This window comes from Acidaminococcus nyctereutis, assembly GCF_052216985.1.
Taxonomy (GTDB): Bacteria; Bacillota; Negativicutes; order Acidaminococcales; family Acidaminococcaceae; genus Acidaminococcus; species Acidaminococcus fermentans_A.
This window is the reverse complement of record NZ_JBQOUY010000010.1, coordinates 1-56,128: the sequence shown is the minus strand read 5'-3', so window position 1 is coordinate 56,128 and position 56,128 is coordinate 1. Positions and strand designations below refer to the sequence as shown.

At 54.7% G+C, this 56,128-nt stretch carries 57 protein-coding genes (1 of these 57 cut by a window edge); 14 read left to right on the top strand and 43 right to left on the bottom strand.

Going from position 1 to position 56,128, the window contains the following annotated elements; translation table 11 throughout:
- The 3 genes in view from cobA to ACTUHY_RS06660 are tightly spaced (at most 1 nt apart) and all read right to left on the bottom strand, a layout consistent with a single transcriptional unit that may run on beyond the window.
- Positions 1-125, bottom strand: partial view of a uroporphyrinogen-III C-methyltransferase gene (cobA, locus tag ACTUHY_RS06670; RefSeq protein ID WP_442827087.1) — the start only. It extends 1,345 nt beyond the left edge of the window; 125 of the gene's 1,470 nt are visible here — the first part of the coding sequence; its start codon is at positions 123-125; its stop codon lies off the left edge, out of view.
- Positions 112-978, bottom strand: coding sequence for a hydroxymethylbilane synthase (gene hemC, locus ACTUHY_RS06665; protein WP_442827086.1), 867 nt, complete (start codon positions 976-978; stop codon positions 112-114). The genes cobA and hemC overlap by 14 nt, the downstream gene beginning before the upstream one ends.
- A 1-nt stretch (position 979) precedes the next feature.
- Positions 980-1,543, bottom strand: a complete 564-nt coding sequence (locus ACTUHY_RS06660) for a biotin transporter BioY (protein WP_442827085.1) — start codon at positions 1,541-1,543, stop codon at positions 980-982.
- A gap of 269 nt (positions 1,544-1,812) precedes the next feature.
- On the opposite strand from ACTUHY_RS06660, the gene ACTUHY_RS06655 reads away from it, so the two are divergent.
- Entirely contained in the window at positions 1,813-2,712 is a 900-nt protein-coding gene (locus tag ACTUHY_RS06655) for a LysR family transcriptional regulator (RefSeq protein ID WP_278674431.1), read from the top strand.
- 184 nt (positions 2,713-2,896) lie between these two features.
- Here ACTUHY_RS06655 and ACTUHY_RS06650 read toward each other — a convergent pair whose 3' ends face one another.
- The 4 genes from ACTUHY_RS06650 to ACTUHY_RS06635 all read right to left on the bottom strand — a co-directional run bounded on the left by ACTUHY_RS06650 (position 2,897) and on the right by ACTUHY_RS06635 (position 7,204).
- Positions 2,897-3,388, bottom strand: coding sequence for a hypothetical protein (locus ACTUHY_RS06650; protein ID WP_278674433.1), 492 nt, complete (start codon positions 3,386-3,388; stop codon positions 2,897-2,899).
- A 6-nt stretch (positions 3,389-3,394) separates the two neighbouring features.
- Positions 3,395-5,035 carry an ArnT family glycosyltransferase gene (locus tag ACTUHY_RS06645; protein WP_442827084.1) on the bottom strand — a complete coding sequence of 547 codons (1,641 nt, stop codon included), beginning with the start codon at positions 5,033-5,035 and terminating at the stop codon, positions 3,395-3,397.
- Positions 5,036-5,151: 116 nt separating this feature from the next.
- Entirely contained in the window at positions 5,152-5,754 is a 603-nt protein-coding gene (locus ACTUHY_RS06640) for a DUF5714 domain-containing protein (protein WP_278673673.1), read from the bottom strand.
- A gap of 10 nt (positions 5,755-5,764) precedes the next feature.
- Positions 5,765-7,204 (bottom strand): aminoacyl-histidine dipeptidase, encoded by a 1,440-nt coding sequence (locus tag ACTUHY_RS06635; protein WP_278673674.1) that lies wholly within the window; start codon positions 7,202-7,204, stop codon positions 5,765-5,767.
- Positions 7,205-7,551: 347 nt separating this feature from the next.
- On the opposite strand from ACTUHY_RS06635, the gene aroD reads away from it, so the two are divergent.
- Positions 7,552-8,307 (top strand): type I 3-dehydroquinate dehydratase, encoded by a 756-nt coding sequence (gene aroD / locus ACTUHY_RS06630; RefSeq protein ID WP_278673675.1) that lies wholly within the window; start codon positions 7,552-7,554, stop codon positions 8,305-8,307.
- 94 nt (positions 8,308-8,401) lie between these two features.
- Here the strand turns inward: aroD and ACTUHY_RS06625 are convergent, their stop codons facing one another.
- Positions 8,402-9,841: an aldehyde dehydrogenase family protein gene (locus ACTUHY_RS06625; protein ID WP_278673676.1), complete on the bottom strand. Its 1,440-nt coding sequence runs from the start codon at positions 9,839-9,841 to the stop codon at positions 8,402-8,404.
- 187 nt (positions 9,842-10,028) lie between these two features.
- Between ACTUHY_RS06625 and ACTUHY_RS06620 the strand changes: the two genes are divergently transcribed.
- Entirely contained in the window at positions 10,029-10,949 is a 921-nt protein-coding gene (locus ACTUHY_RS06620; protein WP_278673677.1) for a LysR family transcriptional regulator, read from the top strand.
- Here ACTUHY_RS06620 and ACTUHY_RS06615 read toward each other — a convergent pair.
- The 35 genes from ACTUHY_RS06615 to ACTUHY_RS06445 form a co-directional block, all read right to left on the bottom strand.
- Entirely contained in the window at positions 10,946-11,890 is a 945-nt protein-coding gene (locus tag ACTUHY_RS06615) for an AEC family transporter (RefSeq protein WP_442827083.1), read from the bottom strand. The genes ACTUHY_RS06620 and ACTUHY_RS06615 overlap by 4 nt on opposite strands.
- An 85-nt stretch (positions 11,891-11,975) precedes the next feature.
- Positions 11,976-12,941 carry a hydroxymethylglutaryl-CoA lyase gene (locus ACTUHY_RS06610; protein ID WP_278673679.1) on the bottom strand — a complete coding sequence of 322 codons (966 nt, stop codon included), beginning with the start codon at positions 12,939-12,941 and terminating at the stop codon, positions 11,976-11,978.
- Positions 12,942-12,953: 12 nt separating this feature from the next.
- On the bottom strand, positions 12,954-13,829 hold the full coding sequence (locus ACTUHY_RS06605; protein ID WP_278673680.1) for an isocitrate lyase/PEP mutase family protein: 876 nt from the start codon (positions 13,827-13,829) through the stop codon (positions 12,954-12,956).
- A 64-nt stretch (positions 13,830-13,893) separates the two neighbouring features.
- Positions 13,894-15,729, bottom strand: a complete 1,836-nt coding sequence (locus ACTUHY_RS06600) for a thiamine pyrophosphate-binding protein (RefSeq protein ID WP_278673681.1) — start codon at positions 15,727-15,729, stop codon at positions 13,894-13,896.
- A gap of 15 nt (positions 15,730-15,744) precedes the next feature.
- Positions 15,745-16,671: a LysR family transcriptional regulator gene (locus ACTUHY_RS06595; RefSeq protein WP_442827082.1), complete on the bottom strand. Its 927-nt coding sequence runs from the start codon at positions 16,669-16,671 to the stop codon at positions 15,745-15,747.
- 87 nt (positions 16,672-16,758) lie between these two features.
- Positions 16,759-17,829, bottom strand: a complete 1,071-nt coding sequence (locus ACTUHY_RS06590) for a TRAP transporter substrate-binding protein (RefSeq protein ID WP_442827081.1) — start codon at positions 17,827-17,829, stop codon at positions 16,759-16,761.
- Positions 17,830-17,869: 40 nt separating this feature from the next.
- Complete coding sequence (locus ACTUHY_RS06585; RefSeq protein WP_442827080.1) at positions 17,870-19,180, bottom strand: TRAP transporter large permease; 1,311 nt, start codon at positions 19,178-19,180, stop codon at positions 17,870-17,872.
- A gap of 2 nt (positions 19,181-19,182) precedes the next feature.
- Entirely contained in the window at positions 19,183-19,737 is a 555-nt protein-coding gene (locus ACTUHY_RS06580) for a TRAP transporter small permease (RefSeq protein WP_278673685.1), read from the bottom strand.
- A gap of 26 nt (positions 19,738-19,763) precedes the next feature.
- Entirely contained in the window at positions 19,764-20,606 is an 843-nt protein-coding gene (locus tag ACTUHY_RS06575) for a shikimate dehydrogenase family protein (RefSeq protein ID WP_442827079.1), read from the bottom strand.
- A gap of 51 nt (positions 20,607-20,657) precedes the next feature.
- Entirely contained in the window at positions 20,658-21,464 is an 807-nt protein-coding gene (locus ACTUHY_RS06570) for a sugar phosphate isomerase/epimerase family protein (protein ID WP_278673687.1), read from the bottom strand.
- A 473-nt stretch (positions 21,465-21,937) separates the two neighbouring features.
- Positions 21,938-23,020: a TRAP transporter substrate-binding protein gene (locus tag ACTUHY_RS06565; protein WP_442827078.1), complete on the bottom strand. Its 1,083-nt coding sequence runs from the start codon at positions 23,018-23,020 to the stop codon at positions 21,938-21,940.
- 28 nt (positions 23,021-23,048) lie between these two features.
- Positions 23,049-24,344, bottom strand: a complete 1,296-nt coding sequence (locus tag ACTUHY_RS06560; protein WP_278673689.1) for a TRAP transporter large permease — start codon at positions 24,342-24,344, stop codon at positions 23,049-23,051.
- Positions 24,345-24,346: 2 nt separating this feature from the next.
- A complete protein-coding gene (locus tag ACTUHY_RS06555) occupies positions 24,347-24,952 on the bottom strand; it encodes a TRAP transporter small permease (protein ID WP_442827077.1) in 606 nt (201 codons plus the stop codon).
- A gap of 42 nt (positions 24,953-24,994) precedes the next feature.
- Positions 24,995-25,861 carry a shikimate dehydrogenase family protein gene (locus ACTUHY_RS06550; protein WP_278673691.1) on the bottom strand — a complete coding sequence of 289 codons (867 nt, stop codon included), beginning with the start codon at positions 25,859-25,861 and terminating at the stop codon, positions 24,995-24,997.
- A gap of 106 nt (positions 25,862-25,967) precedes the next feature.
- Positions 25,968-26,930: an AEC family transporter gene (locus ACTUHY_RS06545; protein WP_278673692.1), complete on the bottom strand. Its 963-nt coding sequence runs from the start codon at positions 26,928-26,930 to the stop codon at positions 25,968-25,970.
- Between the two features lie 280 nt (positions 26,931-27,210).
- A complete protein-coding gene (locus ACTUHY_RS06540; protein ID WP_278673693.1) occupies positions 27,211-28,590 on the bottom strand; it encodes an LCP family protein in 1,380 nt (459 codons plus the stop codon).
- Between the two features lie 272 nt (positions 28,591-28,862).
- Positions 28,863-29,645: a tryptophan synthase subunit alpha gene (trpA, locus tag ACTUHY_RS06535; protein ID WP_278673694.1), complete on the bottom strand. Its 783-nt coding sequence runs from the start codon at positions 29,643-29,645 to the stop codon at positions 28,863-28,865.
- Positions 29,638-30,822 (bottom strand): tryptophan synthase subunit beta, encoded by a 1,185-nt coding sequence (gene trpB / locus ACTUHY_RS06530; protein ID WP_075579031.1) that lies wholly within the window; start codon positions 30,820-30,822, stop codon positions 29,638-29,640. The genes trpA and trpB overlap by 8 nt, the downstream gene beginning before the upstream one ends.
- Complete coding sequence (locus tag ACTUHY_RS06525; RefSeq protein WP_442827076.1) at positions 30,819-31,445, bottom strand: phosphoribosylanthranilate isomerase; 627 nt, start codon at positions 31,443-31,445, stop codon at positions 30,819-30,821. The genes trpB and ACTUHY_RS06525 overlap by 4 nt, the downstream gene beginning before the upstream one ends.
- The gene (gene trpC, locus ACTUHY_RS06520; protein ID WP_442827075.1) at positions 31,442-32,227 is read right to left on the bottom strand and encodes an indole-3-glycerol phosphate synthase TrpC; all 786 of its coding nucleotides are present in this window, start codon (positions 32,225-32,227) and stop codon (positions 31,442-31,444) included. Before trpC ends, ACTUHY_RS06525 begins: the two co-directional genes overlap by 4 nt.
- 16 nt (positions 32,228-32,243) lie before the next feature.
- A complete protein-coding gene (trpD, locus tag ACTUHY_RS06515; protein ID WP_442827074.1) occupies positions 32,244-33,266 on the bottom strand; it encodes an anthranilate phosphoribosyltransferase in 1,023 nt (340 codons plus the stop codon).
- A gap of 16 nt (positions 33,267-33,282) precedes the next feature.
- Positions 33,283-33,864: an anthranilate synthase component II gene (locus tag ACTUHY_RS06510; RefSeq protein ID WP_442827073.1), complete on the bottom strand. Its 582-nt coding sequence runs from the start codon at positions 33,862-33,864 to the stop codon at positions 33,283-33,285.
- Position 33,865: 1 nt separating this feature from the next.
- Positions 33,866-35,329: an anthranilate synthase component I gene (trpE, locus tag ACTUHY_RS06505; protein ID WP_442827072.1), complete on the bottom strand. Its 1,464-nt coding sequence runs from the start codon at positions 35,327-35,329 to the stop codon at positions 33,866-33,868.
- Between the two features lie 475 nt (positions 35,330-35,804).
- Positions 35,805-36,095 carry a GNAT family N-acetyltransferase gene (locus ACTUHY_RS06500; RefSeq protein WP_442827071.1) on the bottom strand — a complete coding sequence of 97 codons (291 nt, stop codon included), beginning with the start codon at positions 36,093-36,095 and terminating at the stop codon, positions 35,805-35,807.
- A gap of 59 nt (positions 36,096-36,154) precedes the next feature.
- On the bottom strand, positions 36,155-36,505 hold the full coding sequence (locus ACTUHY_RS06495) for a hypothetical protein (protein WP_442827070.1): 351 nt from the start codon (positions 36,503-36,505) through the stop codon (positions 36,155-36,157).
- The gene (locus ACTUHY_RS06490; protein ID WP_442827069.1) at positions 36,502-36,810 is read right to left on the bottom strand and encodes a hypothetical protein; all 309 of its coding nucleotides are present in this window, start codon (positions 36,808-36,810) and stop codon (positions 36,502-36,504) included. Before ACTUHY_RS06490 ends, ACTUHY_RS06495 begins: the two co-directional genes overlap by 4 nt.
- Positions 36,811-36,835: 25 nt before the next feature.
- On the bottom strand, positions 36,836-37,453 hold the full coding sequence (locus ACTUHY_RS06485; protein ID WP_442827068.1) for a L,D-transpeptidase: 618 nt from the start codon (positions 37,451-37,453) through the stop codon (positions 36,836-36,838).
- 27 nt (positions 37,454-37,480) lie between these two features.
- Positions 37,481-38,089: an SH3 domain-containing protein gene (locus ACTUHY_RS06480; RefSeq protein WP_442827067.1), complete on the bottom strand. Its 609-nt coding sequence runs from the start codon at positions 38,087-38,089 to the stop codon at positions 37,481-37,483.
- 20 nt (positions 38,090-38,109) lie between these two features.
- Complete coding sequence (locus tag ACTUHY_RS06475) at positions 38,110-38,886, bottom strand: double zinc ribbon domain-containing protein (protein ID WP_442827066.1); 777 nt, start codon at positions 38,884-38,886, stop codon at positions 38,110-38,112.
- Between the two features lie 388 nt (positions 38,887-39,274).
- On the bottom strand, positions 39,275-40,390 hold the full coding sequence (locus ACTUHY_RS06470) for a M20/M25/M40 family metallo-hydrolase (RefSeq protein WP_442827065.1): 1,116 nt from the start codon (positions 40,388-40,390) through the stop codon (positions 39,275-39,277).
- A 35-nt stretch (positions 40,391-40,425) separates the two neighbouring features.
- On the bottom strand, positions 40,426-41,541 hold the full coding sequence (locus ACTUHY_RS06465) for an ABC transporter permease (RefSeq protein ID WP_442827064.1): 1,116 nt from the start codon (positions 41,539-41,541) through the stop codon (positions 40,426-40,428).
- The gene (locus ACTUHY_RS06460) at positions 41,542-42,651 is read right to left on the bottom strand and encodes an ABC transporter permease (RefSeq protein WP_442827063.1); all 1,110 of its coding nucleotides are present in this window, start codon (positions 42,649-42,651) and stop codon (positions 41,542-41,544) included. It lies immediately after the preceding gene.
- Positions 42,648-44,396: an ATP-binding cassette domain-containing protein gene (locus tag ACTUHY_RS06455; RefSeq protein ID WP_442827062.1), complete on the bottom strand. Its 1,749-nt coding sequence runs from the start codon at positions 44,394-44,396 to the stop codon at positions 42,648-42,650. Before ACTUHY_RS06455 ends, ACTUHY_RS06460 begins: the two co-directional genes overlap by 4 nt.
- Entirely contained in the window at positions 44,389-45,429 is a 1,041-nt protein-coding gene (locus ACTUHY_RS06450) for an HlyD family secretion protein (RefSeq protein WP_442827061.1), read from the bottom strand. The genes ACTUHY_RS06455 and ACTUHY_RS06450 overlap by 8 nt, the downstream gene beginning before the upstream one ends.
- Entirely contained in the window at positions 45,426-46,955 is a 1,530-nt protein-coding gene (locus tag ACTUHY_RS06445; RefSeq protein ID WP_442827060.1) for an efflux transporter outer membrane subunit, read from the bottom strand. The genes ACTUHY_RS06450 and ACTUHY_RS06445 overlap by 4 nt, the downstream gene beginning before the upstream one ends.
- 240 nt (positions 46,956-47,195) lie before the next feature.
- Here ACTUHY_RS06445 and ACTUHY_RS06440 point away from each other — a divergent pair, with 240 nt between their 5' ends.
- The 11 genes from ACTUHY_RS06440 (at position 47,196) to ACTUHY_RS06390 (ending at position 55,881) form a co-directional block, all read left to right on the top strand.
- On the top strand, positions 47,196-47,759 hold the full coding sequence (locus tag ACTUHY_RS06440; RefSeq protein ID WP_442827059.1) for a DUF3793 family protein: 564 nt from the start codon (positions 47,196-47,198) through the stop codon (positions 47,757-47,759).
- Positions 47,760-47,806: 47 nt separating this feature from the next.
- Positions 47,807-48,229 (top strand): flavodoxin, encoded by a 423-nt coding sequence (locus tag ACTUHY_RS06435; RefSeq protein ID WP_442827058.1) that lies wholly within the window; start codon positions 47,807-47,809, stop codon positions 48,227-48,229.
- Positions 48,230-48,639: 410 nt separating this feature from the next.
- Positions 48,640-49,680 carry a methionine ABC transporter ATP-binding protein gene (locus ACTUHY_RS06430; RefSeq protein ID WP_442827057.1) on the top strand — a complete coding sequence of 347 codons (1,041 nt, stop codon included), beginning with the start codon at positions 48,640-48,642 and terminating at the stop codon, positions 49,678-49,680.
- Positions 49,670-50,830, top strand: coding sequence for an amidohydrolase (locus ACTUHY_RS06425; protein ID WP_442827056.1), 1,161 nt, complete (start codon positions 49,670-49,672; stop codon positions 50,828-50,830). Before ACTUHY_RS06430 ends, ACTUHY_RS06425 begins: the two co-directional genes overlap by 11 nt.
- Positions 50,831-50,845: 15 nt before the next feature.
- A complete protein-coding gene (locus tag ACTUHY_RS06420) occupies positions 50,846-51,502 on the top strand; it encodes a methionine ABC transporter permease (protein WP_442827055.1) in 657 nt (218 codons plus the stop codon).
- A 14-nt stretch (positions 51,503-51,516) separates the two neighbouring features.
- Entirely contained in the window at positions 51,517-52,389 is an 873-nt protein-coding gene (locus ACTUHY_RS06415) for a MetQ/NlpA family ABC transporter substrate-binding protein (RefSeq protein WP_442827054.1), read from the top strand.
- A 43-nt stretch (positions 52,390-52,432) separates the two neighbouring features.
- Positions 52,433-53,350 carry a dihydrodipicolinate synthase family protein gene (locus ACTUHY_RS06410; RefSeq protein ID WP_278675359.1) on the top strand — a complete coding sequence of 306 codons (918 nt, stop codon included), beginning with the start codon at positions 52,433-52,435 and terminating at the stop codon, positions 53,348-53,350.
- The gene (locus ACTUHY_RS06405) at positions 53,351-53,752 is read left to right on the top strand and encodes a PPC domain-containing DNA-binding protein (RefSeq protein ID WP_442827053.1); all 402 of its coding nucleotides are present in this window, start codon (positions 53,351-53,353) and stop codon (positions 53,750-53,752) included.
- A gap of 154 nt (positions 53,753-53,906) precedes the next feature.
- Positions 53,907-54,659, top strand: coding sequence for a 4Fe-4S double cluster binding domain-containing protein (locus ACTUHY_RS06400; RefSeq protein WP_442827052.1), 753 nt, complete (start codon positions 53,907-53,909; stop codon positions 54,657-54,659).
- On the top strand, positions 54,656-54,982 hold the full coding sequence (locus ACTUHY_RS06395) for an HIT family protein (protein WP_442827051.1): 327 nt from the start codon (positions 54,656-54,658) through the stop codon (positions 54,980-54,982). Before ACTUHY_RS06400 ends, ACTUHY_RS06395 begins: the two co-directional genes overlap by 4 nt.
- A 56-nt stretch (positions 54,983-55,038) precedes the next feature.
- Positions 55,039-55,881, top strand: coding sequence for a MetQ/NlpA family ABC transporter substrate-binding protein (locus tag ACTUHY_RS06390; RefSeq protein WP_442827050.1), 843 nt, complete (start codon positions 55,039-55,041; stop codon positions 55,879-55,881).
- Positions 55,882-56,128: the final 247 nt, after the last annotated feature.

The window sequence follows — 56,128 nt, the reverse complement described above, 5'->3', positions numbered from 1 at the left end:
AGGGCATCGTACAGCACCGTTTCAGCCTGGGCCAGGATCTTTCTTCCCTCCAGTGTCAAGAGCCCGGCACCGCAGCCGGCTCCTACCAGCCAGACTTCGCCCCTTCGGGCTTTATCTCCAGTCATAGAGTTCCTCCTTCAGGGAAGCGCACAGTGCCTTCCCCTCTTTCTCCAAACCCAGCCGCCGGGCTCGTTTCCCGTCCACCATAGCCAAGAGTTCCATCCGGCCCTGGTCCAGCAGTCGGCAGTGGATCCCTACGGGACAGGAACAGTCCACCTTCATCGAACAGAATAATTCCCGCTCCCATTGGAACCGGCGCCAGGTCTCCGGATCAGAGATCCGCTGCAGGAGCCGGACCAGATCCCGATCCCCTCTCCGACATTCGATCCCGATGATGCCCTGACATCCAGCAGGCATCACTTGTTCCACAGGAAGCGGCAGGACCTGATACCGGGACAGGTCCAGATCCATGCGTTGGATCCCGGCCATCGCCAGGACGATGGCGTCATATTCTCCCCGTTCCAGTTTATGGAGCCGGGTCGTCACATTGCCCCGGATATCCCGAAAGACCAGATCCGGATACAGCTGCCCGATTTCCTGGATCCGGCGGGGACTTCCGGTCCCCACGGCCATCCCTGGTTCTAGGCTCTTCCCAGCTGGAAGGATCAAGGCGTCCCGAGGATCTGCTGCTTTAGGGGTACCTGCGATGAGCAGTCCATCTGCCAGCTGATAGGGAAGATCCTTGGCACTGTGGACAGCGATATCCGCTTCGCCGCATAACAGTTCCCGCTCGATTTCCCGGACAAAGATCCCTCGGCCGCCGATTTTCACCAGGGCATGGATCCGGTCCCGATCCCCGGCAGTCGTAATCGTCCGGATTTCCGTTTCCACCCCTGCTTCCTCCAACAGCCGGCATACGATATAGGTCTGTGCCAGGGCAAGACGGCTGCCCCGAGTTGCTGCAATCAGTTTTTTCATCTTATCTCCTTATTACCCTGGGTGCCACTTTTCGATAGACCAGGACAGCCAGGGCACAAAGGGCGTAATCCGGCAAGACCGTACTCAGGAACCAGACTTCCAACAGCCGTACCAATCCAATGCCTCCCGTATTCTGCAGCACCCAGTTGAACATCAGGTCATAATAGACCAGCCCGCATCCGTAATAAACCATTTCGCCCCCTAGAGCCGCTGTCAGCAGCCGTTTCAGCCCGGCTCGGGCCGGATTGCCCGCCAGCAGACCGGTCATCCAGGCGGCACAGGGAAACCCCAGCAGAAAGCCAAAAGTGGGTTTCATCAGATAGCCCAGTCCCCCGCCATGGGCGAAGACCGGCAGTCCCGCCAGCCCCAGGACCAGATAAGCCAGGACGCTGAGAAAGCCCAGCCGCCGGCCTAGGAACAGGCCTGCCAATACGGCTACAAAGATCTGCAGGGAAATGGTCACCTGCCAGATCCCCAAAGGGACCATGATATGGATCAAGGCCCCCACCGCCATGAGAGCCGTAAAAAGGCCACAAAGAGCCAAAGGAGTATGAGTTGTCTGCATCGTTTCCTCCTGAAAAGATTTTCCTTTCGGATCAAGCTTCTTGATTTTTGTTCCTATTATAACAGAATTGCGCCAGTTCTACCGTTGTTTTGCGAACTCTGGAGAAAGTTTCAGTTATTATAATTTTTTCTTATTTTTATCATAATTGAACCTGTTGTTATTTTTTTCGGACGTTTTTTATATAATGTATAAAAGACAAGACATTTATAAAGGGAAAATCGGGATTCTCCGATGCTAGCGGAAGATCCCCAGGTTTGGGAGGAAAATCCATGAAATTACATCAACTGCGCTATTTTCAGGAGGTTTGCCGCCAGCACAGCATTACCAAGGCGGCCGAAGAACTCCACATTTCCCAACCTGCTGTTTCAGCGGCCATCCGGGAGCTGGAAGAGGAGTTCGGGCTGAAGCTGTTCAAACGTTCCCATAAGAAACTGATCCTGACCACGGAAGGGTCATACTTTTCCCTGGAAGTAGAAGAACTGCTCCAGCGGGCCAAGCAGATCACAGATGATATGACCCGTTTGCAGAAAAAGAATACATCCATCCGGGTGGGGCTCCCTCCCATGATCGAGGCCCAGGAAATCCCTATGCTGGCCCAGTTCCATAAAGAACATCCAGAGATCCGCCTGGAACTCCATCATGGGACTTCCCTGACCCTGCGGAAAGCCCTCCAAGACAATCGGATCGACATCGCCATCGTCAGTGGCAGGAATATCAATCCAGGCACAGTAGGATCCCAGCCTATGAAGAAAAGTGAAATCGTCTACTGTGTCAGCCGGAATCATCCTTATGCCCAAGAAAGATCTCTTTCCCTTGCCCAAGTGGCCCAAGAAGATCTGGTAGAAATCGAAGGCAGCCAAAATTTCCGGGAAACCATCCTGGAACGATTCCACCAGGAGCGCTGCACCCCCCGGGTCCAGTGGTCCACCACCCAGCTCTATACCAAGATCCAGCTGATCCGCAGCGGAGTGGCTGGCGGATTCCTCTACCGTGCCCTGGCGGAACGAGAGCCTGACCTGGTCCCCATCTCCCTGGACCCACCCTTGTATTATGAAATCGAGATGCTGTGGCAGAAGGATGCCGTAGGAAACGAAACCCTCCAGACCATCCTGGAATTTGCCCGGAAACAGGGAGCGATCCTGGAAACCGCTGAAACAGCCCCTCAATGAATCACAAAAGGAAAAAGCCTTCTGCTGGGGAAGCAGAAGGCTTTTTCCTTGAAAGGAAGTTGTTTATGATGATTTGATGGGGAAGATGTAACAAGGAGGGGTAATCCCTGCTACGATTATTAGTATACCCATGACCTGTGTCAAAGGAAGGGCAAATTCTTGAATGATTTGTGAATTTGACTCTTCAGTCAGCCAGTCCGAAATACCCATAGATATCCTGGATCATTCCCTGGGCATTCTCCGGACTCAATCCCGCTTTTTCACTGAGCAGCAGCAGCCCCTTCAGCTGTTTTTTCAGATAGTTGCTGAACTTTTCCGGATCCAGGGAGAGGTTGTCGCCCTGGACCTGGTCACTTTGGCAAGTGAGCATCACCAGCAGCTTCAGGGTCTCCCCTTCTTTTTCCGCCAAGAAAAAGAGATAGGGAAAGGCCTCCCCCAACTTCTGGACAAAATCCACCGCTCCCTGGTTTTCCCATAGGGCCGGACCGCAATCCTCGGCAAAAGAAAGTCCCCAGCGTCCACAGAATTTCCGGGCTAAAGCCGGCTGGCTCCCAACCAAGCCCAGCAGTTGGAAATACCGCTGGAGCTCGTCCGGATGGTCCAATTCCTCCTGATGCACTTGGAAACCGATAAAATCCTGCCGTTCCAGATAGGAACGGATTTTTTCTTCTTCCATAACGGCCTACCTTTCTTTGATCATGACGGTCCACTGGCCGGGCAGTTTCACTCTCTTCCAGATGCCGGGCCAATCTTCTTCCAGCTGTGTCTTCAGTTTCCGTGTCTTGGTATCCACCAGCACCACCGCTTTGCCCGGCTGTTCCCGGACCTGTCCATAGGTGGTCCAGGGCATGATGTTCTTAGCCGACCAGCTGTCTTTCCGGGGTTTGAAAGCTTCGGCCTCCTCATCGGGCACCAGCATCACCATTTCCCGGCCCGTATAGAATACGCCGGAAGTCGGATAGCCGCCGCCCCGGATGTAAATGGGCATATCTTCCGGTACCACAGCATTGATGAACTGGGCCGCTGTCTTCCCGGTCACATCTTCCATAAGAGGTTTGGCCAAAAGATCCAGGCTGCAGCAATGGAAGCCGATGGTCAGCAATACCACCGTGGAAAGGACTTCCTGGCTGCTCTTCCCCTTGTATTTATGGAAAGCCAGCACCACCATGCAGAGGGTATAGATCAACATGAAATAGAACAGGTTGTGGGGATTGGGGAATACCCCGGGAGCCAGGCGGGTCACCTTAGAAGCGGCGAAAGTCAAAGCTCCATAGAAAAGGATATTGCCCAAGAGCATCCAGCGCATCTCCAGGCCGCTGCCCTTTTTCCAGATATAATCGGCTGTGAGCACGCACAGGGGCAGCAGCAGAGGATACGTATAGGTAATGTATTTTGTGGCCATGCATTGGAAAAAGACAAAGACAGCAGCGATCCACAACAGCAGGAAGGCCTCCCGAGGCGCCGGATAATGCCATTTCCCGTTTTTCCGCAGCAGGTTCCACAGCATGCCGGGCACAAGCCCAACCCAAGCATAGGCATTCAGGATATTCACCGCCGTATAATACCAGATCACATTATCCCGAGGGTGTTCCGAAACCGTAGCCCGCAGGACGTTCTGTGTCCCCAGGAAACTGCCCAGGAAGTCTGGATGGACCCGTGCCATGGCAATGTACCAGGGCAGGGCCACCAAAAGGAAGAGCGGGATCCCAGTGGCCAGTTTCGCATCTTTCAGGCATTTCCAGTCTTTTTGATAGAGCAGGAACAGGGTGATGATGAATCCAGGCATCAGGAACCCGATGGGGCCTTTGGTCAGGGTCGCCAGGGCAGAAAGGAGATAGACACCGTAATACCAATTCTTTTCCCGGCTGCTGTATCCCAAGAAGAAACACAGCAGGGCCCCATCCATGAAGAGGAACAGCATCCCGTCTGTCAGGACGCTTTTGGAAATGGTGAAAAACTCCAGGGTCATGAGCAGCAGGACCCCGCTGAGGAACCCCACTTCTTCCCGATACAGCCTTTTGCCTGCCTGGACCGTGAGCCAGAGACCGCCCAAACCAAAGAGGGAGGGAAAGAAACGGGCCCCGAATTCACTGAACCCAAAGATCTTGAAGCCCAAGGCGATCATCCAGTAGGCAAAGACCGGCTTGTCATACCAGTACCGGCCATAGATCTGGGGAGAAAGCCAATCGCCGCTCAAGACCATTTCCTTGGCCGTCAGGGCATAATTTCCTTCCACACTGTCCGTAAGAGGCAGGGCGGAATTCATGAAAAACAGTAAAAAAATAGCTGCGGCCCAGAACCCCAGCCAGTATTTCTTCTTCATACACGTTCCTCCAATGCTTTAGCGTATACATATTGAATCTATTTTACACTAGAATGGGAGAAGAAGGAAGGGGTTGTTGCACGTGTGAAAATCACACACGCACAACAACCCCTTTGTCATAGTTCAGACGTCTGACGGACTGTTGCAGGGGCAACAGTCCTCTTCGGATTATACGGACACCTTTCCCCCAGACACTGTTCATTCTTGGGATAGAAGCCGCAGACCGTCTTTTCTTCCGGCAGGGTGATCCCGAACCGTTCCTTGACGTAGGGAATGGCCGTTTTCAGGGCTGTATAGGCATCCCGTTTGCAGCAGCGAGGGCCGCCGATAGCTGCCAGGTTGGCCAGCGCCTCGGACGTATAGGTCATATGGCTGCCCCAGGAAGGGCCCGCAGTCAAAGGCCCGGTCTCTTCCAGCAGGGCCAAAGCCGCCCCCACGGAAGCCACCGCTCCGCAGACGCCCCAGTGGCCGCAAATGGCTCCAGGCATTTGGAGGCCCTCCTGCCGCAGTCTGCTTAAAAGTTCCGGCAGATCAAACGCCATACCGGCGTTATGGAGCGCTGTCAATAGACAGGCCCCATCCAATACATGATGCTCCGGACCGTGGATCCGGACAAATTCCTTCCCAGCTACGTGCCGGAATACAGCCAGAGGATTGGTTTCCTTTTCCTGGGCACAGGCTTCGATGATAGCCTGGGTCCGTTGTTCCAAATCATCCATGGAATACACCTCATTTCATCCGTCCCAGCACTTCCAGCAGCAGGTTCCAGGTCCGCTGTACAGAGGCGATGTGCATGGTTTCTCGATACGTATGGATATCCGTCAGGGTGGGCCCCAAAGAAATGCAATCCAATCCCGGGAGCTTGGCGGCGAACATGCCACACTCTACCCCTGCATGGATGGCTTCCACCTTGGGGTCTTTCCCATACTGTTCCCGGTAGACCTGGACGAACAGATCCCGCAGGGGAGAATCTGCCCGATAGGACCAGCCTGGATAATCCCCAGCCCGGAACACCTGTCCGCCCAGCTGCCGCAGGAGCCCTTCGATCCGCTCTGCCACCATTTCCTTCTGGCTTTCCACACTGCTACGGACCAAAAGAGCCGCACAGACCTGATCTTCTTCTGTGTAGAGGATGCCCAGATTCAGAGAAGTCTGGACCATGCCGGCCAGTTCCGGGCTCATGACCTGTACCCCGTCCGGCAGGCTGGTCAGGAGACACTGGATTCTTTCCGTAGAGAGCCGGTCCATCGGCAGCCGATTCCCAGCGGCTGGTTCCACCGTGGCCTCCAGTGCCGGATCCGTCACACGATACTCTTGCTGTACCGTTTTTCTGAAGGTTTCCACACCTTCCTGGAATCGTTCCGGTTCCGGAGTGACCACCAGGGCCCGGGCTTCCCGGGGGATGGCATTGTCCTTGGTCCCCCCTTCCACTTCTACCAGCCGGTACAGGACTTTCCGATCCAGCTGCAGCAGGAGACGGCCCAGCAGCCGATCTGCATTGGCCCGACCCTTATGGATCTCTGTGCCGGAATGGCCTCCTGTGAGCCCGCTGATCTTCACTTCCAGACAAGTCCCGGCAAATGCTTCCCGATGGATCGGCAGGGCGCAGTTCAGGTCCACGCCCCCAGCACAGCCTACCGTAAAGATCCCTTCTTCCTCCGAATCCAGGTTGATCATCCGCCGGCCTTGGAGACCGCTGGCGTCCAGCTTCACGGCTCCCAACATACCGATTTCTTCATCCACCGTAAAGACCGCTTCCAGACGGGGCCGAGGGATGGAAGGATCATCCAGGAGCGCCAGCCCCATAGCTACGGCGATCCCGTCATCTGCCCCCAAGGTGGTTCCCCGGGCCGTGATCTCGTCTCCAGAAACTTCCAGATCCAGCCCTTCCTTTTCCATATCTTTGGGACAGCCCGGTGCCTTTTCGCAGACCATATCCATATGGCCCTGGAAAATCACCGGTTCTGCTTCTTCATAGCCGGGAGAAGCCGGTCCCACCAAGATCACATTGTTCAGGGCATCCTGATGGACCTCCAATCCCCGCTGCCGGCCAAAATCCACCAGCCAGTCACTGATGGCCCTGGTATGCCGGGAACCATGAGGGATCTTCGTTAATTCTTCAAAGAAATGGAACACCCGCCGGGGTTCCAGAGAAGCCAAGATATCCATAGCGCATGATCTCCTTTGCCGTTTGATTGGTTCCATGCTGCACCGAAGATTTCCAACAGTGCACCGAGAACCTGTCGTGATTTCCTGCCGCTGATCCTTTATCCGCTGCTGTTTTTTATCCACTATAGGAAAAGTATAACATAGATTTTTGGAACTTTCGACTCTTCCCTAGCGTCAGTCCCCCTGATTTCCCGCGCTTATTAGAAAAGATCCGTTTCTTATTGTACAACTTTCCTTATATTTATCCCTGTTTTTCCATTTTATTTGACAATATGGTGAAATCGTATTATATTTTTATTTATTTACAATAGACACTGTACAGCAGGGGGATAAAAGGAGTCTTTACCATGAACAAGGTTGTCACTGTCAAAAATATCAAAATCGGCGAAGGGATCCCGAAAATTGCCATTCCCATTTCTGATTCCGATTATGCAGGGGTCAAAAAATCGGTCAATCTGATTATGAATTCCCCTTGTGACCTGATTGAATGGAGAGGGGATTTCTATAATGATGTCACTGATCCAGAAGTCCGGATCAAACCCTTGACACTCTTCCGCAACCAGCTGTGGAACTTGCCTGTACTTTTCACCATCCGGACCGATGTGGAAGGGGGCATGATGGAAATCGACACCCAAGATTATACAGAACTCCTCCTTGCAGTCATTGACAGTGGCCTGATCGACATCGTGGACGTGGAGCTGTCCCGAGGGGAGAAGACCGTCAAGGCTATCGTCCAGGCAGCTCATGATGCTGGAGTGAAAGTCCTGGGATCCCGGCACAATTTCAAGAATACCCCGGATAAAGATGTAATCATCCGCAGCCTGGTAAAGATGCAGGAACTGGGCTGTGACCTAGTCAAATATGCTGTGATGCCCCAATCGGAGCGGGATGTCCTGACCCTCCTGGATACGACCTTGACTATGAAGGAAGAATACAATGATACCCCGGTGATCACCATGTCCATGGGACATCTGGGCGTGGTCAGCCGGATCTGCGGTCAAGTTTTCGGCTCTGCCATCACTTTCGGTACAGCCGGAAAAGCGTCCGCTCCAGGTCAGCTGCCAGCCAACGGATTGTCCATATTCCTGAAGAGCCTATCTTGAGGAAGCGTGTCTGACTCATCCATATAAAAAAAGCTCCACGGCCCAGAGGGGGTGGCCGTGGAGCTTTTTTATGGAAATAGGAGAAGGAAACCGATCATTCTTCATCCATACCCGGTTTGAAGAAATCTCCAAAGAGTTCTTCATTGGAAGGCATGTCGTACTTCAGAGGACGGGATACCCAAGTGGTATTCATATAATGCTTCAGGGAAATATTTTCGGATACGATGTTGCCGCCCCAGGTACCGCAGCCCATGGAAGAAGTGGGCGGCATGCCGTTCCAGGCAGATCCGGAATTGCCCCGGTTATTGGGCTGGCGGACCATGATCCGAGAGACCGGAGCTGCCATGCCCAGACGATTGATGTGATCATCGTCAAAAGAGTAGATGCCGCAGGAATGGCCTTTGCCCCCGACTTCAAAGATAGCCCGCATCATATCCAGGGCATTTTCAAATTCACCCTTGTATTTGAACAGGGTCAGGAGTGTGGTCAGTTTCTCGCTGGAGAAGAAGAATTGTTTCCCCACATGTTCGATCCCGCCGCCGGTCACAGCAATGAACTTCCGATCCGCCGGAATGGTGAAGCCAGCGGCTTCCGCCAGTTTCTGAGGGCTGATGGCAACCGTATCCGGCAGCCGGTGGCCGGTTTCATCCCACATGACTTTCTTGATCTTTTCAGCCTCTTCTTCCGTAGCCAGATAGGCTCCCTGTTCTACCAGGGCCTTGACGAACCCATCATAGACTTCTTCGGAAATCACCAGGTTCCCGTCACAGGAGCATCCAGAGCCAAAGTCAGAAGTCTTGGAGATCCGGGTATTTTCAGCGGCTTCTTTTTGCCGTTCCGGAGTATTGCAGGTATTGTCGATGATGACCGTTGCGTTGCCAGCCCCGCTGCCATAAGCCGGGACTCCCTGGCTGTAGGCTGCTTTCACCATGGGCCGCCCACCAGTAGCGATGATCAAGTCTGCCCGTTTCATCAGTTCAGCCGATACGGCAATGCTGGGTTTCTCGATGCCCTGGAGGATATCCGCCGGAGCCCCTTCCCGTACCAGGGTATCCCGGATGATGTTGATGATCTTGTTGGTTACATTTTTGGCTCTGGGATGGGGAGAAAAGACGATCGTATCCCGGCACTTGATAGAGAAGATCACCTGTCCAGCCGGTGTCAGGCAGGGGTTGGTAGTCGGTACCAGGGAAGCGATCACTCCTACTGGTTTGGCGTATTTCACGATGCCTTTTTCCGGGATCTCTTCGATGATTCCGATGCTGGGATTGCGCAGACATTCTCTCAGGATCAGTTTGATCTTATTCCGTTTGTTCCGTTTACTGATTTTGTCTCCCAGGCTGGTTTCGTCCACAGCTTCATCACAGATAGGTCCCCAGACTTTCATATCACAGACGGCAGCCGCCACGGCCTGGCACAGTCTATCCACACGGGCCTGATCATAGGTTTCGATGATTTTCTGGGCAGCTCTTGCCCGAGCGATCTTTTCCTCCACCATTTGGATTTCTTCAGGGGTTGCTTCTCTCGTCGCCATGCTAATCTCTCCTTTTCTATTTTTATTGGATTTTTATCATTCCTCTTTCTATTTAGAGTATACTGATAATTGAAAAAGAACTCCAATACATGTTTTCTGGATTCATGATAGAATGTCTCTATGATTTTGTTGTCCCCCTGCCCAGCCCTATGGTAGAATACAACCAGCAGAAAAGGAGGTAGAATACATGACACTGCTGCAGCTGCTTTATTTCGAAACCCTTGCCAGGATGCTCCACTATACCCGCGCAGCCCAGGAACTGCACATATCCCAGCCCAGTCTGTCCTATGCCATCAATGAATTGGAAAAAGAACTGGGTGTCAAGCTGTTCCTGAGGGAAAAACGGCACATTGCCCTGACCCCTTACGGGCAGCAATTCCTGCCCTATGTCCAAAAAGCCCTTCTCTGCCTGGATCAAGGAAAGCTTTCCCTGCAGACCATGAAGGGAGAGGAAAAAAATATCCTCCAGCTGGGCTACTTCCATTCCATTTCGTCATCCTTTGTGCCGCCCCTCATCGAATCCTTCTATCAAGCACCCGAACACCGCAAAATCCATTTCCAATTCATGGAAGGGACCTCCTATGAAATCTATTCCCTGGTAAAAGAGGGAAAACTGGACCTGGGTTTTTCCACCCATCGCGGACCGGGGATCCAAACCTGCCTGGTGATGAAACAGCCTCTCTACCTGGTGGTTCCCCTGGAACACCCCCTGGCCAAAAAAAGCTATGTGACATTTGGAGATTTCGCCCAGGAACCCATCATCGGCCTAACCCGGGGCAGCAATCTCCGAGATCAGTTGGACAGAGCCTTCCTGGCCCATCATATCACTCCCCGCCTGGTCTTCGAAGTCCAAGAATGCAATGCGGCCCTCCAGTATATCGATTTAAAATTCGGCGTAGGGATCCTGCCGGAAATCCCTACCATGCATACGGCTAGGGTAGTGGCTCTGCCCATCGCTGAGCAGGAAGCCAGTTTCATCCGGAATGTATTCCTGCTCTGGGATCCAGACCGTCCTATGAGCCCGGCTGTGGAAACTGTAAAAGATTTCATCGTCACCCACTATGGCCTGCACCAGACGGATTCTCTCCCTGCTGCTTCCATCCGCTAACAGCGAAAGAAGATATACGCAAACGGAAATAGGACCGCCACATAGACAAGGGTCGTCTCCAGGAAAGCCGCTACAGCTAAATCTACGTCCAGATGGAATAGCTGGGCAGTGATCACTGCATTGATGGCCACAGGCGCTGAAGCGGCCAGGAAAATGGTCCCGAGGATCACCGGGTCTGCAACCACCAGGCTGGAGGCCCCGCAGATCAGCAGAGGCACCAGCAGGAAGCGGATGGGAAGCAGTCCTACAGCCTGCCGCAGGCAGCGAAAAGCCCGATGGAAATCAATGGTATAGCCCACCGGCGTAAAAGCGATCCAGGCCTGGATATGGACCAGCAGCCGAAAAAAGTCGGTGACAAAGACGGGGCGTTCCACCTGGAACAGCTGCAGCCCCAGCCCGATCAGCATCCCGGCCACTCCCAGCTGTTTCCGGGTAAAGAGCAGCTCCCGGAGACTGAAATGCAGAGGAGCCGCCCCGTCAGCACTGCCTTCCCGGGCCGCATAATACTGGGCCAGAGGAAAAGCCAGCACCACCATCAGGATATTCTGGGGCACGGCAAAAAGCTGGATATAGGCAAAGCTCAATTCCCCATAGAGGATATAGCCGCAGATACCGGCCAAGGTACCGATATTGGCCAGCATGGCAGCTACTACTAATGTCCCTCGATCCACAAAAGATAGATGCCGGCATAAGGGGACCATCATCCCTGCCGACAGGAAGGCCACCAAGAGGCTCAGGAAAGGCAGCAGGAGCAAATCTCCTTTCAGAGGCAGGATCCAGAAACTGAGCAGGTTCATGACCGTGATCAGCACCACCACATTGAACAGCATCATCCCATTGCACTGGGCCATCGTCATCCAGTTCCGCCGCCGCAGGAAATATCCTGTTGCCAAAGGGCAGAAAACATCAAAGAAAACAGTAAAGAGCTGGGCATAGTTCACTATTTCTTGCCTCCTCATCCATACGAAAATCAACCCGCACAAAGGTATTTTACTCCTTTATGCGGGTCTTTTGCTCGCTGTTTTTTTATTTTCCAGGAGCCAGGGTATGGTTTTTCCCCTGCCGGGTAGGCACATCCAGGATCAGGTCGCTGGCTTTCCCCGCCCGGAGCAGGTAACTGTCCGTAGGATGGTCCAGGAATTCTGCCACCTGCCGGCTGATGGCCATGAGCTTGTCCAGATCGATGCCCGTGGCAATCCCCATTTCGTCCAGCATATGGACTACATCTTCACTGGATACATTCCCAGCTGCTCCCGGTACAAAAGGACAGCCGCCAGTCCCGGCAAAACTGGTATCGAACTGGGTAAAGCCTTCACTGAGTCCCGCTAAGATATTGGCAATTCCCAGGCCCCGGGTATTGTGGAAATGGAGCCACCAAGAACAGTCAGGATATTTTGCTTTCACCGTCCGACAGATTTCTGCCACCTGGGACGGATAGGCCATACCGGATGCATCTGAGAGACTGATTTCCTGGATTCCCACTTCCCGGTAGGCATCGATGATCTTGCACACCACACTCACCGGGATCTCCTTGTCCCAGGGGGATCCGAATGCCATGGAAATAGAGCCGGAAATGCCGATGCCTGCTTCTTTCGCCCGCTCTACGCAGACAGCGAACCGTGCTACGCTTTCTGCCGGTGTGCAGTTCAGGTTGGCCAGGTTATGGGCGACAGAAGCGGAGACATTCAGTTTCACTTTCTGGCAGCCGCAGGCAATGGCCCGTTCTACCCCTTTCAGGTTGGCGATCAAGGCCCGGTATTCTACCCCCGGTTTCTGTTCAATGCCCTGGAATACAGCATCTGTATCGGCCACCTGAGGCACTGCTTTGGGACTGACGAAACTCCCCACTTCGATGACGGGGAACCCGGCCTCTGTCAAATCTTTCACAGCCTGGATCTTCTGTTCCGTGGTCATGATCTTTTTTTCATTCTGCAAACCGTCCCGGAGGCCCACTTCGCAGATGCGTACTTGTTTTACATGAGTCAATGCCATCCTGTCCACCTCTTATTTCTTGATATAGCGGTTCCCCGCCTCCACTAATTCATCCACATGGACCAGTTTGATGTAAGTCTCGAAATCGATCATATCCCCCTGGTATCCTTCTGGAGTCCCGTGTTCCTTGATGTATTTGAGGATCCGCATTTCGGCAGCGACTTGAGCGAATAATACGCTGAAGGGGAATGTGATGATCTTGTACCCCAATTTTTTGCCGCAGTCTTCCGTTGTGAAATCCTTAAAGAAGGGCTGATTGGGGAAATAGCCTAGATGGATGGGGCCGTGGACTTTTTCCGGCAGGCTGACCAGCGCTTCCCGGGATTTGGGCAGGATCTTCACCATGTCTGCGCCAGCTTCCAGATAGGCGTTGGCTCGGTCAACGGCCTCTTCATCCGGTGCATCGGTCCGAGCGATGATCAATAGATCCGGATCCTTGCGGGTATCCACGGCTGCCCGGATCTTTCCGCACATCTCTTCCACACTGATGACTTCGGTCTTAGACAGGAAGGGACAGTTAGGCGGCTGCTGCTGGTCTTCGATAAAGAAACCTGCCACCCCCGTCTTTTCATATTCCTTCACAGTCCGGATCACATTCAAGGCATTGCCATAGCCTCCCTCCGCATCACAGATAATAGGTATATCTACGGCATCTGCCATTTTGCTCAAGATATCTACCGATTCATTCAAGGCCAAGAGACCGGAATCCGGCTGGGCCAGGACCACCCCATGCATCCCATACCCAGTGGTGCCGCAGACCTGGAACCCCGCTACTTCAATAGCCCGTGCACTCAGGGCATCATAGGCGCAGGGAGCCACCAGATAATCATTTTCAGCTAGCAGACGGCGCAGTTTCGTGGTCATCCGCTCTTTTTTCTTCATACTCATACGCTGCTCCTTTCTCCCGAAAAAGGCTCTGTTTCACAGGGAAAACAGAGCCTTAGCTTTTCCATTATTTTCCCTTATGGGATTTCGCATGATTCGGAGCGACGAATTCGCCCTTTTCGTTTTTCACCAGTTTTCCATCTTCTACCAGTTTATTAGGGCTGTAGATATCATTGATATTCCAGCAGCCGGGAGTAGGTACGACGATATTTTCCATAGGGGCTTCCACCAGGAAGGGACGGCCTTCCCGATTGGCTTTCAATGCCGCTTCCATGGCTGGTTTGAATTCATCCGCGCTATGGACACAGATGGCTTCCACCCCGTACGCTCTAGCCACTCCGGCCCAGCTGGGACTGTAGGATTCCCCATCCGGCGTATGGAAAGTGGTCCCGAATTTGGTCCCGTAATTGGCATTTTCCAGGCCGGCAATGGTCCCGAAGGCTGAGTTGTTCATGACGACCCAGGTGCAGGGGATGTTTTGTTCCACGGCTGTAGCCAGGCAGGTTGGGTTCACCCCGAAGCCCCCGTCACCGGTGAGAGTGATGCAGATTTTGTCCGGTGCCCCCAGCTTTCCTCCTAAAACAGCAGAGGCTCCAAAACCCATGGTAGCCAAACCAGAAGAATGGTGGATGGTCCCGGGGACAGTGATATCATACTGCTGGGCCACCCCGTTCTTGTTCCATCCCACATCCGTGAAGATTTCCGCATCTTCCGGCAGGACTTCTTTCACGTCTTTCAGGATCCGCTGAGGTGTCATGGGGAAGCGTCCGTCATGGGCAATGGCTTCATTCCGCTTCTTGAAAGCCGCTTTGGCCTCTGCGATGGCTTTCCGCAGTTCCGGATGCTGCTTTCCTTCCGGACAGATTTTCTTTGCTTCCGCCAGGATCTGCTGGAGTCCTAATTTCAGGTCCCCTACGGCCCCAATAGCCACCGGATAGTTCCGGCCGATTTCTGCCGGGTCGATATCGATCTGGAGGAATTCCGTATGGTCCGGATCAAAGGTGACACCCCGGTACCAGCTGGAACTGTCCGCTTCTGCGAACCGGGTCCCCAGGCCCAGGATCACATCGGCTTGAGAAGTCAGGGAATGGGTGAATTCCATGCCCCAGAAACCGGTCTGGCCGATCATCAGGGGATGAGCATCGCTGATGCAGCCCTGTCCCATCAATGTCCGGGATACGGGGATATCCAGGAATTCCGCCAAGGCTGCCAGGTCATCCGATGCCTGGGCCAGGAGGATTCCCCCGCCGGCATGCATCACCGGGTGTTCCGCCGCCACCAGTTTCTCTGCGATGGCTTTGGCCGCTGCCGGATCCAGGGCCGGTTTCATGGTGATGTGGCTGTCTTTATAGGTCCGGTCCCAAATATAATCTTCCACTTCCCGGGAAAAGATATCCATGGGAACATCGATGAGCACAGGCCCAGGACGGCCGGACTCCGCCAGTCGGAAAGCCTTGTCCATGATTTCCGCCATAGATTCCGGGTCATCCACCCGCCAGGCCCGTTTCACCACCGGTTCCAGGATCCGGTACTGGGTCCCGTCCCCATGCATGTTCACTTCCTGATGGGGATGCTTGCCAAAGTAATAACTGGGCACATCCCCGGCTATGACCACCATAGGGATGGAATCAAAGGCCGCATTGGCTACCCCCGTGAGCACATTGGTCAGGCCAGGTCCCAGGTGGCACAGGACCACAGAAGCCTTGTGGGTCACCCGGGCATAGCCGTCCGCTGCCGTAGAAGCCACGGCTTCATGCCGATTGGAAATGTATTTCACTTTTTTGCTGCGGCTCAGGGCATCCAGCATCCCGATCACCGTATGGCCGCACAGACCGAATACATATTTTACATCCCGCCGTTCCAGGTAATCCACCATCAGATCGGCCACCAGTTTCTTCGTCATCTCATTCCCTCCTGTTTATTCCGTATTGGCAAGGGCAATCCCTTTCCGTTGAAAATACTGATTCAGTACGTCTCCGCTGCGGATGACGTAATTCTTGAAATATTCCACGGCCGGAGCCGCATACCGTTCCTTGTTCCATTGCAGATAGATTCCCCGTTCCCGGATACCGTCCTCGATAGGGACGATCTTGGTTCCAAAGGGGACTCCCATCAGAGGATAGGGAACGATGGCCACTCCATGGCCTGCCGCTACTACTCCATAAAGGATCACATCATTGGGGCTTTCCATGACCACATTGACTTGGATGTCCTGTTCTAGGAAGAGCTGATCCAGTTGTTTCCGGATCTGTCCGGAAACATCGAAAGCAACGAAATCCATGCCCTGGAAGTCTTTCATCTTCAGGATTTTCCGCCGGGCCAGGGGATGGCGTTCTGGCACCAAGGCCACCAAAGGATGGCTCCCGATGTAACAGGCTCCAATATGAGGCGCCTCGATTTTGGTGCAGAAGATCAGGTCCACTTTCCCTGCCAGCAGATTTTTCTGCAGGTCATACCACCCCTGGGAACCGTACTGGAATTGGACTCCCAGCCGGTTGGTCTCACTCCGGTACCGGATCAGGAGATCCGTGGCAAAGGCTTCGATGGAATAAAAGCCCGCACAGTTGATGCTCCCTGTATTGGGATTGGTATATTCTCTCAGCGTGTTAATCCCTGATTCCAGGGTATCCAGTGTCCGCAGGGCATAAGGAAGGAACAGTTCTCCCGCCTTGGTCAGTCGGATGTTCCGGCCGTGGGGCTCGAACAGTTTGGTCCCCAATTCATTTTCCATGTCCCGCATGGCGTGGCTCAGATTGGACTGGCTCACATGGAGGCGGTAGGCAGCTTTCGTATAATGTTCCAGTTCTGCGATTGTCGTGAAATAGTACAGCCATTGTAATTGCATAGTGTCGATTCCCCCTCAAGGCCGGATATGGCAAGATTGACATATCCATTTTACCATATCCAGCCTTTTCTCAGGGGTAGCCAGGCTTTATTTGCTGGCGGCATCCAATTCTTTGGTCAGCAGTTCGCCTAAACCGCCCACTTGCTCATTGATTTTCTTATTCAGTTCCTGTACTGCAGGGATGGCCAATACTTGGTCATAGAAGGATTTATCATAGGTCACCAGGGTCATTCCCTTCTTTTTCAAGGCTTCTTTATTGTCCTTATCCACTTTGGCCAGGGTAGGTGCCAGTTCTTTCAAGGCTTCCTGCACTGCCTGGTTCAGGGCCTTCTGGTAAGCCGGATCCAGGCTGTCATACGCTTTCTTATTGATGCAGATCTGGTTGGCATAGAGGATATGGTTGGTATCCGCCACATACTTCTGGACTTCATTGAAGTTAGCAGAAACAATGGTATCTGCCGCATTCTCTTCAGCATCCACGGTTCCGCTCTGGAGAGCGAAGTAGAGTTCCGGCCAAGCCAGCGGAGTGGGATTGGCCCCCAGGGCGGACCAGAAGGCCATGTGGTTCTTATTGCTCATGGTCCGGATCTTCAGCCCTTTGAAATCATCCAGGGTCTTCAAGTCTTTATTGGCCGTAGTCAGGCGGAAAGTGGCATTCTGCAGGATTCCCAGATAATGGAGCCCCGCCTTTTCATAGGCGCCGGAAAGTTTCTTATGGAATTCTCCGTTCCCGTTCAGGACTTTATCGATGGTCTTGCCGTTGTATTTGGCAAACGACATGGGCATATCGAATACGGCGGTTTCCGGAATGATGGCAGTCACCGGAGCCATCTGGCTGACTACGATCTGGATATCATTGGATTTCAGCTGTCGGAGCAGATCTTCGTCCCCGCCCAGTTCTGAGTTAGGATGGTAATCGATCTTCATTTTCCCGCCGGTGATCTTATCCACATTCTTGGCCACCAGTTCTCCGAACCGCTGACCGGCAGAATCTTTCCCAGCAGAGTCCGCCCCGATCAGTTCCACCGTTTTCAGTTTGGCATACTCCCCGCTCCCCGCGGCTTCTTTTTTGGTGTCTTCCCCGCCGCAGCCGGTGAGACCCATGAGCATCAGCCCTGCCAACAACACGCCTGCCGCTTTTTTCCAAGATTTTTTCATGATACTGCCTCCCTTTGAACAAATTCTGTACTGTACCGATTTATTTGGCTGCCACTTTCAAAAGCCCTGGCAGATAGGTCGAAATACTGGGTACATAGGTGATGATGAACAGAGCCACTACGAAAGCCAGGATGAAGGGGACTGCTTTCCGGGCCACATCCATGGGCTGCCGCTCTGCAATATTGCCGGCCACGAAAAGATCCAAGCCGAAAGGCGGAGTGGCCAGACCGATGGACAGGCAGCAGACCAGCACTACGCCCAGATGGACAGGATCTACACCCAGTTTCACACAGGCTGGCAGCAACACCGGTGCCAGGATGATGATGGCCGGACCCGTATCCATGACCATGCCCAACAGGAAGAAGAAGACTACAAGGATGGACAGGACTGCAAAGCTGGAATGGAAGTTCCCCAAGATAAAGGTTTCTACAGTCCGGGTCGCCCGGGTCAGGGACAGGACCCGACCGAAAGCGGTAGCAAAAGCCAGGACGAAGGCCAGACCGCCATAGGTCTTGACGGATTCACAGAGCATAGGGACCAATTCATCGATCTTCATGGTCTTGTAGATAAAGAGGGAAACAATCAGGGCGTAGAATACAGAAACCGTCGCTGCTTCTGTAGGAGTAGTGAATCCCGTATAGATCCCCCCCAGTACGATCACCGGGCAGAGCAGCGCCCAAAAGCTGTCTTTGAAGAGTTTCATGAAGCCTTCCGCTGCCAGTTCGTCCATCCGAGCCTTGATTTTCTCTTTGTCTTCGCCATTTTTAGCACAGTAGTACACGGCATAGGCCATCAAAGCCACCCCGATCAGGATACCGGGAAGTACGCCGCCCAAGAACAAGTCCCCAGTGGAGACCCCAGTAGCCAGGGAATACAGGACAAAGGGAATAGATGGAGGGATGATGACTCCCAAACCGCCGGCTACAGCGATCAGCCCAGCACTCCAGGTCTTGTCATACCCTAGATCTGTCAGGAAAGGGACGCACATAGCCCCTACCGCAGCGGTGGTAGCCGGACCGGATCCGGAAATAGCCCCGTAGAACAGACAAGTGAGGATCACCGCACAGGGCAGTCCGCCGGTGAAATGACCAGCAAAGTAAGCAAAGAAGTTGAACAGCTTCCGAGAAATCCCTCCCTTGGCCATGATCACACCGCCCAAGATGAACAGCGGGACGGCCAGGATCGGCGTGGAATTGGCTCCAGAAAATGTATTGTTCAGGAGCTGTACAATGGAACCACCTTTATGGAGGATCTCGATAGGTGCCACCGATCCCAGGATCATGCTGACACTGATGGGAATGGACACGGCGATAGCAATCAAGAATACTGCAAATACCATTACGGCTGCCATGTTCAATCATCTCCTTCCTGTGCCATGCTGGCTTCTTTGGCCGCATCCTGCATGGTCTGTTCGATGGTGCTCAGCTCTTTCTTATGGAAATCCCGCACATGGATGATGATCATTTGGATTCCCCGCAGGGCCCCCAGGAAAAAACCGATGACCATGACGGCATAGACAAAGGCCATGGACCACTGCATAGCCGGAGAAATTTCCCGGCTCCGGGCGATGTTGTTATACACATCGATGGAGTAATATCCCAGGAAAGCCATACTGGCCGCCGTAATGACATCCACTGCCAAGTTGATGACTTTCTTCAGGAGATCCGGAAGGAGGTCTTTCAGGACTCCTACCCGAAGCATGTTTTCCATCCGGATGGTATAAGGCAGAGAAATGAACACACTCCAGATCCACATGAACCGGCAGAATTCTTCGGCCCAAGTCAGGGAACTCATCCCCGGGATCTTCCGTACAATAACCTGCAGCATGCTGACACAGGCAATCAGCACCAGCATGACGACCAGAAAGGTCTCCTCCAGGTGTTTATCCAGCCAACGAATGACTTTCATGATCCTATTGCCTCCTTTGTACTGGTTTATTTCTGTTCGTTCCGTTCTGCCAGGATATCCAGCAGTTCCTGCCGCATCACTTCAACAGGCGCCTTCTTCCCAGTCCACAGCTCGATCTGGGCTGTTCCCTGATACAGGCTCATGCTCAGGCCGTTCAGGACCTTGCAGCCTGCTGCTTCCGCATCGAGCAGGAATTGTGTCTTGGCCGGATTGTAGCAGGCATCGAAGAAGAACTGCCCCTCCTTGATATATTCTTTGGGCAGGGGGCTCTTGCCGATACTCTTGCCCATCCCTACGCCGCTGGCATTGAGGACGATGTCGCAGGCGGCCAGCTTAGAATACTCTCCATGAGGTACGAATTCCGCCACGCGGCTGAAATTGTTGTTGATATCGTCTACCAGGGACCTGGCACTTTCTTCGAAGAGGTCCGTGATATAGATCTTCGGGGCTCCATGATAAGCCAGGATGGAACACATGGCCCGTCCGGCTCCTCCCCCACCGAAACAGAAGAATACTTTCTCTTCCACTTTGATGCCGGCTTCTACCAGGGCCTGATAGAACCCGACGCCATCGGTGTTGTACCCTTTCAGCCGTCCGTCCGGCAGTTTCACAACGGTATTGCTGGACCCCATCTTGGCACACAGGGGATCCAACTCATCTAAATACTCCAGGACCTTCACCTTGTTGGGCTTGGTCACAGCAAACCCGGCAAAAGGCATGTAGCGCAGCCCGTTGACGATATCTCCCAAATGCTCATTCCCTGCGACCGTATAGAAATAAATCAGATTGAGTCCGGCTGCTTCATACCCTTTGTTTTGCATCCGAGCGGCAAAAGACTGTGCCAGAGGGTCCCCGATCAGCGTAATCATACGAGTTTCGATATCCGGTATCATATGCATTCCATTCCTTTCTGAATTCAATTACTGGTCAACCAGTTGGATTATTTCTTTCGCATGGGCCAGGCACCGTTCTATATGCCCCATGGCACCATATTGATGGATATATTCCTCATTGGGAAGCTCGATAGAACAAGGATTCTTAGGCAAAGCCTGGAGGATCGGCACCAGCGGTATGGCCCCCAGTCCGGGGTACTCCCTTCGAGCCCGCATGATTTCCGTCCGATCCCGCAGATAATAATCCTTTGGACAATCACAAAGGTGGATCAGGCCAAACCGTTCCGGTGCGATGGCCCGGATGGCTTCAGGAGTATCCTGGGCCCAGAACACATAGAGCATATCCAGGAACAGTTTCAGATTCGGAGCTTTGACTTTTTCCTGCAGCCGGGCAACTCCTGCCAGATCATGGATGGCCGAGGAAGCCGGATACTCCAAATTCACATTCATCCCGAATTCCTGGGCCTGCTCACAGATCCTACCAAAAGCTTCCACCGCAAAATCCTGGTTTTCCGTCCAGCAGCTGGAAAGGACTTCTGTTGCCCCCAGCTCTGCGCCTTTTTCAAATTCTGCCCGGTAATCCAAGGGTAGATCTTCTCGGACCCGGACCAGTTCGATATCCAGCACTTTCATCCCGGTTGTTTGCAGTGTCCTGCGGATTTCCGCAAACAGTTCCTTTTCCCGGATCAAATCGTTCTGAGGTTCCCCCAGCTGTCCCATGGGAATCGTCCGCAGGCTGACTGTATCATAACCGGCTTCTGCTGCCATCCGGATTTGATCGACGGCTTCGATGCCGGGGACCGTCAAATACGCCAACGAAAATTTTCTTGCCATCGGTTTTCCCCCTTTGGCAGTTTCTATTGCAAGACTAAAGATACAACTTGGAATTATCAGTCTTTTCTTAAAAAGATTTTAAGTCCTGCTTACCGCCTTGCTGCAGAATCCGCCAGAATTATTAGTGAAATCGATATCTTCAGTGCATTTCGTATTTTCATTATAGCCTGAGCCGTCGGATGAATCTAATGGGACTTATGCATCTATCGATGAATAAAATTCATATCTTATTTTAATCATAGACTGTCTCTATCACCATTTCTCCGTCCATTCCAAAGAGCCAGTCTCTATGCGACTAGAAAGGAACCTGTTCTCTATGCCCTGTTTTTCAATAGTTTCTTTCAATGCAAAAAAAATCTCTTACAGAAAGAGGTTCCTCTTCCTGTAAGAGATTTTTGGGTAGATGCCCCGAAACGATTGGCTGGTTCTGGGTTTTAGCAGACAAATCATGAAAGAAATTCACTTTTTACAGATCACTGAGCTTGTGATGCCTCTTTCCCCAACTCTTCTACCAATAGGGTCCCCAGGCCTCCCGTCTGGGCATCGATCTGTTTGTATAAGTTTCTCACGCTGGGCTGATCTTTCACTTCTTCGTAAAACTCCGGGGGATAAGCCACCAGGGTCATGCCTTTTTTCTGGAGCTTCTCCTTGCAGTCCCGGTCCACCTGGACCAGGGTGGGCGCCAGTTCCCCCATGGCTTCCTGGACAGCTTCTTGCAGCACTTCCTGATAAGGATCTGGCAGGCTGTCATAGGCTTTTTTGTTCAGCACCATTTCGTTGGCATAGAGGATCACATTGGTTTCCGCCACGTAATTCTGGACTTCGTTGAAATTGGCGGAGACAATGGTATCAGCTGCGTTTTCTTCCGCATCCACGATGCCGCTCTGGAGGGAGAAGTACAGTTCCGGCCAGGCCAGCGGCGTGGGATTAGCCCCTAAGGCTGACCAGAAAGCCATATGGTTCCGATTGCTCATGGTGCGGATTTTCAGCCCCCTGAAGTCCTCCACCGTCTTCACAGGCCGGTTGGACGTCATCAGACGGTATGTCCCGTTCTGGAGGGTCCCCAGGTAATGGAGCCCTGCCCTATCATACGCTGCCGCCAATTTTTCCCGAAAGGGGCCCGGTCCGTTCAACACCCGGTCGATGGTCTTTCCATCGTAAGGAGCAAAGACCATGGGCAGGTCGAATACCGCTCCTTCCGGCACAAAGGCCGTCACCGGTGCCATCTGCCCTACCACCAGCTGGATATCATTGGCCCGGAGCTGCCGGAGCAGGTCTTCGTCTCCGCCCAGTTCCGCATTGGGATGGTAATCGATGGTGAACCGTCCTCCGGTCTTTTCTTCGACTTTCCGGGTTACCAGCTCCCCGAACCGCTGGCCTACAGATCCCTTGCCGGAGGAATCTCCCCCCACCAGCACCACTTTGGGCAGGTTCCCATAGGGGCCTGCTTCCTTTCCCTTGTTGTCTGCTGCAGGCGCCTTTCCACAGGCGGCGGCCCCCAGGAGAAGCACCGCCCCCAAGCAGGCTGCGGCTGCTTTTTTCCATAGTATATTCATGGCTGTTCCGTCCTTTCTTCGGTATGTCTTACCACAGTGCCGGCAGAAAAGTGGAAAAAGCCGGTATATAGGTAACTCCCACCAGGGCTGCCAGGAAAGCGATGATGAAGGGAACAGATTTCCGGGCTACGCTCATGGGCTGCTTCCCTGCAATGTTCCCGGCCACGAACAGATCCAGGCCGAATGGCGGTGTAGCCAGACCGATGGACAGACAGCACACCAGCACCACTCCCAGATGGATGGGATCCACTCCCAATTTCTTGCAGGCAGGGAGCAGTACCGGCACCAGGATGATGATGGCCGGCCCTGTATCCATCACCATGCCCAGGAGCAGGAAGACCACCACCAGCACGGTGAGCACGGCTACTCCGGAAGTGAAATTCCCCAGGATGAAGCTTTCCACCACTTTGGTGGCCCGAGTCATGGACAGCACCCGGCCAAAGGCCGTGGCAAAAGCCAGGACGAAAGCCAGGCCCCCATAGGTACGGACCGATTCCCGGAGCATGGGCAGGATATCCCCCACCGTCATGGTCTTATACACAAAAAGAGATACCAGCAAGGCATAGAACACAGAGACTGCCGCCGCTTCCGTAGGAGTGGTGAAGCCGGTATAGATCCCTCCCAGCACGATCACTGGGCAAAGGAGCGCCCAGAAACTCTCTCGGAACAAGTGGAAAAAGCCCCTCCGAGACAGCTCTTCCATCCGTTCCCGAACTTTTGCCGTATCCTCTCCGTTCCGGAGACAATGGATGACCGCATAGGCCATCAAAGCCAGTCCTACCAAGAGCCCGGGGATGATCCCGGCCAGGAACAGCTTGCCGGTGGAAACGCCAGTAGCCAGGGAATACAGGACAAAAGGAATGGAAGGGGGGATGATCACCCCCAGGCCCCCAGCTACGGCAATCAGCCCGGCACTCCAGGTCTTATCATAGCCCAGTTCCGTCAAAAAAGGGACGCACATGGCCCCTACCGCAGCGGTAGTCGCCGGACCGGACCCTGAAATGGCCCCATAGAACAAACAGGTAAGGATCACAGCACAGGGCAGTCCCCCAGGGAACCGTCCGGCAAAAAAAGCGAAAAAATCGAACAGCTTCCGGGAAATCCCTCCCTTGGCCATGATCACCCCGCCCAAGATGAACAAAGGAACCGCCAGGATCGGTGTGGAATTGGCTCCTGAAAAGGCATTGTTCAGCACCTGCCCCATGGTGCCTCCCTGATGGAACAGGGCGATGGGAGCCGTGGCCCCCAGGATCATGCTGATCCCAATGGGCAGGGACAGGGCAATGGCCAGCAAGAAAACAGAAAAAATCAGTACGGCGGACAAGTTCAGTCATCCCCTTCCTGCGCCAAGGCTGCTTCCTCAGCAGCATCATGCATCGTCTGTTCCAGGGTGGACAGTTCTTTTTCCTGGAAATGCTGGATATGGAACCAGAGCATCTGGACAGACCGCACGGCTGCCAGGAAGAATCCCAGCACCATGAAGCTGTACACAAAGGCCATGGACCACTGCATGGCAGGAGAAATTTCCTGGCTTTCGGCGATCACCGACACCACTTTCACTGCATACAGGCACAGGACCCCCATACAGCCCAGGGTAACTGCATCGACCGCCAGATTCAGCATCTTCCGGAGGGTTTCCGGAAGCATGTCCTTCAATACCCCTACCCGGAGCATACTGTCCATCCGGATGGTATAGGGCAGGGATAGAAAAACGCTCCAGATCCACAGGAACCGGCACAATTCTTCTGCCCAGGTGAGAGACGCTATGCCCGGGATTTTCCGGACAATGACCTGGAGCATGGTAATGCCGGCAATGAGGACCAGCATCACCACCAGGAAGGTCTCTTCCAAGTGCAGATCCAGCCAGTAGATCAGAGCGTTCAGGGATTTCTTTTGTTGTACTGCCTTACTGCTTTCCTTCATCGTTTCCATGATATTCTCTCCATCCTACTTTCCTACTTGGGTGCAGGGATCTTATTCCTGCTGCTTTTTTTCTTCCAGGATTTTCTCCAGTTCCTGGCGCATGGCTTCTACCGGAGCCTTCTGCCCTGACCACAGTTCTACCTGGGCCGTCCCCTGGTACAGGCTCATGGTCAGTCCGTTCAGTACGGGACACCCAGCTTTTTCCGCATTTTCCAGGAAGCGGGTCCGGGCTGGATTGTAACAGGCATCGAAATAGAACTGGCCAGGCCGGATGTATTCCGGAGGCAAAGGGGTCTGCCCTATGGTCTTCCCCATGCCCACACCGCTGGCATTGATCACAGCCCCTGCATCCTTTACCTGCGAAAAATCCCCATAGGGGACAAATTCCGCCACCGGAGCAAACTTTCCGTTGATATCTGCCGTCAGGCTCCGGGCACTTTCCTCCAGGATGTCCGTAATCAGGATCCGGCCGGCTCCATGGTACGCCAAAGCCGAACAGATGGCCCTGCCGGCGCCTCCGCTGCCGAAGCAGAAGAAGGTCCGCCCGCTGACGCTGACACCGGCTTCCTCCAGGGCCTTAGAAAACCCCGTGCCGTCCGTATTGTACCCTTTCAGCCGCCCGTCCGGCAGCTTTACCACTGTATTGCTGGACCCCATCTTGGCACACAGAGGATCCAATTCGTCCAGATATTCCAGGACCTTTACCTTGTTGGGCTTGGTCACCGCAAACCCGGCAAAAGGCATGTGCCGCAGCCCCTGGATGATTTCTCCCAAGTGTCCATTCCCAGTCACCGTGTAGAAATACACCAGGTTCAGCCCCGCCGCTTCATATCCTCGGTTCTGCATCCGGGCTGCAAAGGACTGGGCCAGAGGGTCTCCCAACAAGGTGATGAAACGGGTGTGGATATCGATCTGCATTTTCTACCATCCTACTTTCCTGCCATGCGGAACATTTCTCGCATTTTGTATACATTCATGATGTTTCCCATTTTAGGCTTGTAATGCTGTTTTGTCAATGACTTCCCTACAGCATCCCGCCCATCCGGATATAGAGATAGAACAGCGGCACGATCAGGACGATATAGGAAGCCGTGGTGAGGATGAAAGCCGCTATGGTCAGATCCACATCCAGCTGGAACAGGGTAGCGGTGACCACCGCATTGATGGCCACAGGGGCCGCTGCATCCAACAGGATTGTCCCCAGGAGTGCCTGGCTGGTGAAATGCAGCCGGGCAAGGCTATAGATCATGACTGGCACCACCAGGAATTTCAGGGGGAGCATACCCAGGATCTTCCGGTAGAAGTTCCGAGCCTCTCCGAAATCCAGCTGATACCCTACCGGAAGGAAGGCGATCCATGCCCGTATATGGATCAGGACAGGAAACAGCTGTTTCAGGAATTCCGGTTCCGGGACAGCCTGCCAATGGAGCCACAGCCCGGCTGCCATCCCCAGGACCCCCAGCTGCTTGGGAGTCAGGAGCACTTTGCGGAGGTTGAAATGGAACCCAGTCCCCACTTTTTTCTGGAGGTAGCGGTTCCGGTAATACTGAGCCAAAGGGAAAGCGAATACCACCATCAGGATGTTCTGAGGCGTGGCAAAGAGCTGGGTATAAGCAAAACCTGCCTGGCCGAAGATCATGTAGGAAGCCAGGCCTGCCATGGTCCCGATGTTGCTGAGCATACTGGCCATGACATAACTCCCTTTCTGGAGATCATCGGGCATTTTCCGGGTAAAGAAAGCAGCCGCCAGCCCGCCGGAGAGAAACGCGGTGAGGAGGCTCAGGGCCGGGATCAGGATCAGGGCCCAGTCGATGGGGAGCAGCCAGAAGCTTAGCAGATTCATGGTGGTGAGGAGGCCGATCACATTGACCAGCATCAGGAACCGGCAGCCCCGATCGTCCATCCAGCCCCGGTGCCGGAACAGGAATCCCAAGGTCAGAGGACAGAGCACATCCACCAACAGCTGGAGTATTTTTTCGATTCCCATAGGTTCCCCTTCTTCCTCTAGTTTACAATATCACTATTATATCATACTTTATCCTTTTCCATTGTCTCATTCCCTGTAAAAGAAAAGGAGCATAAAAAAAAAGCCCTTGAGAAACAAGGGCCAAATGAGGGGCAACTTTAACTTACAAACTGATTATAACACTCTTGTATACATTATGCAAGATATTTTCAGTTTTTTCACAGTAATTTTATTTATCGGTTAATTCATATGATGTTGGTATGGATAAGAAAGGCGGGGCTATTGCTCATGCAACAAGCCCCTATTTCCCATAATCCTGCCCCACATAGATTACCACGTCTCCGCTGCCAGGACTGACAGCCCCCTGGAGCAGCCGATAATCAAAAGGCAGGTTCTCCACCCGTTCTTCTGCCTCCCGGCTCCCGGCATTGATCAAGACCTGGGTCCGTTCCATGATATTCCCTGCAGTCACCCCTATCACCGTAAACCCCACTTGTCTGGCATCCCCTGCCGCCGAAGCTCCGGCCTGGGGATTGCCGCTGCAGTTCACGATGGAGACCCGGAGGGACCGCTTCCGGGGGGCCGGTACGTTAGAACCGCCCGCAGCCCGGGATCCCGTTCCCTTCGTTTGGGGATTTTCAGTTCCATGCTTTTCCGTATCCATCTTCCGGGACTGTTCCACTGCTTTCTTCAGTTCTTGGCTCCGGACCTGGATCTGCCTTTTTTCTCCGTTGCCGGCCACGCTGTTGGTCCCCAGGAGGGCGTCGTATTTCTTCTTGGCAATCTGAGCAGCCAGCTTATAGCTCTCCCCTGGCTGCACGCCCTGGAACTGGGCCACCTGCTGACGCAGGGCCATCATATTGGGGATCCAGTAACTGATATCGTCCAGATAGGCAGGGCTCCCTTGGACCATAGCGGTTTCCAGCTGGGAGGTCCCAGAAACATTCTTAGCGAAGGTCACCAGGAGGGAAGCCAGGTCCGTCACCGAAAGATCCGTTTCGATGCTCTGGTACAAGGTCCGAGCGATTTCTGGAGCCCGGCTCAGGAGGCTGGCAGAGCGGAGCCTGGCAAAGACGGCCTTCATGAATTTCTGCTGCCGGGCCACCCGTCCGATATCTCCTTCTTCATCCCGATACCGGACGTATTGGATGGCCGTAGTCCCATCCATATGCTGCCGACCCGGCTGGAGATTGATCACCAGACCATTTTCCCCATCGTAAGGATCCGTATACTGCATGGGTTCTTCTACATCGATATCCACCCCGCCGATGGCATCCACCAGCTTGATGAATCCCTGGAAATCCACCAGCACATAGTTATTGATCTGGATCCCCAGGAAATTTTCCAGAGTCTTCCGGCTCAGTTCCTGGCCTCCGTAGGCATAGGCATGGTTCACCTTGTCCCAGCCGTGGCCGGGAATAGGGACCAGGGTATCCCGGGGCACTGATAAAAGAGCCGCCTGGTTCCGGGAAGTATCCAACATGGTGACAAAAAGGGTATCCGAACGGCCGGTATCCCCGCTCCGCCGGTCCACTCCCAAGACCATGATGTTCCGTTTACCATGGAGCTGGGCCACTTGGGCAGGGCGTTCTGGTTTTTCCGGACGCAGGAGGAAAAAGCCTGCAATAGCTACCAAAAAAGCTGTGATGCCTGCAATGAGCACTTTATATTTTGCCAGCATGATGGATCTCCTTTAAACGTTACATTTCGTCGTTTTTTCTTTTCCCTCCTTTATTATACCGTAAAAAAGAATTGGATGCATCAAGAAAAGGGGGTGTTGCCCGTTGCGTGCAACACCCCCAGTCACGGGCCGCGGGTCGCGAGCCTGGACGTTTAAACCGTTTGTTCTTTTTTCATATGATGATGAGACAAAATCGACTGATATCTGTAAAACTGGACCTTCGGTCAGCACCAACAAGCCCGCGACTCAAGGCTCGCGACTCGTGACCCTCATCACTTCGCTTCTTCCACCGCCTCTGCCATTTCCCTGACGTACTGCTTCACTGGCTCCACGCAGTCTTTGCCGTACTGGGCGCAGAGTTTCACGATGGCGCTGCCCACGATAGCTCCGTCGCTGATTGCCGCCATTTCCTTGGCCTGTTCCGGAGTAGAGATCCCGAAGCCCACGGCAATGGGTCTGTCAGACACTTCCCGGATCTTCTCCACGATTTCCTTCAGATTGGTGGTGATCTCTTTCCGCACTCCGGTGACCCCCAGGGAAGAAACCAGGTAAATGTACCCCTGGGCTTCTCTGGCAATGCTCTGGATCCGCTGATGGGAGGTGGGGGCGATCATGGAGATGATCTCCACCCCGTATTTTTCCGCTTCCGGAGCGATGGTAGCCTTTTCTTCATAGGGCACATCGGGCACGATGACTCCGTCGATCTTCACGTCCCGGCACTGCTGGAAGAATTTTTCCCGGCCGTAGGTGAAGATGGGGTTCGCATAAGTCAGGAACACCATGGGGATCTGTGTCTTTTCCCGGACCCGGGCCAGCATGGCGAAGATGTCCTTGATTTTGGTCCCGGCTGCCAGGGCCCGGGTATCCGCCTCCAGGATCACCGGTCCTTCCGCAGTAGGATCAGAAAAAGGGATGCCGATTTCAATGAGGCCGGCCCCCGCTTCTTCCATGGCATAGATCAGTTTTTCCGTGGTGGCCAGGTCCGGATCCCCGGCGGTAATGAAGGGAATGAACAGCTTCCCCTGTTTCTTGAATGCATCAGTAATCCTAGTCATGCAGGTCAACCCCCTTGTATCTGGCAATAGCAGCCACGTCCTTGTCTCCCCGGCCGGACAGATTCACTACGATGATCTTATCCTTGGGCAGGGTGGGTGCCAGTTTCATGGCATAGGCCACCGCATGGGCACTTTCGATGGCCGGAATGATGCCTTCCGTCCGGGACAGATATTCAAAAGCTTCCACCGATTCGTCGTCGGTGATGGGCACGTACTGGGCACGGCCCGTATCATACAGGTTGGCGTGTTCCGGCCCGATCCCCGGGTAATCCAGACCGGCGGAAATAGAATACACCGGAGCGATCTGCCCGTCTTCATCCTGGAGGAAATAGGATTCCATCCCATGGAAGATCCCCGGTTTCCCCCGGGCGATGGTGGCGGCGGTTTCCGCGGTGTTCACTCCCCGGCCAGCGGCTTCCACCCCGATCAGCTGGACTTCCTTGTCTGGGATAAAATCGTAGAACAGGCCGATGGCATTACTGCCGCCCCCTACGCAGGCCATGACCACATCGGGAAGCCGGCCTTCTTTTTCCAGCATCTGGGCTTTCACTTCTTCCCCGATGATCTTCTGGAAATCACGGACGATGGTAGGATAGGGATGGGGCCCCATACAGGATCCAAGCACATAGAAGGTATTTTCCACATTGGTGCACCAATCCCGCATGGCCTCGCTGACCGCGTCCTTCAGGGTACCGGTGCCAGTGGTCACAGGCACCACTTTGGCCCCCAAAAGTTCCATCCGGTACACGTTCAGGGCCTGGCGGATGGTGTCTTCCTTGCCCATGTACACTTCACATTCCAGACCCATGAGAGCCGCCACGGTAGCGGTGGCCACCCCGTGCTGGCCGGCACCAGTTTCGGCGATGACCCGTTTCTTGCCCATTTTCTTGGCCAAGAGGCACTGGCCCAGGGCGTTGTTGATCTTGTGGGCCCCGGTGTGGTTCAGGTCTTCCCGTTTCAGATAGATCTTGGCACCGCCCAGATCCTTGGTCATCTTCTCTGCATAGTACAGCAGGCTGGGCCGGTTGGCATAGTCATGGTACAGGGTCCGCAGTTCCTGGAGGAATTCCGGATCATCTTTGAAACGGTTGTAGGCTTCGTCCAGCTGCAGCACTGCGTTCATCAGGGTTTCCGATACATATTGGCCGCCGTGTCTGCCAAATCTTCCATTGCTCATGATTCTTCCTCTTTTCTTACAGCGCTCACAAAAGCGCGGATTTTATTTTCATCTTTCGTTCCAGCGGTCTCGATGCCGCTGCTAGTATCCACTCCAAAGGGATGGCATTCATCAATGGCTGCCCGTACATTTTCCGGATCCAGCCCCCCGGCCAGGAAAAAGGGTTTTGGGAACCGGGCCTGCCGGAGCAAGCTGTGGTCGAAGGTTTTCCCCAGCCCTCCGAACTGGCTGCCGGAAAAGGTATCCAGCAAGAAATAATCGCAATCATACCGGTCCAGGTCCCGGAGGCTTTCCGGACCCTGTACCCGGATCACCCGGATGAGGGGAGCCTTTGTCCGCTCTCGGAGGGCCTTCACATAGGCTTCGTCTTCTTCTCCATGGAGCTGGATCAGCTGGATGGTGCCCCAGTTGGCCAGATTCGCAGGTTCTTCTACCGGAGCCTTTATGAAGACGCCCACGGCCGCAATGGCCGGGTCCAGCTGCCGGCGGAGGTTTTCCGCCTGTTCCGCCGTCACCTGCCGCCTGCCGGGGGCGAAAACGAAGCCGGCATAATCCGGTTTGGCCCGGTTCACCATAGCCACATCTTCCCGCCGCCGGAGCCCGCAGAGTTTGATTTTCGTCACAGAGCCTCACCCCGCAGTTCTGCCAGGGCGGCTTTCATATCCTGGCTCCGCATGAGGGTTTCCCCGATGAGCACTCCGTTGACCCCGGCCTGTTCCAGTTGGGCGGTCTGCTGTCGGCTTTTGATGCCGCTTTCCGCCACAAAAGGGATATCCACTGGTACCAGGGACCGGAGCCGGAGACTATTGCCGATGTCCACGGTGAAATCCTTCAGGTTCCGATTGTTCACCCCGATGACCCGTGCCCCGGACCGAAGGACCCGTTCCACTTCTCCTTCATCATGGGCTTCTACCAGGGCATCCATACCCAGGCTTTCTGCCATCAGCCGGTATTCCTCCAGCTGGCTGTCGCTGAGGATGGCGGCGATCAGCAGGATGGCATCGGCCCCCAGGGTCCTGGCCTGGTACACCATATATTCATCGATGGTGAAGTCCTTCCGGAGCAGGGGCGTTGCCACCGCCTGGCGGATTTCCTGGAGATACCGGTCGCTGCCCAGGAAATAATCCGTTTCCGTCAGGACGGAAATAGCGGCGGCTCCCAGTGCTTCATACTGTCGGGCAATGGCCACATAGGGGAAATCCGGGGCAATGAGCCCTTTGGAAGGAGAGGCTTTCTTCACTTCAGTAATGAAGTTCAGTCCCGGTTTCTCCAGAGCCTTCCGGAAGCAGCCGGCCCGGTCCCGGGGCAGAGCTTCCGCTTCCCGCCGGAGGGTGAAGAAATCCTTTTTCTTTTTCTGTTTTTCCACCCGCTGCCGGGTGGCTTCTGCCAGGGTATCCAGGATCATGTTCCCCACCTTCCGTTTATTCGTTGCTCACTTTGACAACTTTTTCCAGGGCCGCCAGGGCTTTGCCGCTGTCAATGAGTTCCCCGGCCAGCTTCACCCCGCCGGCAAGGGTATCCGCCTTCCCGGCCACGAACAGGCCGGCCCCGGCATTCAGGAGCACCGCATTCCGCTTGGTGCCCTGGAGTTTCCCGGACAGGATATCCCGGGTGATCCGGGCGTTTTCTTCCGGTGCGCCCCCGATCAGGTCTTCTTTCTTCCCGGGGACCAGACCGAAATCTTCCGGCCGGATCACCGAAGACCGGTAGTACCCGTCCCGGAGTTCACAGATGGTGGTGGGCCCATTGGGGGAGATTTCGTCCAGTTTTTCCTGTCCGTAGGCCACCAGGCCCCGCTTCACCCCCAGAGAGCACAACACCTTGGCCAGGGGTTCCACCAGGTATCCGTCATAAACCCCCAGCAGGAACATTTCCGGTTTGGCCGGGTTGGTGAGGGGCCCCAGGATGTTGAACACCGTCCGGAACCCCAGTTCCTTCCGGATGGGCCCCACATACTTCATGGCCGCATGGTATTTCTGGGCGAACAGGAAGCAGAAATTGGTTTCTTGCAGCATCTTCAGGGCCAGGGCCGGATCCTGCTGGATGTTCACCCCCAGGGCTTCCAGACAGTCCGCGGTACCGCACAGGGAAGAAGCGGCCCGGTTCCCATGTTTGGCCACCTTCACCCCGCCGGCGGCCAGCACCATAGCGGAAGTGGTGGAAATGTTGAAGGAATGGGCTCCGTCCCCGCCAGTCCCTACGATTTCCATGACTTCCATGCCAGGATGGGGCACGGGAGTCGCCAGGGACCGCATGGCTTCCGCACAGCCGGAGATTTCATCGATGGTCTCCGCTTTGGTGCTCTTGGTGGATAGAGCCGCCAGGAAGGCAGCATTCTGGGTGGCTGTAGTCTTACCTCCCATGATTTCCAGCATCACTTCTTTGGCTTCGTTATAGGTCAGGTCCCCTTTGTTGACCAGTTTGATGATGGCTTCTTTGATCATGATAATTGCCTCGCTTTCATGCTTTTTCGATTTTCAGATCCAGGAAATTCCGGATGATGGCCATGCCTTCCGGTGTCAGGATGGATTCCGGATGGAACTGGAGCCCGTAGATGGGATATTCCCGGTGTTCCACCGCCATCACTTCTCCGTCCGCCGTAGTGGCGGTAGCTTTCAATACTTCAGGCATCGTATCCGGGTCGATGGCCAGGGAATGGTACCGGCCCACCAGGATCTGCTCTGGCAGGCCCTTGAACAAAGGAGAGGTCCGGTCCAGGGTCACCGTGGACTGCTTCCCGTGCATCAGCTGCCGGGCGTAGGTCACAGTCCCTCCGAACACTTCTCCGATGGCCTGATGACCCAGGCACACTCCCAGGATGGGAAATTCCCCTTTCAGCTCCCGGAGGGCCGGTTCGCAGACCCCTGCATCGCAGGGCCGGCCAGGACCCGGGGACAGGATCAAATGGTCCGGATGGAGCTTCCGGATGCCATCCACTGTAATGGCATCGTTCCGGACCACCCGGATGTCCGGGTCCAGGGTGCCCATGTATTGATACAGATTGTAGGTAAAGCTGTCGTAGTTGTCGATGATCAGTTCCATTTCATGCCTCCGTGGTTGCTTCCAGAGCCTGCCGTACAGCCGCTGCTTTGTTGATGGTTTCCATGAATTCATCTTCCACTTTGGAGTCGGCCACGATGCCGCTGCCGGTCTGGAAGGAAACCGTATCACCGTATTTCACCGCGGTACGGATCACGATGCAGATGTCCATGTTCCCGGCAAAATCCAGGTAGCCCATACCCCCGCCGTAAGGCCCCCGCCGTTCCGGTTCCAGTCCGTCCAGGATTTCACAGGCCCGGACTTTCGGCGCCCCGGAAAGGGTCCCGGCCGGGAAAGCGGCACACAAGGTATCGATGGCGTCCTTGTCTTCCTTCAGGGTACCGGTGACCCGGGTGGTCATATGCATCACATGGGAGAATTTCTTCACCAGCAGGTGGTCATGGACCTTCACAGACCCGAATTCCGCCACCTTACCCACATCGTTCCGGGCCAGATCCACCAGCATATTGTGTTCCGCCAGCTCCTTGGGATCCGTCTGCATATCCCGTTCCAGGGCATTGTCCTCCTCTTCCGTCCGGCCTCTTCGCCGGGTACCGGCAATGGGCATGGAAGTGATTTCCCGTCCCTGGACCTTGATCAGGGTTTCTGGAGAGGATCCGGCGATTTCCACCTTGTCGTTCTTCAGCAGTACCATGTACTGGGAAGGATTGGTGGTCCGGAGGATCCGGTACATGTTGAACAGATCCTGGTCATAGGAAGCAGAGAACCGCTGGGAATACACCGCCTGGAAAATGTCTCCCTGCCGGATATGTTCCTTGATCTTTTCTACATTATCGGCATAAGTTTCCCTGTCCTGGTTGCTGGTGATTTCGCCCAGCCGAGCCGGGGTGAATTCCGGAGGAGCCACCGGCTGGCGGACCAGGGCTTCCATGGCATCCAGGTTCTTCTGAGCTTTGGCGTAGTTCCCTTCCAGATCGTCGGTCTTGATGTTCACGATCAGGTACATTTTCTGGAGCACCCGGTCGAAAGCGATCACTTTGTCGAAGAGCATCAGGTCAAAATCTGGAAAAGCCGTGGCCTTGGCCGGGTCGAAATGGAGGCTGGGCTCACAGTACTGGAAGAAATCGTAGGAGAAGTACCCCACGAACCCTCCCGTAAAAGGTGGTAATCCAGGGATCGTGGGCACCCGATAAGCCTTCAGGATGGACCGGAGAGCTTCCAGGGGCTGTTTGGGATCCACTGGGATCTGGCTGCCGGCAAATTCCACCTGGGCGCCCTGGTCCTTGGCCTGGAGCCGGGCAATGGGGTCAAATCCGATGAAAGAATACCGGCCGGCTTGGTCATTCTGTTCCAGGCTTTCCAGCAGGAAATACCGGTTGCTTTCCTTCCGCACCAGGCTCACCAGGCCGATGGGAGTAGCCGTGTCCGCCAGGATTTCCCGGACCACCGGCACCGCCGCATATCCTTGGGCCAGGGCTTTGATTTCTTCCAGACTCTGTTGTTTCATTTCTGTTCCTCCTCACTGCTAAAAGAAAAGTATCCGGGCTGATCATTCCACCCGGATACCTGGATTGCAAAACCTATCGCTGCAATAAAAAACACCTGTCCTCCTACAAGGACAGGTGTCATAACCTGCGGTACCACCCTGTAATGGAGCCGGAGCCCCACACCTCAAGCAGAATGCCAACACATTCCTCACCGGTAACGTCGGTGCTGCGTCGCGGGATACTTTCCGAAGATTTCATCGCGCCCTCAGTGGTCCATTTGTCAGACTGCCACGATCCGGCTCTCAGCTTCCCGGACTCTCTGTGCGCACATTTTCTGGCGTTATCTCCACCTCAAAGGTTTCTGGTTCGTATTGAATTGATGGTTGTATAGTAGCACTGACGGAATTGCTTGTCAACTATTTTTCCTAAAAAGTGTAAATTTGTAACTTTTTGTATCTCTTTTAACATTCTTTCGGACTTTTGTTGTCCTGTACACTACTCTTTCTCATATACGTCAGCGTATTCCGGTTTCCGGTCAAACTGGACCCGGGCATAGGAACACTGGGGGATGATCTTCACCCCGGCTTCCCGGGCCATCTCCGCCACCGCCCGGACCAGTTTCCCGGCTAGGCCTTGGCCTCCGTACTGGGGATCCACAATGGTATGGTCCAGGGTCCACACCCCGGGCCGGGTCACCACATACGTGCATTTTCCGATTTCTTCCGCCCCATCATACAGGGCCGCCCGGAATTGTTCCGGTTCCTTTACAAGACGGATGGTTTCCATGTTTTTTCTCCTTTCAAGGCCTGGCCGCTGAAGCAGCCAGGCCGATCAACGGTAAGCTGTCAAAAATATTTCAGCACTACGTATATCAACAGAGCGATATAAACACGCAGCATATACGATTTTACTTTTTTCTGGGCTTTGCTTTCCAGATTTTTGCTTTCAGTCCACCCCAAAACAAGAAAAAGGACAAGGACCGTCCGGGTCAGATAATGATATACCATTCCCCATTGTTCCCTATAGCCCACAGCATCAAAGAAAGGCGACAGATAAAAAGCTAGGAGCAGTTCCGCCAGGCCAAGCAGGCCAAACATTACCCGCCAACCTGTTGCCGTTTTTTTCTCTGCAGCCTCCCTTATGACATAATAAAACGTCCGTAGAGCCCCCAGAAGGAAAAAAATACTCATGATCATGGTTTATATGCCTTTATGGTTTTGCAGCCAATGACCATATGATCTCCTGAATTGAACAGGATGTCCATTTTGATTTTTCCGTTTTGCTGCCTTGTGGTGACACTAAAAATATAGGACCCCTTTCCCCAGGGCTCCCGGCAGCTCATGAGAAAAGCATAGATGTCCAGCGCCTCCACCGCGACCCTGGCAGGGGAATCGGCCAGTTGGATCATCAGATCGGCCCGTTTATTTCCGTAATCCAGACTGATGGACAGGATTTCCCCATCATGGAAATTCAGTTCACCAAAATTATATTCATTTTCCATGTTCATGCCTTTCAAGTGGACAGGGCTATTCCTCCACTTTCACCTTCATCCCCACTTTCACATAGGGCTTCAACTTCTGCAGATCTTCATTGACCATCCGGATACAGCCTTCAGAGGCCCGGGTGCCGATGGAAGCCGGGTCGTGGGTGCCGTGGATGCCGATACCGTCCCATTTTCCCTTGCTCAAGTTACGGGTATCCAGGCTGATGAACCAGGGACCGTAGGCGTGCTGGATCACCCCTTTGCCGTCATGGAAATCGTGGGACCAGCTGGAAGCATCGATGATTTCATCCACCGGAAAGGTTCCCTCCGGGGTCTTCCTATCTCCGCTCACCTGCTTCTGCCCAGGATTCTCCCCCAGGGCCACCGGCCATTTGGCCACTGGATTCCCATGATCCAGGAGATACAGGGTGAACTCCCCTTTTTTGATCAGCAGAGAGTAGTCATGGGGTTCCGGGGTTTGGCGAATCTCCCCGGTAACAGCTGTCTCAGCCGGGGGTGCAGCTGCCTGTTCCGCCTTCTGGCTGTTCCGGCAGCCTTTGATGCCAAACCCCACCGCCAGGAGCAGGACCAGGAGAAAAAAGACACCCCAGGCTGGACCTTTCCATCTCCGCTTTTGATAAGCGTCGTGATATTTTCCCATGGTCTTCCCCTCCCTTCCTGCAGCCGGTTACAGACGCCGGCAGAACTGGGTCGAAACATACCCAGTTTGGCCGTTATCCCGTTTCACCTGGTACCAGTTGTTCTTCCGCCCGGTGATCTCTACGGTTTCGCCTTCCTCGAAGTAGTCCACGATATCCGTATTCGTTCCCGCACCGGCCCGGAGCCGCACGTCGGTACCGGTGATCTTCCCATAAGATTTCTTGGTCTCTTGCTGGGACTTTTCTCCCTGGCCAGCCGCCTTGGCTTTGGACTGTTCCTTGGGAACCTCCTGCTTTTTCTCTTCCTGTGTCACCGACGTTTTGGGTCCAGCCGTACTTTTTCCATCCTTCTGCTGGGCAAAGAAGATTCCCGCCCCTGTCGCCAACAGGAGCAGCAGGACCACACCGGCGATCCATTTTTTCTTTCCGCTGCCTTGGGACGGGACCCGCTGGGGTTGGAAGGCGGCTGCCCCTTTCAGTCCTGGCTGATTTCCGCTGTTCCCCGGCTGTCCGCTACCGGCCTCTCCAGCTTTCGGCTGAGCCGATGCCGCAGGGTTCCCTACCGGAGTACCGCAGACCGGGCAGAATTTTTCCTCTTCACTAAGCTGATTCCCACAATGGGGACAATACTTGGCCATCTGTTTTTCCTCCCGCCCCTTTAGTCTGCATCCTTATCATTGATCTTGGTAGATTTGATCTGGACACTGATCAGGGTGGGGTCCTTTTGTTTCACGATCCCTACACATTTCCCCTTCACATTGACGAAATCGCCGGTCTTCAGGCTGTTGACGATGCTGGCCCGTTTAGCCGGCACATCCACCAGCACCTGATAGGTCTTGCCGCCGTTATTCTTGCTTTCCAGGGTGACGCTGTAATTCTGGGAATTGTTGAACTGCCCCTTCCACTTCACCTTGCCGGAAAGCTGGACAGTCTTGCCCTTGTATTTCTTATCTCCCGCACCTTGATCCCGGATATAATCATTGACCATTTCGTTGGATTTCACTTCGATGGGCTTACTGCTGCCCCCAAAGGCAAAGAAAAGGCCCAATATCACCACGATAGCTCCGACGATAGCCAGGATCTTCTTTTTCTTTCCATTGCCTTCGGGTGGCGCTGGAGGCATCTGGAAATTCTGGAAGCCCCTATTTCCCCCGCCGTTCTGGCCTTCCTTCACCGTTTCTGCCACCACCACTTCGGTGGAAGTTACTGGAGCCTGCTCAGGCTCGGCTGCTGATCCGGCGCCTCCCGGCGTTCCCTCCGCCGGTTTGGCTTCTTTCAGCCGGTTTCCGCATTCGGTGCAGAAATCATTGTCCGCCGGGTTCACATGGCCGCATTTGGGACATTTCACCACCGGGTCCTGTTTGGCGCCACACTGGACACAGAACAAGGCATCATCTTTCAGTTCGCAGCCGCACTGTTTGCATTTCTTAGACATAACCATATCCCTCCGTTCCGGAAACCGGCAAAGCCCGGGATTCCGTCATTTTCTTTCTGATTCTTATTATACGCAGAAAAAGGGGAATAGGAAAGAGGGTGTTGCACGTTGCGTGCAACACCCCGGTCTCATGAGCCGCATAGCGGCTCGGTCTCGGGTCTCGAGCCGAATGAGAAATTTGCAAGCAAATTTTTTGAATGTACAAACCCTAATCTGCTAACGATAAGATATTCGTTTCTATATCCAGCACGATACTGGTTCTACACCTTCAAAAGAACCTGGCCATGGGGACAGGTTCTATCCAACGGCTCGAGACTCACGACTCGAGACCCGAGACCTCAAAAAGAGGCTGTTGCGCATGCAACAGCCCCTCTTTCAGCAGCAGCTCCTACAAATTCCACACAAACGCGGCCAACTGCTTCAGCCCCGGTTCCAGGCTGGTCATGTCCAGTTCTTCCTGGAGGGTGTGGGCGCCCTTCCCTTTGCTGATGCCAAAAGCGATGGCCGGGATGTTTCGGCTGAGAGGGATATTGGCATCGGTACTGCTGGCGCTGAATGCTGTCTGCAGCCCGGCCCGTTTCCGGATCGCGGTGATTCGGTCATAGATTTCGTGATGTCTCACGCCTTCACTGCAGGGGCGCTCTCCCAAGAGCAGGGTCTCGATCTTCACATCCACTCTCTGGTGGGCTTTCAGGATGGCCTGGAAAGAAGCATCCAGCTTTTCCAGCTCCGTATGGGAAACGGACCGCATGTCCACGGTGAATTCTACCTCAGCAGCAATGGAATTCACCGTAGTCCCGCCCTGGATAGTCCCCACATTGTAAGTGGTCCGGGGATCCTGGGGCACCTGGAGGGCATAGAAATCCCGGATGATCCCTGCCGCTTCGTTGATAGCGTTGGCTGCCCCGAAAGCGGCATAGCTGTGTCCCCCGGCGGTGACCACATGGACGGCATAACGCCGGGATCCTACTGCCAGATCCACGAACCGGTCATTGTTCCCGTCCACAGCCATGAAATAGCTCAGCCTGTCCCCAAAGGCATCGGTCAGTGCCCGGCTCCCTTTCAGGTTCCCCAGGCCTTCTTCCCCTACATTGAAGGCAAAGACCGCTGGGGTCCGGAGCTTCAGGTTCAGCATCATCCGGATCAGGAACAGCAGGGCCGCCACATCGGAACTGTTGTCCCCGCAGGAAGGGGCCCTCAGGGTATGGCCGTCGATTTCCGGCATGATCTTCTCCACCCCGGCAAAGACCGTATCCATATGGGCCGTGTACAGGGGGAATTTTTCCACCCCTTCGATGCAGTGAGGATAGATCACATTGCCGGCTTCGTCCTGGTAAGCCCCTTGGGCTCCCACGGCTTTCAGCTGTTCCAGGATCCACTGAGCCTTTTTTTCTTCTCCTCCAGTAGGAGAAGGGATGGTGATCACATCATACAAAGTCTGGATATATTCCGGCATCCGGTTGTGGATATAATCCTCCACCATTTTGCGCAGCACGTCATTCATGGGCATGGCTCCTTTCGTATTTTTCTTCCCTTATTCTACCCCAAATTCTTCCGGAATAAAACTGCCGCCAGCCACAGAGTCAGGACGGCCACCACGGTCATAGGCAGCAGATCCAGGGCAATGGCCCCCAGCCCAGCTCCTTCGAAATAAATCCGGCGGATAGCATCCAAGGCGAACCGGAGAGGATCCCCGTAGGTAAGGAACTGGAGGAATTGAGGCATGTTCCGTACCGGAGTAGCCACCCCGCTCAAAAGGGCATTGGGGATCAGATACACATAGGTGTAGACCTGAACCTGCTGCATAGAGCTGCATACAGAAGAAATACTCAGCCCAATGCCGGTGGAACTGAGAAAATAGATGAACAGCACCAAGTACAGGGTCAGATAGGACCCTTCAAAGGGCACCTGGAACCAGAACAGATCCAGCAGCAGGAGCAGGGTCCCCTGCATCATCCCCACCAGCACTGGGGGAAAAGCTTTCCCGATCAGCAGCACCAAAGGCGGTGCCGGGGTCACCAGCAGCTGTTCGAATGTCCCTTCTTCCCGTTCCCGGGCTACGGACATGCCGGCCAGGAGGATCACCTGGGCAAAGCTCATGAGGCCCAGGATCCCAGGAGCAAAATACCACAGGGTCAGCTGGTTGGGGTTGAACCAGGTCCGGGCTTCCACAGAAAGGGGCGGATGCTGGCCCGTCCGGGCTTCCAGCCACTGCTGGACAACCCGGGAGGTATAGGCGGAAGCCAGGCTGGCGGTCATAGTGTTCCGGCCGTCGGTGATCACTTGGAGCGGGGCCTTTTCACCTCGGGCCAGTTTTTCTTCAAAATCCACCGGGATGGATAGGACCACCATCACTTTTTCCTGATCGATGGGTTCCTGGATCTGGGCTGTATTCTGGATATCTGCCACCCGTTGGAAGAAACGAGTGCCGTCCAGGGTGGCCAGAAGAGAGGTGGAGGCTTCCGAATGGCTTTGGTCCAGCACTGCATAGGTCACATTTTCCACGTTGAAGGTGGCTGTATAGCCGAAGACCACCCCTAGGACCAGGGTGGGAATCACCAGTACATACCGGAAAGCCTTGTCTTTCCAGATGGCCAGCAGTTCTTTCCGGCAGATGCACCGGACCTGCTGACAGAAAAGCTGCCATGGACTCATTTACTCCACCTTCTTTCGAATGGTTTTCAGGGCCAGGCCCAGGAACAGGGCCATGAAGAATACCAGAAACCCGGTCTGGGGCAGGATCACCGGCCACAGATTCCCAGCCAGGAGCAAGGTCTTCAGCACCACCAGATAATGCTTGAAGGGCAGGAATTCCCCGATCCACTGGACCCACTGAGGGGTAGCCCGGAGATCGAATAGGAACCCGGACAGCATGATGCTGGGCAGGAAGCTGACCAGGAGGGCTATCTGGATGGCCATGAACTGGGCCTTGGTCACCACGGAGATCAGCATCCCCATGCCCAGGGCCGTCAAGAGGTACAGGATGGACATGAAAACCACTAGGGCCAGGGAGCCCACCAGAGGCACCTGGAACAGGAATCGGGACAGAATCAGGCACAGGAACACCCCCAGCATGGCGATGCAGAAATAAGGGATCATCTTGGCCACAATGATTTCCCCTTTTTTCACCGGGGTCACAAAAAGGGATTCAAAGGTGCCCCGTTCATATTCCCGGGCCATGACTCCGGCGGTCAAAAGCACCCCCACCAGGGTCACGATCATCAGGATCAGTCCCGGCAGGAAGTACCAGGTGCTTTCATGGGCATCGTTGAACCAGAGCCGGGTCTCCAGGTCCACAGCTCCCATTCCCCGGCTGGCCATCTGCCGGGCGGACCACTGGGCCGCCGCCGTTTCCACATAGCTCTGGACGGTCATGGCGGTTGTGGTATCCGTGCCGTAGAGCAGCAGCTGGAGCCTGCCATCCCCCTGATGGAGCTGCCGGGTGAAATCCGGGGGAACCCGGAGGATGGCATCGATTTTCCGTTGTTCCAATGCCCACACTGCCTGATTCATGCTGGTCAGGTAGGTGGGCTGGAAATACTCCGATCCATCCACGAAATCCACCACCTGCTGAGCTTCCGGGGAAGCATCTTCCAGCACCACTCCGATAGGAGCATGTTTCACATCCAGGCTGATACCGTACCCGATGACCAGGATCAGGATCAGGGGCAGCAGCAGCCCCATGGCCAGGCTGGAATTGTCCCGGAGCACCTCCCGGAACTCCTTTACGGTAAGGGCCCGGATCCGGCGCAGTTTCTCCTTCACGATGCAGCCGCCTCCTCTCCCCGTCCCCGGTGGACGATTTCGATGAACACATCATCCATATTGGCATCGGGCATCCCCAGGTCCGCCCGGATCCGGGTGGGACTCCCCAGCACCAGGCATTTGCCCCGATCCTGGATCATGATCCGGTCACAGTATTCCGCTTCTTCCATGAAGTGGGTGGTGATGATGATGGTGACCCCCCGGCAGGCCAGATCTGTGATCTGCCGCCAGAACATCCGACGGGCCAGGGGATCGATGCCACTGGTGGGTTCATCCAGGAACAGGATCTCCGGTTCCTGGAGCAGGGCACAAGCCATGGACAGCCGCTGTTTGTAACCTCCCGGCAGGTCCCCGGCATTATGTCCCTCCTGCCCGGTGAGCTGGAATTCCTCCAGCACTGCCTGGATCCGCTCCTTCAATTTCTGAGGTGGCAAGCCGTAGATTCCCCCGTAGAACTGGAGATTTTCCAGTACACTGAGTTTGCTGTACAGGGAGAATTTCTGGGACACATAGCCGATCTTGGCCCGGGCCTGGGTACGGGCCGTCCGCAGGTTCTCTCCGGCCACGCTGAGGACTCCGCTGGTAGCAGGCAGCAGACCGCAGAGCATCCGGAAGGTGGTGGTCTTCCCTGCTCCGTTAGGCCCCAGGAGCCCGAAAACCTCTCCTTTGTGGACGTCAAAGGAAGTATGGGACACCGCTGTGAAATCTCCGAATTTCTTTACCAGATCCTTGACGGTGATGCTCACATCATTTTGGGTAGGGTCAGAGGGCACCTTGTCCAGGGGAGCCAGGGAGATCCGTTTTTCCTCCAGGTTGGCCGCCTGGTGGAGCAGGATCATAAACCCGTCTTCCACCCGGGGCGGCACGGCTTTAGGCACCAGATGCCACCGTTCCAGGGCCGGCAGCACCGTTCCCGGATGGGCAGCGATATAACGCACCGTACCGCTCTGGGGCACCGCATCGATGATTTCTTCCTTATCATCCAGCAGAGAGCCCTGGAGCACCCGGTAAGGCAGCCCTCCAGGAGGATCCACTTCAAAGCACTTTCCTGCCGCCACCTGGCTGAGGCCATCCGGAGTCCCGTTGAACAGGATGTTCCCTTCATTGAGCACATACACTTCATCGCACATGGCCGCTTCGTTCATATAGGCCGTACAAACAATGACGCTCAGATGTTCCTCCTGGACCATCTGGTTGATGATGATCCACAGATCCTTCCGGGACAGGGGATCCACCCCTACAGTGGGTTCATCCAGCAGCAACAGATCAGGAGACCGGACCAGGGTACAGGCCAGTCCCAGTTTCTGCTTCATGCCTCCGGACAGCTTCCCGGCCAGTCGGTCAGTAAAGGGGGCCAGTCCGGTCATATCCAGCAGCTTGGCAAAACGGGTTTTCCGCACGTCATCCGGCACCCCGTGGAGGTCCGCATACAGGTCCATGTTCTCCTGGATGGTCAGATCCTCATAGAGGCCGAATTTCTGGGGCATGTAACTGATCCGGGACTGGATTTCCGAGGCGTCCTTCACCGAATCCAGCCCCAGCACCTTCAGGCTTCCTCCGGTGGGATCCATGAGCCCGCAGATCAGCCGCATGGTGGTGGTCTTGCCCGCCCCATCCGGACCGATCAAGGCCGTCATCTTTCCTTTTTTTGCCAGGAAATCGATCTGTTTCAACGCATGGGCCTTTCCCTGCTTATCATCAAAGAGTTTGTCCAGCTTCTCAGCCTGGACCACCCATTCAGTCATGGCTCTGCTCCGTGTCGATTTTCACCGTGGCGGGCATTCCCATCCGCAGCACATTGTCCGGATCGGTCACATAGACACGGACTTCGTACAGCAGGGAAGTACGCAGCTCCGTGGTCTGGACCGTCTTGGGGGTGAATTCCGCCGTGGAGGAAATGTAGCCGATCTGCCCTTCGATGGGAGCCTTGGGATGGCTGTCCGTATAGATCTTGGCCTTCATCCCTTCATAGATCCGGCCCAGATCCTTTTCGCTCACATAGACCCGGACCCATTTCTTAGCGTTCAGGGACAGTTTGAACACCGGTTTCTGAGGAGAAGCCATATCCCCTACTTCCAGCAGCCGGGACCGAATGACCCCATCCGCCGGGGCCTTCAGTTCCGCCTGGCTCAACAGGTAGTCGATGTGCTTGGCATCTTCCTGGAGTGCTTTCAATTGGGCTTCTCCGCCGGCCACGTCTTCTTCCCGGGGACCGGCCTGGGCTTTTTCGTATTCCTGCCGGGCCGCTTCCGCCTGGGCCGCTGTCACGTCCACCTTGGTCCGTGCCGCATCCCGGTCCTGTTTACTGACGGATTTTCCCTGAGAAGAGGCAAAGGCATTCTCCACCCGTGCCAGGTCCTGCCGGGCCTGGTCGGCCTGAGCCGCCGCTTCATCAGCTTTGGCCCGGGCCGCCTCCAGATCTTCTGCCCGGGTGCCGTTGTGGAGTTTGTCCACCACGCTCTGCTGGGCGGCGATCTGGGCCTGTAGCTTGCTCTTCTTGATCTTCAGTTCTTCCGTATCCAGCCGGGCCAGTACCTGGCCCTTTTTGACCTTGTCCCCTTCTTCCACTAGTTCTTCCGCGATCCGGTCACTTTCCCGGAAGGCCACCGCCACTTCCCGTACATCCACATTGCCGTAGAGCGTCAGCTGCCGGGCGGCTTTTTTGGCCTGGTACTGCTGGTATCCGTAGCCTCCCAGCCCGCAGGCCAGCGCCACCACGGCCACCGCTGCTGCCAGTTTCTTTTTATCCTGTAAAAGTGTGTTCCAGAATGCCATCATTTACCCTTCCCTTCTGCCCTGCTGATTTGTGCCTGTTCCCCGTCCGACAAAGGTTTCCAGCCGCCGCCCAGGGCTTTGTACAGATGGATCAGATCCGCCAGTTCCTGGCCCCGGCTCCGGTTCTCCTGCCGTTTCATGGTCAGCAGGGTCCGTTCGCTGTCCAGCACCGGCTGGTAATCGCTGAGTCCCGCCTGGAACCGGTTTTCCGCCAGTCCAAAGGCTCCCTGGGCGTTGTCCACCCCGGCGGACAGCTTGTCCTTCCGCTCTTTTTCCTGGACGATGCCGGTCATGGCGTCCTGGACTTCTCCGGCCGCCTTCAGTACCGTATTTTCATACTGGGCCTGATATTCCCTGGCCCGGGCATCCTGCAGCTTCACATTCTGCCGCAGCTGCCCTCCATGGAACAGGGGAAACGTAAAGGAAGGAGCAATGGCAAAGGAACGGGCCCCGGACCCGAACAGGTTCCCCCCGCCCAAGGTGATCAACCCCAGGAATCCGCCCAGGGTGAACCGGGGCTTCAGCTCGGCCCGTGCTTCTTTGGTCCGGGCAATCTGGGCCTCCAGCCGTTCTTCCGCGGCCCGGATATCCGGACGCTGGCGCATCAGGTTGGCGGGAATGGCATGGTACAGTTCCGGATCGATTTCCGGCAGATCTTCCGGATCCAGAAGATCATTCAGCTGGCCCGGTTCCGTTCCCGTCAGGATGGACAGCCGGGTGAGGGTTTCCTGGATGGCCTGCCGGGTCCTGGGGATTTCCGCCTGGGTATTCTGTTCCTGGGTCCGCATGGCTTCCAGGGGATAGGCACTGATCAGTCCCGCCTGATAGTTGGTCTGGAGCAGATCTGCCTTTTCCCCTTCCAGGGCTGCATGGCGTTCCAGAAGATTCAGATCCTGCTGAAGGGTCCGGAGGGATACATAGTTGAGGGCCGTCTCTGCACTGAGGGTCACCCAGGTACTGTAGAGTGCTGCATGCTGGGCCGCCAGGTTGTGGGCAGCACTCTGCTTCTTGGCTTTCAGCTGTCCAAAGAAATCCGGTTCCCAGGACGCATCGATACCCAGCCCGGCCACGGAAGAATTCCGTTCGGGCGGGTTGATGACCCCGGGATAGGGGCTCATACCGCTGATTTTGTCATTGACCCCCTGGGGGGCTTCATAACGGCCATAGGTCCCTCCCACGTTCAGCCAGGGCAGGGCTTCCCCTTTGCTGATGCCCAGCTGGGCCCGGGCTTCTTCCACCCGTGCCTGGGCCGCCCGGAGATCCCGGTTGTTCTTCAGGGACAGATCGATCAGAGCATCCAGTTTGGGATCCTGGAAGGTCTTCCACCAGTCTGCCAGCTGCTGTTCTGTCAGAGAGGCCTCCGGCGTAGTCCGGTCATAAGCTACCGGATATTTCTGGGCCAGTTCCGTCCAGGAGGGCATTTTTTCTGCTTTGGGCTGAGGATCTTTTTTCCCTGCCAGCACCGTCTGCATCAGCCCCGGTGCCAGGGTCAGGGAAAGGCCCACAGCCATAGGTTTCCACCATTTCATGGCCATCGCTCCCATCTGTATCGATAAGATAATTATTTGTTCGATTAATTATACATTTCTATTATAGCCCAAAACTGGCTCAGTGACAAGGTGGAGAAAAAGGGGTTGCACAATCCGAAAAGTTTTGCTATACTTCGTTTTAGTTAGCAAGCCCTAACTAAAATGGCTTATTTATTTCTATAAAGCTTTTTTATTTTATTCCTTGATTAGTCATTACTAACTTTTGAGGAGGTCCACTCTATGACCATCACGCTGGAAAAAGAACTGGTGCGCCAGTGCGCACCCACCCTGGCCGGGCTGAAAGCAGCCAGCCTGTTCCGCTTTGTGTTCCGACCGGAAGACAGTCCATTTGCCCAGATTGCCGAAATCCGCCGCAGCCTGGAACCCAAGGAAATTCATCTGGAAGTCCTGAGCTATGACTGTATCCGGCAGAGTGCCCTCCTGTATGTGTACCGCCCCCACCGGCTCAGCATCCTTCTCCAGGATCCGGAAAGCAGATCCTTCCTGAATCGCCAGGGCTACGGGGGTACCACCTGTCGGGAGATCCTGGACCAGATGGCCCTACGCCTGGCACGGCGGGACCCCTTCCCCCATGAAATCGGCATCCTGCTAGACTATCCTCTGGAAGATGTGAAAGCCTATATGGCCTCCCCCCGGGACAAAGGTGTTTGTTCCGGGTGCTGGAAGGCCTACGGAAACCGGGAACGGGCTGCTTGTTATTTTGCCAAATGCCAGAAATGCACCCGGATCTACTGGCGCTGTTACCGCGCCGGCACTCCCCTGAGCAAGCTGGCAGTGGCTTAAATAAAATGTTTGTCAGCCGGCCTGGCCGGCGGAAAGGATGGATTGAAATGAGCAAAATCGCAGTGGTATTCTGGAGCGGCACCGGCAATACGGAAGCCATGGCCAAAGCCGTGGAAGAAGGGGCCAAAGGCAAGGGGGCAGAAGTGGTGGAATACAATGCCGCCGCTTTTTCTTCTGGTGATGTGGCTCAATACGACGCCATTGCCTTCGGCTGCCCGGCCATGGGGGCGGAAGTCCTGGAAGAAGGAGAATTCCAGCCCATGTGGGATGAAGTCAAAGGCAGCCTGAAAGGCAAAAAAATCGCTCTGTTCGGCTCTTACGGCTGGGGCAGCGGGGAATGGATGGACAACTGGAAAGCCGAAGCGGAAGGAGAAGGAGCCATTCTGGCCGCCACCCCTGTCATGGCCAACAACGCTCCGGACGATGAAGCCCTGGCTCAATGCAAAGGGTTAGGAGAAGCGTTGGCGTAAAAAAACAGGATAAGGGGGTGTTGCACAAGCAACACCCCCTTTGATTTGCTTGTATATTCTGAATTTCTTAATCCATATTGACAAACTAGGAAATAAAAAGTAGAATTGAACCAATTTCAAAATCCATCTGCGATGAAGGAAAAGAGTAAGGAAAGGAAACTGGGGCAGCGAGCCCGGACAGTGGAAGCGGGTACAGCGTACTTTCCCCAAGTGCATTCTGGAGCAGGCAAGGCTGAAAATAGTAGGCCTTCCGGGTACGCCCGTTACCGCGTGCAGAGTAAAAGAAAAGATACTCTCAAAGGCCAGGGCGGTGACGTTTTGGCGAAGTTGGGTGGAACACGGTCAGATCGTCCCATGTGCAGAAGAAGCACAGGGGACGATTTTTTTATTCGGCTTATTAGGAGGCAGCCATGATCAAATTCATCGATATCTGTAAAACTTATACAAGCAAGAAGCAAACTGTCCAGGCCCTGGATCATGTGAACCTGACCATCCAAGACGGGGACATCTACGGCATCATCGGACTCTCCGGCGCCGGGAAATCCACCCTGCTCAGCATGATCAACGGGCTGGAGGTCCCCACTTCCGGATCCGTCCTGGTGGACGGGGTGGACATCCCCAAACTTTCCTTTTCAGAGATGCTCCAGAAACGCCGGAAGATCGGCATGATCTTCCAGCAGTTCGAACTGCTGGATTCCAAGACCGTCCGGCACAACATCTCACTGCCCCTGATCATCGCCGGGGAAGACAGGAAAACCATCGAAGCCAAAGTGGACAAGATGCTGGAGTTCGTCCAGCTGGAAGACAAGGCGGATGTATATCCGGACCAGCTTTCCGGAGGACAGAAGCAGCGGGTGGGCATTGCCCGGGCCCTGATCACGGAACCCTCCATCCTACTCTGCGATGAAGCCACCAGTGCCCTGGATCCGGATACCATGGAATCCATCCTGGATTTATTGAAAGAAATCAACCGCAAGCTCCACATCACCATTGTCATGGTCACCCACCAGATCTACGCCATCCAAAAGATCTGCCACAATGTAGCCGTCATGGAAAACGGGCGGGTCATCGAAGAAGGCAATGTATTCGACATCTTCAGCAATCCCCAGCAGCGGATCACCCAGAACTTCGTCCGCAGCGTGATCCCCGATCAGATCACGCCGGCCGTCTGCAGCCGGGTCCGCAGCGAAGAAGCGGATAATTACGAAATCCTCCGGCTGAAATTCACGGGGGACAACGCCCTGGGAGACCTGGTCTATCAGATCAACCGGAAATTCCTTAACGTACGGACCCGGATCATCCATGCCATGGTCACAGAACTGGATGAACAGACCCTGGGGATCCTGATTCTCCAGGTCATTGGCCCAGAAGAAGAGATCCAAGCTGTAGAAGCTTTCTGTAAAGAAAACCGAGTCCTTTGTGAAGAGGTGAAATGCCAATATGGATTATGAATCGATCATAAATCTGGCGAAAGAACACTTTTACCAGCTCCACCGCCACCCGGAACTGTCCGGAGAAGAATTCGAGACCACCCGGCATATCAAAGAGTTCTTGGACCGCCACGGCATCCCCTATTACGACCTGCCTCTGGCAACCGGTGTAGTGGCCCACTTGGGAAACGGACAGGGACCTGTGGCAGCCCTGCGCTGTGATATCGATGCCCTGCCCCTCCAGGAAGAGACCGGCCTGCCCTACCAGTCGGAAGTCCCCGGCTACATGCATGCCTGCGGCCATGATTTCCACACCGCCAATCTCCTGGGGACGGCCCTGGCCCTGCAAGCCGGCGGGCCCATCGAGGGTACCCTGAAACTGATTTTCCAGCCGGCAGAAGAGAAATTGAACGGAGCCCTGAAGATTTTGGAAACCGGGATCCTGGACGATGTACAGGTGATCTTCGGGCTCCACTGCTGTGCCGCCTATGGACGGGGAACGGTCATCTCCCGCCCCGGTTTCATGAACGGAGCAGTGGATGAATTCCAGGTGTCTTTCCAGGGAAAAGGCAGCCATGCCTGCCGGCCCCATCTCAGCGCGGATCCGGTCATCATGCTGGGCCAGTTCATTGCCTCGGCGCAGACCATCGTCAGCCGCAACCGGCCTCCTTTCCATCCTATGATCGTAGGCATTGGCCATGTGGAAAGCGGCAGCGCCGCCAATATCATCCCCGACAAGGCCTTTGCAGAAGGGACCATCCGCTCTTTGTACCCAGAAGACAGGACCATGGCCAAAGAACGGCTGCAGACCTTGGCGGAAGGGATCGGCCGGGATTTTGGAGGATCCGCCAGTATCCGTTTCTTAGAAGGTCCCCCTGCCACCAACAATACGGCGGATTGGGTGGACTTCGTCCGGGCGACCGCCTGCCAATGCAGTCTGCCCTTTGCAGAGGCCCCCGACTCGCTTTCCGGAGAAGATTTCGCTTTCTATCAGCAAAAGATCCCCGGGGCTTTCATCCAGATGGGAACGGGAATCGGTCCCATGATGCACAATTCCCATTTCGCCATCGATCCGGAAACCTTCCGGCAATCCATTCCCTTCAGTGCAGCCCTTCTCCGGCAGGCCTTAGCAAAGCTGTCTGCCGGCAGCCGGCCCTGCACCCTTTCCTGAAAGAGGTGACCTATAATGTTTGCCAATTTACCCTGGGGCGATTTGGCCCAGGCTCTTGAAAGTACCTTGTTCATGGTGGGCTTTTCCCTTGTAGTAGGCACCATCCTGGCCACCATCCTAGCGCTCGTCCTGGTCCTGACCAATGAAGGAGGCCTTTTGGAGAACAAAGTGGTCTATACCCTTTTGAACTCTGTGGTCAGCTTTTTCCGCAGCCTTCCCTTCATCATCCTGATGACCTTCATCTTTCCTTTCACCAAGTTCATCGTAGGCACGAGGATCGGCGTAAAAGCTGCTCTGGTCCCCCTGGTGGTGTTCATCGTCCCCAGTCTGGCCCGTCTCTATGAAAACTCCCTGCTGGGGGTGGATAAAGGGATCATCCGTGCCGCCAAAGCCATGGGCGCCAATTACTTCCAGATCGTCCGTTATTTCATCCTGCCGGAAGCCAAAAGCTCCATGATCCTATCTACCACCATCGGCACCATCGGCCTGATTTCCGCCTCTGCCCAGGCCGGTGTCATCGGTGCCGGCGGGATCGGGGACATGGCCCTGACCTACGGCTATGAACGGATGGATGTGCCAGTGATGCTGGCCACCGTATTCATCCTGGTGGTGTTTGTCCAAATCGTCCAGTTCCTGGGCAATTATTTCTCCAAACGGGCCCGGAACCATTAAAAAAGGAGTTGTTCATGATGAATCTGACTGTATTCCGTAAAAAAAACCTGCTGAAGCTAGCTAGTGTCCTGGCCCTCAGCACCCTGCTCCTGGCTGCGGCCGGCTGCGGCAGTTCCAGCAAAGAAGCTTCTTCCGGCAAAGCCAAGGAAACCAAAGAACTGAAGTACCGGGTGATGCCCACCGCCACTTCTGACCTTTTCGATGGAGGTATCAAACCCATCCTAGAGAAGAAGGGCTATAAACTGACCCCGGTGAAGATCACCGATTCCATCCAGCGGGAAATGGCCCTGGATGAAGGGAAGATCGATTTCCATGTGGATGCCCACAAGGCCTGGATCGACCAGGTGAACAAGAGCAAAGGGACCCACCTGACCGCCATCCTGCCCCTGCCCACCGTGCCCACTGCCATTTATGGTGGCAGCAAGAAGACCCTTGAAGAAGTGGCTCCGGGAGATGTGATTGCCATCCCCAATGATGCTTCCAACCTGGCCCGTGCTTATCAGCTGCTGGAACAGCTGGGCTGGATCAAACTGGATCCCAGCAAGGACAAAGACCATGTGACCGGGAAAGACATCGTGGAAAATCCCAAAAACCTCCAGTTCAAAGAAATGAAGGGACCGTCCATCAACACCATCCGGTCCGATGTGGCCTACATCATCCTGAGAGGTTCCGACGCCTACAACGCCAAGATCGATTTCAAGAGCGCTCTGTTCGCCGAAAATCCTGATTCTATCAAGGATTCCATGCGGATTGCCCTCTGCATTGCAGATAAGAACAAGGACGCCCAGTGGGTGAAAGACATCATCGAAGCGTACAAATCTCCGGAATTCAAGGAATATGTAAAGAAAACCGGCAGTTTCTGGATCCTTCCAGACTACATGAAATAATGAGAAATGACATTACAGCGATAAACAAAAGGAGGAAATGAAAATGGCAATGAATTTAACAGGTTCCTGGGTAGCTATGCCCATCCCTTTCAAAAAGAATGGTGACATCGATTTCGACGGATTCAAGGTCCTGATCGACCGGCAGATCCAATACGGGACCAATCAGCTTTTCGTCCTGGGCTCCGCAGCGGAAGTCACCCTGCTGACCCCGGATGAAAAAAAGGAGATCATCAAACAGACCATCAAGATCGTGGATCATCGGATCCCCGTCTTCTTCAGTGCCGCTTCCAATGACACCCAGGGTGAGATCGAAATGGCCAAATTTGAAGAAGAACAGGGGGCAGACGGTGTCATCTTTACGGTTCCCCCTTACGTATTGATTCCTCAGGAAGACGCCTTCAAGCATCTGGATACGGTGATGAGCGCCACCAGCCTGCCGGTGGGGATCTACAACAACCCCTCCCGCTTGGGCGTCCAGGTAGAACCGGAAACCATTGCCCGTCTGGCGGAACGCCACCCCAATTTCGTAGTGGATAAGGAAGCCACCGGCAGCAACTACCAGCTGGTCCAAGTCCAGCGGCTAACCAAAGGGAAAGTCAAGATCATGTGCTGCGACTCCCCCTATTACTCCATCGTCCTGCCCACCCTGGCCGTAGGCGGCACCGGCCTGGCCAACATCGGCGGGAATATCATCCCGGAAGAAGCGGCTAAGTATGCCCGTCCTTGGACCAGCATCGATATCGTCAATGAAGGCCGGGAAGAATACTTCAAGTACTTCCCCCTGCTCTGCGAACTGTACGAAGTCTCCAATCCAGTGGTGATCAAGGCCGCCCTGAATCTCCTGGGCCTGCCTGGAGGCTATGTCCGCCGTCCCTACCAGGATTATGACGGAGAAGGGCTGAAACGGCTGGAGAAGATCATGACAGAACTGGGCGTCATAGAAAAATACAGCGTGAAATAAATGACGGAGTTTGCAGAAGTCTTCGTCGACCAGGGCCAGGATATCCGGAAGACCATCGAAGCCTTCGTCATCGAAAAAGGCTGGAAAGAAGTGATCGTGGTCAATGCCATCGGGTCTGTGAAAGACCTAATCCTGGCCGCACCCATCCGCAACGAACTTCCCCTGAAAGTGGGCCGGACCCCCTGCTATGGTGCCGCGGAGATCCTTTCCTTCACTGGAGAGATCATGGTCAAGGATCGGATGGATCCCCAGCTCCGCCAGGTATATCCGGATACGGACAGTCCTCTCTTCATCCACATCCACGCCAGCTGCGCCAGAGCCGGCGGACAGGTCATGGGAGGAGGACTCTGGGGCGGCACAGCCTTCCGGAGCCTGCGAGTGTTCCTTCGGCCGTTGGAATGAAGGGAATGGCCTATTCTCCGCACCGTTACGGACACCGTCCTTGGAAAGCTGGTATTGCATAAAAAACGGGGCTGTGGAAACTGTCGGCCCTTGCTTGTCGACAGTTTCCCACAGCTCTTTTTTTACCCTTTAACTCCCAGACTGTGAGGTAGAGATGGACAAAAAAGTAAAAGAAGTATTCAACCGGACGCTGGCTCCTTTTCCAGGGGTGAAATGGGCCTGCTGTCCTTTGGATTTCTCCCAGTGGAAAGAATCCGGGAAATACAATTACGCCCTGCTGATCTATGCTCCCTACGATGAAATCATGACCATCTGGAAATATAAGGAACCTCGGCAGGCAGCCCAGAAGAAGCGCCGTTCCGCGGCCATGAAGGAGGTTGCCGCTGCGTTGGAAGGAGCAGCCAAGGCAGCTGGGATTCCTTTCCTGATTCCGCCAGTGACCCGGGACAATATGTCCCCTCCTTACAAAATGAGCCTCTCCAGCAAAGAAGTGGGCGTCCGTTCCGGGGTAGGCTGGATCGGCCGCAGCGATCTGCTGATCACCTATGACTACGGACCCCGGATCGAAACGGTCAGTGCCGTATTCTATGCGGACCAGATGGAAACCCGGCCTCCTGTCACAAAGAACCAATGCGGAGACTGCAACCTCTGCGTCAAAGCCTGTCCCTTCCATCTGATCACTGGCAAGGCCTGGAAGGAAGGCACGCCCCGGGAAGAACTCTTAGACTACCACAACTGCAGCGTCCAGCGGGATCTCCTGGGTCGGAAGATGGGACTGGGCCGGAAATTCATGTGTGCCCGCTGCCTGCTGGCCTGTCCCGTAGGCGTAGAAAATATCCAGAAACTGCACGCATCCCTGGAAAGAAAGGAGGAAGATGGATGTACTGCCTGTTCTGCCGATTCGTGAACCGGGAACTCCCCTGCCGCATCGTCTATGAAACGGACCAAGTGCTGGCCTACCAAGATTGGAACCAGTGGGCCGAGCTCCACATCATCGTATTCCCCAAAGCCCATATCGGGCTGAAGGACAAGGATATGGATGCCTATCAGCAGGCGGTGTCTGCTGTAGAAGCCGCTGTGCTGGAAATCGAAAGGATCTGCGGCATGGCAAAGGTCTTCCAGGTCATCCGCTGTGAGCGAGAACCCCATATCACCCAGAATCTGGACTATTTCCACTACCATATCCTGGGCAGTACCGACCCAGAGGCCCAGCCTCCAACAGATCTATGAACCCTTTCTCTTTGCAGAAAGGAAAACAAAAGAAACAAGAGGTGAATCTTCATGAAATGGAAAAAATCCTGACGGTCCTGGCTCTGTCCGCAGTCACCGCAGGTCTCCTAGCCGGCTGCGGCAACGACTCCAAGAAAACGGCGGAAGCCCCTGCTGGCTCAGCCAAAGTCCTGAAATACCGCAGGATGCCCACCGCTACATCCGACCTGTTCGAAGCCGGCATCAAACCTCTCCTGGAGAAAAAAGGCTATAAACTGGAAGCCGTGGGCATCAAAGATTCGGTACAGCGGGAAATGGCCCTGGAAGAAGGCCAGATCGATTTCCATATGGATGCCAATCCCAATTGGCTGGATGCCATCAATGCCAGCAAGGGGACCCATCTGATCGGAGTGCTTGAGATTCCCACCGTCCCCACTGGCCTTTATGCCGGCAGCAAGACATCCCTGGATGCGGTTGCCGATGGAGACACGGTGATCATCCCTAATGACGCCTCCAACCTGGCTCGCTCCTACCAGCTGCTGGAACGGCTGGGCTGGATCAAATTGAATCCCTCCATCAACAAGAACCAAGCTACCAAAACGGATATCGTAGAAAATCCCAAACATCTCCAGTTCCGGGAGATGAAGGGTCCCACCATTGCCAATATCCGTTCTGATGCTGCCTACATCGTCCTGAGAGGGTCCGATGCCTACAATGCCAAGATCGATTTCAGTTCCGCCCTGTTCCCGGAATCCGCGGATACTATGAACCCCCGGATGCGCATGTGTCTCAGCATCCAGGAAAAGAATAAGGAGCAGCCGTGGGTCAAAGACCTGATCGAAGCCTATAAGTCTCCAGAATTCAAGAAATTCATGGAAACCCAGAGCAAGATCTGGATCCTGCCGGATTATTTGAAATAGAGGAAGAGGCTGTTGCACGTCCTGTGCAACACCCCCGGTCTCATAAGCCGCATAGCGGCTCGGTCTCGGGTCTCGAGTCTCGAGCCGAATGAGAAATTTGCAAGCAAATTTTTTGAATGCACAAACCCTAATCTGCTAACGATAAGATATTCGTTTCTATATCCAGCACGATACTGGTTCTACACCTTCAAAAGAACCTGGCCATGGGGACAGGTTCTATCCAACGGCTCGAGACTCACGACTCGAG

Excerpts from the sequence above, each read along its gene's own strand:
- trpA (WP_278673694.1), bottom strand. The coding sequence starts at position 29,645 with ATGACTAGGATTACTGATGCATTCAAGAAACAGGGGAAGCTGTTCATT.
- ACTUHY_RS06620 (WP_278673677.1), top strand. The coding sequence starts at position 10,029 with ATGACACTGCTGCAGCTGCTTTATTTCGAAACCCTTGCCAGGATGCTC.
- ACTUHY_RS06410 (WP_278675359.1), top strand. The coding sequence starts at position 52,433 with ATGGCAATGAATTTAACAGGTTCCTGGGTAGCTATGCCCATCCCTTTC.
- ACTUHY_RS06475 (WP_442827066.1), bottom strand. The coding sequence starts at position 38,886 with ATGTCTAAGAAATGCAAACAGTGCGGCTGCGAACTGAAAGATGATGCC.
- ACTUHY_RS06590 (WP_442827081.1), bottom strand. The coding sequence starts at position 17,829 with ATGAAAAAATCTTGGAAAAAAGCGGCAGGCGTGTTGTTGGCAGGGCTG.
- ACTUHY_RS06540 (WP_278673693.1), bottom strand. The coding sequence starts at position 28,590 with ATGCTGGCAAAATATAAAGTGCTCATTGCAGGCATCACAGCTTTTTTG.
- aroD (WP_278673675.1), top strand. The coding sequence starts at position 7,552 with ATGAACAAGGTTGTCACTGTCAAAAATATCAAAATCGGCGAAGGGATC.
- trpC (WP_442827075.1), bottom strand. The coding sequence starts at position 32,227 with ATGATCCTGGATACCCTGGCAGAAGCCACCCGGCAGCGGGTGGAAAAA.
- ACTUHY_RS06480 (WP_442827067.1), bottom strand. The coding sequence starts at position 38,089 with ATGGCCAAGTATTGTCCCCATTGTGGGAATCAGCTTAGTGAAGAGGAA.
- ACTUHY_RS06440 (WP_442827059.1), top strand. The coding sequence starts at position 47,196 with ATGACCATCACGCTGGAAAAAGAACTGGTGCGCCAGTGCGCACCCACC.
- ACTUHY_RS06555 (WP_442827077.1), bottom strand. The coding sequence starts at position 24,952 with ATGGAAACGATGAAGGAAAGCAGTAAGGCAGTACAACAAAAGAAATCC.
- ACTUHY_RS06625 (WP_278673676.1), bottom strand. The coding sequence starts at position 9,841 with ATGGCGACGAGAGAAGCAACCCCTGAAGAAATCCAAATGGTGGAGGAA.
- ACTUHY_RS06610 (WP_278673679.1), bottom strand. The coding sequence starts at position 12,941 with ATGGCATTGACTCATGTAAAACAAGTACGCATCTGCGAAGTGGGCCTC.
- ACTUHY_RS06545 (WP_278673692.1), bottom strand. The coding sequence starts at position 26,930 with ATGGGAATCGAAAAAATACTCCAGCTGTTGGTGGATGTGCTCTGTCCT.
- ACTUHY_RS06445 (WP_442827060.1), bottom strand. The coding sequence starts at position 46,955 with ATGAAATGGTGGAAACCTATGGCTGTGGGCCTTTCCCTGACCCTGGCA.
- trpD (WP_442827074.1), bottom strand. The coding sequence starts at position 33,266 with ATGATCAAAGAAGCCATCATCAAACTGGTCAACAAAGGGGACCTGACC.
- ACTUHY_RS06405 (WP_442827053.1), top strand. The coding sequence starts at position 53,351 with ATGACGGAGTTTGCAGAAGTCTTCGTCGACCAGGGCCAGGATATCCGG.
- ACTUHY_RS06510 (WP_442827073.1), bottom strand. The coding sequence starts at position 33,864 with ATGGAACTGATCATCGACAACTACGACAGCTTTACCTACAATCTGTAT.
- ACTUHY_RS06450 (WP_442827061.1), bottom strand. The coding sequence starts at position 45,429 with ATGATGGCATTCTGGAACACACTTTTACAGGATAAAAAGAAACTGGCA.
- ACTUHY_RS06660 (WP_442827085.1), bottom strand. The coding sequence starts at position 1,543 with ATGCAGACAACTCATACTCCTTTGGCTCTTTGTGGCCTTTTTACGGCT.
- ACTUHY_RS06605 (WP_278673680.1), bottom strand. The coding sequence starts at position 13,829 with ATGAGTATGAAGAAAAAAGAGCGGATGACCACGAAACTGCGCCGTCTG.
- ACTUHY_RS06580 (WP_278673685.1), bottom strand. The coding sequence starts at position 19,737 with ATGAAAGTCATTCGTTGGCTGGATAAACACCTGGAGGAGACCTTTCTG.
- ACTUHY_RS06390 (WP_442827050.1), top strand. The coding sequence starts at position 55,039 with ATGGAAAAAATCCTGACGGTCCTGGCTCTGTCCGCAGTCACCGCAGGT.
- ACTUHY_RS06430 (WP_442827057.1), top strand. The coding sequence starts at position 48,640 with ATGATCAAATTCATCGATATCTGTAAAACTTATACAAGCAAGAAGCAA.
- hemC (WP_442827086.1), bottom strand. The coding sequence starts at position 978 with ATGAAAAAACTGATTGCAGCAACTCGGGGCAGCCGTCTTGCCCTGGCA.
- ACTUHY_RS06400 (WP_442827052.1), top strand. The coding sequence starts at position 53,907 with ATGGACAAAAAAGTAAAAGAAGTATTCAACCGGACGCTGGCTCCTTTT.
- ACTUHY_RS06425 (WP_442827056.1), top strand. The coding sequence starts at position 49,670 with ATGGATTATGAATCGATCATAAATCTGGCGAAAGAACACTTTTACCAG.
- ACTUHY_RS06500 (WP_442827071.1), bottom strand. The coding sequence starts at position 36,095 with ATGGAAACCATCCGTCTTGTAAAGGAACCGGAACAATTCCGGGCGGCC.
- ACTUHY_RS06600 (WP_278673681.1), bottom strand. The coding sequence starts at position 15,729 with ATGACGAAGAAACTGGTGGCCGATCTGATGGTGGATTACCTGGAACGG.
- ACTUHY_RS06485 (WP_442827068.1), bottom strand. The coding sequence starts at position 37,453 with ATGGGAAAATATCACGACGCTTATCAAAAGCGGAGATGGAAAGGTCCA.
- ACTUHY_RS06565 (WP_442827078.1), bottom strand. The coding sequence starts at position 23,020 with ATGAATATACTATGGAAAAAAGCAGCCGCAGCCTGCTTGGGGGCGGTG.
- ACTUHY_RS06570 (WP_278673687.1), bottom strand. The coding sequence starts at position 21,464 with ATGGCAAGAAAATTTTCGTTGGCGTATTTGACGGTCCCCGGCATCGAA.
- ACTUHY_RS06550 (WP_278673691.1), bottom strand. The coding sequence starts at position 25,861 with ATGCAGATCGATATCCACACCCGTTTCATCACCTTGTTGGGAGACCCT.
- ACTUHY_RS06650 (WP_278674433.1), bottom strand. The coding sequence starts at position 3,388 with ATGGAAGAAGAAAAAATCCGTTCCTATCTGGAACGGCAGGATTTTATC.
- ACTUHY_RS06455 (WP_442827062.1), bottom strand. The coding sequence starts at position 44,396 with ATGACTGAATGGGTGGTCCAGGCTGAGAAGCTGGACAAACTCTTTGAT.
- ACTUHY_RS06420 (WP_442827055.1), top strand. The coding sequence starts at position 50,846 with ATGTTTGCCAATTTACCCTGGGGCGATTTGGCCCAGGCTCTTGAAAGT.
- trpE (WP_442827072.1), bottom strand. The coding sequence starts at position 35,329 with ATGAAACAACAGAGTCTGGAAGAAATCAAAGCCCTGGCCCAAGGATAT.
- ACTUHY_RS06635 (WP_278673674.1), bottom strand. The coding sequence starts at position 7,204 with ATGGATATCTTGGCTTCTCTGGAACCCCGGCGGGTGTTCCATTTCTTT.
- ACTUHY_RS06415 (WP_442827054.1), top strand. The coding sequence starts at position 51,517 with ATGATGAATCTGACTGTATTCCGTAAAAAAAACCTGCTGAAGCTAGCT.
- ACTUHY_RS06585 (WP_442827080.1), bottom strand. The coding sequence starts at position 19,180 with ATGGCAGCCGTAATGGTATTTGCAGTATTCTTGATTGCTATCGCCGTG.
- ACTUHY_RS06435 (WP_442827058.1), top strand. The coding sequence starts at position 47,807 with ATGAGCAAAATCGCAGTGGTATTCTGGAGCGGCACCGGCAATACGGAA.
- ACTUHY_RS06495 (WP_442827070.1), bottom strand. The coding sequence starts at position 36,505 with ATGATCATGAGTATTTTTTTCCTTCTGGGGGCTCTACGGACGTTTTAT.
- trpB (WP_075579031.1), bottom strand. The coding sequence starts at position 30,822 with ATGAGCAATGGAAGATTTGGCAGACACGGCGGCCAATATGTATCGGAA.
- ACTUHY_RS06655 (WP_278674431.1), top strand. The coding sequence starts at position 1,813 with ATGAAATTACATCAACTGCGCTATTTTCAGGAGGTTTGCCGCCAGCAC.
- ACTUHY_RS06490 (WP_442827069.1), bottom strand. The coding sequence starts at position 36,810 with ATGGAAAATGAATATAATTTTGGTGAACTGAATTTCCATGATGGGGAA.
- ACTUHY_RS06470 (WP_442827065.1), bottom strand. The coding sequence starts at position 40,390 with ATGAATGACGTGCTGCGCAAAATGGTGGAGGATTATATCCACAACCGG.
- ACTUHY_RS06640 (WP_278673673.1), bottom strand. The coding sequence starts at position 5,754 with ATGGATGATTTGGAACAACGGACCCAGGCTATCATCGAAGCCTGTGCC.
- ACTUHY_RS06575 (WP_442827079.1), bottom strand. The coding sequence starts at position 20,606 with ATGATTACGCTGATCGGGGACCCTCTGGCACAGTCTTTTGCCGCTCGG.
- ACTUHY_RS06595 (WP_442827082.1), bottom strand. The coding sequence starts at position 16,671 with ATGCAATTACAATGGCTGTACTATTTCACGACAATCGCAGAACTGGAA.
- ACTUHY_RS06465 (WP_442827064.1), bottom strand. The coding sequence starts at position 41,541 with ATGAGTCCATGGCAGCTTTTCTGTCAGCAGGTCCGGTGCATCTGCCGG.
- ACTUHY_RS06645 (WP_442827084.1), bottom strand. The coding sequence starts at position 5,035 with ATGAAGAAGAAATACTGGCTGGGGTTCTGGGCCGCAGCTATTTTTTTA.